The sequence below is a fragment of the Mycobacterium sp. 5-140-3-2 genome (genome assembly GCF_035666375.1).
Lineage (GTDB): Bacteria > Actinomycetota > Actinomycetes > Mycobacteriales > Mycobacteriaceae > Mycobacterium > Mycobacterium intracellulare.
This window is the reverse complement of sequence record NZ_CP142025.1, coordinates 4,795,630-4,852,741: the sequence shown is the minus strand read 5'-3', so window position 1 is coordinate 4,852,741 and position 57,112 is coordinate 4,795,630. Positions and strand designations below refer to the sequence as shown.

Annotated in this window: 50 protein-coding genes, 3 tRNA genes and 1 pseudogene (2 of these 54 running past the window's edge); 28 read left to right on the top strand and 26 right to left on the bottom strand. The window is 69.6% G+C overall.

The features are described from left to right. Window positions 1–146, bottom strand: the start of a protein-coding gene (locus tag P6281_RS22715) for a cytochrome P450 (RefSeq protein WP_008260994.1). Its footprint begins 1,084 nt before the window's first position; the window shows 146 of its 1,230 coding nt (coding positions 1–146); the start codon lies at window positions 144–146; the stop codon falls past the left edge of the window. A gap of 153 nt (window positions 147–299) precedes the next feature. Beyond that, window positions 300–1,199, bottom strand: a complete 900-nt coding sequence (locus tag P6281_RS22710) for an NYN domain-containing protein (protein ID WP_014385837.1) — start codon at window positions 1,197–1,199, stop codon at window positions 300–302. Between the two features lie 66 nt (window positions 1,200–1,265). On the opposite strand from P6281_RS22710, the gene P6281_RS22705 reads away from it, so the two are divergent. Beyond that, the gene (locus tag P6281_RS22705; RefSeq protein WP_014385836.1) at window positions 1,266–2,138 is read left to right on the top strand and encodes an alpha/beta fold hydrolase; all 873 of its coding nucleotides are present in this window, start codon (window positions 1,266–1,268) and stop codon (window positions 2,136–2,138) included. Between the two features lie 7 nt (window positions 2,139–2,145). On the opposite strand, the gene P6281_RS22700 is transcribed toward P6281_RS22705, so the two are convergent. The 3 genes from P6281_RS22700 to P6281_RS22690 all read right to left on the bottom strand — a co-directional run bounded on the left by P6281_RS22700 (window position 2,146) and on the right by P6281_RS22690 (window position 6,866). Further along, window positions 2,146–3,312 carry an FAD-binding domain gene (locus tag P6281_RS22700; RefSeq protein WP_008260989.1) on the bottom strand — a complete coding sequence of 389 codons (1,167 nt, stop codon included), beginning with the start codon at window positions 3,310–3,312 and terminating at the stop codon, window positions 2,146–2,148. Further along, window positions 3,309–4,559: a cytochrome P450 gene (locus tag P6281_RS22695; RefSeq protein WP_014381171.1), complete on the bottom strand. Its 1,251-nt coding sequence runs from the start codon at window positions 4,557–4,559 to the stop codon at window positions 3,309–3,311. Before P6281_RS22695 ends, P6281_RS22700 begins: the two co-directional genes overlap by 4 nt. Window positions 4,560–4,643: 84 nt before the next feature. Next, window positions 4,644–6,866 carry an FUSC family protein gene (locus tag P6281_RS22690; protein WP_008260987.1) on the bottom strand — a complete coding sequence of 741 codons (2,223 nt, stop codon included), beginning with the start codon at window positions 6,864–6,866 and terminating at the stop codon, window positions 4,644–4,646. Between the two features lie 81 nt (window positions 6,867–6,947). Here P6281_RS22690 and galT point away from each other — a divergent pair, with 81 nt between their 5' ends. The 3 genes from galT to P6281_RS22675 all read left to right on the top strand — a co-directional run bounded on the left by galT (window position 6,948) and on the right by P6281_RS22675 (window position 10,041). Continuing rightward, the gene (gene galT / locus P6281_RS22685) at window positions 6,948–8,063 is read left to right on the top strand and encodes a galactose-1-phosphate uridylyltransferase (protein WP_014942940.1); all 1,116 of its coding nucleotides are present in this window, start codon (window positions 6,948–6,950) and stop codon (window positions 8,061–8,063) included. Continuing rightward, window positions 8,060–9,151, top strand: coding sequence for a galactokinase (locus P6281_RS22680; protein WP_014385834.1), 1,092 nt, complete (start codon window positions 8,060–8,062; stop codon window positions 9,149–9,151). The genes galT and P6281_RS22680 overlap by 4 nt, the downstream gene beginning before the upstream one ends. A gap of 200 nt (window positions 9,152–9,351) precedes the next feature. Beyond that, window positions 9,352–10,041 (top strand): PAS and ANTAR domain-containing protein, encoded by a 690-nt coding sequence (locus tag P6281_RS22675; protein ID WP_014385833.1) that lies wholly within the window; start codon window positions 9,352–9,354, stop codon window positions 10,039–10,041. Here the strand turns inward: P6281_RS22675 and P6281_RS22670 are convergent. Then, a complete protein-coding gene (locus P6281_RS22670) occupies window positions 10,038–10,523 on the bottom strand; it encodes a hypothetical protein (protein ID WP_014385832.1) in 486 nt (161 codons plus the stop codon). The two genes, P6281_RS22675 and P6281_RS22670, sit on opposite strands and share 4 nt — an antisense overlap. A gap of 37 nt (window positions 10,524–10,560) precedes the next feature. Then, on the bottom strand, window positions 10,561–11,241 hold the full coding sequence (locus P6281_RS22665; RefSeq protein WP_201358790.1) for an LpqN/LpqT family lipoprotein: 681 nt from the start codon (window positions 11,239–11,241) through the stop codon (window positions 10,561–10,563). A 199-nt stretch (window positions 11,242–11,440) separates the two neighbouring features. On the opposite strand from P6281_RS22665, the gene P6281_RS22660 reads away from it, so the two are divergent. After that, window positions 11,441–14,086, top strand: coding sequence for a GH92 family glycosyl hydrolase (locus P6281_RS22660; RefSeq protein ID WP_014385830.1), 2,646 nt, complete (start codon window positions 11,441–11,443; stop codon window positions 14,084–14,086). A 10-nt stretch (window positions 14,087–14,096) separates the two neighbouring features. Here the strand turns inward: P6281_RS22660 and P6281_RS22655 are convergent, their stop codons facing one another. Then, window positions 14,097–16,475 (bottom strand): lysylphosphatidylglycerol synthase transmembrane domain-containing protein, encoded by a 2,379-nt coding sequence (locus P6281_RS22655; RefSeq protein ID WP_008260980.1) that lies wholly within the window; start codon window positions 16,473–16,475, stop codon window positions 14,097–14,099. A 145-nt stretch (window positions 16,476–16,620) separates the two neighbouring features. Between P6281_RS22655 and P6281_RS22650 the strand changes: the two genes are divergently transcribed. After that, complete coding sequence (locus P6281_RS22650) at window positions 16,621–17,568, top strand: class I SAM-dependent methyltransferase (RefSeq protein ID WP_008260979.1); 948 nt, start codon at window positions 16,621–16,623, stop codon at window positions 17,566–17,568. A 159-nt stretch (window positions 17,569–17,727) separates the two neighbouring features. Then, a complete protein-coding gene (locus P6281_RS22645; protein WP_324738531.1) occupies window positions 17,728–19,113 on the top strand; it encodes an HNH endonuclease signature motif containing protein in 1,386 nt (461 codons plus the stop codon). A gap of 75 nt (window positions 19,114–19,188) precedes the next feature. Here P6281_RS22645 and P6281_RS22640 read toward each other — a convergent pair whose 3' ends face one another. The 5 genes from P6281_RS22640 to P6281_RS22620 are packed head-to-tail and all read right to left on the bottom strand — an operon-like array spanning window position 19,189 to window position 29,170. Next, on the bottom strand, window positions 19,189–19,944 hold the full coding sequence (locus P6281_RS22640) for a TVP38/TMEM64 family protein (RefSeq protein WP_036459711.1): 756 nt from the start codon (window positions 19,942–19,944) through the stop codon (window positions 19,189–19,191). Continuing rightward, window positions 19,941–21,662, bottom strand: a complete 1,722-nt coding sequence (gene recD, locus P6281_RS22635; protein ID WP_324738530.1) for an exodeoxyribonuclease V subunit alpha — start codon at window positions 21,660–21,662, stop codon at window positions 19,941–19,943. The genes P6281_RS22640 and recD overlap by 4 nt, the downstream gene beginning before the upstream one ends. Continuing rightward, complete coding sequence (gene recB, locus P6281_RS22630; protein WP_089152210.1) at window positions 21,659–24,961, bottom strand: exodeoxyribonuclease V subunit beta; 3,303 nt, start codon at window positions 24,959–24,961, stop codon at window positions 21,659–21,661. The genes recD and recB overlap by 4 nt, the downstream gene beginning before the upstream one ends. Further along, window positions 24,961–28,263, bottom strand: a complete 3,303-nt coding sequence (gene recC / locus P6281_RS22625; RefSeq protein ID WP_014385826.1) for an exodeoxyribonuclease V subunit gamma — start codon at window positions 28,261–28,263, stop codon at window positions 24,961–24,963. Before recC ends, recB begins: the two co-directional genes overlap by 1 nt. A gap of 40 nt (window positions 28,264–28,303) precedes the next feature. Continuing rightward, complete coding sequence (locus P6281_RS22620; protein WP_324738529.1) at window positions 28,304–29,170, bottom strand: cyclopropane mycolic acid synthase family methyltransferase; 867 nt, start codon at window positions 29,168–29,170, stop codon at window positions 28,304–28,306. A 157-nt stretch (window positions 29,171–29,327) separates the two neighbouring features. Between P6281_RS22620 and P6281_RS22615 the strand changes: the two genes are divergently transcribed. From P6281_RS22615 to P6281_RS22600, 4 genes are read left to right on the top strand one after another with little or no spacing between them, the layout of a single operon-like run. Further along, the gene (locus P6281_RS22615; RefSeq protein ID WP_008260966.1) at window positions 29,328–29,843 is read left to right on the top strand and encodes a nitroreductase family protein; all 516 of its coding nucleotides are present in this window, start codon (window positions 29,328–29,330) and stop codon (window positions 29,841–29,843) included. 48 nt (window positions 29,844–29,891) lie between these two features. Continuing rightward, window positions 29,892–30,641, top strand: coding sequence for a class I SAM-dependent methyltransferase (locus P6281_RS22610; protein ID WP_014942935.1), 750 nt, complete (start codon window positions 29,892–29,894; stop codon window positions 30,639–30,641). Window positions 30,642–30,674: 33 nt separating this feature from the next. Beyond that, a complete protein-coding gene (gene cynS / locus P6281_RS22605; RefSeq protein WP_442757114.1) occupies window positions 30,675–31,130 on the top strand; it encodes a cyanase in 456 nt (151 codons plus the stop codon). After that, window positions 31,131–32,135 (top strand): patatin-like phospholipase family protein, encoded by a 1,005-nt coding sequence (locus P6281_RS22600; RefSeq protein WP_014942933.1) that lies wholly within the window; start codon window positions 31,131–31,133, stop codon window positions 32,133–32,135. Window positions 32,136–32,245: 110 nt separating this feature from the next. Here P6281_RS22600 and P6281_RS22595 read toward each other — a convergent pair whose 3' ends face one another. From P6281_RS22595 to P6281_RS22575, 5 genes and pseudogenes are all read right to left on the bottom strand, one after another. Next, window positions 32,246–32,725 (bottom strand): hypothetical protein, encoded by a 480-nt coding sequence (locus P6281_RS22595; protein ID WP_014942932.1) that lies wholly within the window; start codon window positions 32,723–32,725, stop codon window positions 32,246–32,248. Further along, complete coding sequence (locus tag P6281_RS22590) at window positions 32,722–35,112, bottom strand: molybdopterin oxidoreductase family protein (protein ID WP_324738527.1); 2,391 nt, start codon at window positions 35,110–35,112, stop codon at window positions 32,722–32,724. Before P6281_RS22590 ends, P6281_RS22595 begins: the two co-directional genes overlap by 4 nt. Window positions 35,113–35,173: 61 nt before the next feature. Next, window positions 35,174–35,869: a crotonase/enoyl-CoA hydratase family protein gene (locus P6281_RS22585; RefSeq protein ID WP_008260954.1), complete on the bottom strand. Its 696-nt coding sequence runs from the start codon at window positions 35,867–35,869 to the stop codon at window positions 35,174–35,176. A gap of 13 nt (window positions 35,870–35,882) precedes the next feature. Then, window positions 35,883–36,724, bottom strand: a pseudogene (locus tag P6281_RS22580) (hypothetical protein); the annotation flags it as partial. Window positions 36,725–36,781: 57 nt separating this feature from the next. Then, window positions 36,782–37,495 (bottom strand): MBL fold metallo-hydrolase, encoded by a 714-nt coding sequence (locus P6281_RS22575; RefSeq protein WP_014385823.1) that lies wholly within the window; start codon window positions 37,493–37,495, stop codon window positions 36,782–36,784. Between the two features lie 134 nt (window positions 37,496–37,629). On the opposite strand from P6281_RS22575, the gene P6281_RS22570 reads away from it, so the two are divergent. The 12 genes from P6281_RS22570 (at window position 37,630) to rplA (ending at window position 42,793) form a co-directional block, all read left to right on the top strand. Further along, window positions 37,630–37,836, top strand: coding sequence for a type II toxin-antitoxin system VapB family antitoxin (locus tag P6281_RS22570; protein WP_009957392.1), 207 nt, complete (start codon window positions 37,630–37,632; stop codon window positions 37,834–37,836). A gap of 119 nt (window positions 37,837–37,955) precedes the next feature. After that, a tRNA-Thr gene (locus P6281_RS22565) sits at window positions 37,956–38,028 on the top strand. A 53-nt stretch (window positions 38,029–38,081) separates the two neighbouring features. Beyond that, a tRNA-Met gene (locus P6281_RS22560) sits at window positions 38,082–38,155 on the top strand. 45 nt (window positions 38,156–38,200) lie between these two features. Then, complete coding sequence (gene rpmG, locus P6281_RS22555; RefSeq protein ID WP_003898538.1) at window positions 38,201–38,368, top strand: 50S ribosomal protein L33; 168 nt, start codon at window positions 38,201–38,203, stop codon at window positions 38,366–38,368. 75 nt (window positions 38,369–38,443) lie between these two features. Then, window positions 38,444–38,896: a (3R)-hydroxyacyl-ACP dehydratase subunit HadA gene (gene hadA / locus P6281_RS22550; protein ID WP_014383315.1), complete on the top strand. Its 453-nt coding sequence runs from the start codon at window positions 38,444–38,446 to the stop codon at window positions 38,894–38,896. After that, on the top strand, window positions 38,883–39,311 hold the full coding sequence (hadB, locus tag P6281_RS22545; RefSeq protein ID WP_009957386.1) for a (3R)-hydroxyacyl-ACP dehydratase subunit HadB: 429 nt from the start codon (window positions 38,883–38,885) through the stop codon (window positions 39,309–39,311). The genes hadA and hadB overlap by 14 nt, the downstream gene beginning before the upstream one ends. A 3-nt stretch (window positions 39,312–39,314) precedes the next feature. Next, window positions 39,315–39,815, top strand: a complete 501-nt coding sequence (gene hadC, locus P6281_RS22540) for a (3R)-hydroxyacyl-ACP dehydratase subunit HadC (protein ID WP_009957384.1) — start codon at window positions 39,315–39,317, stop codon at window positions 39,813–39,815. Between the two features lie 144 nt (window positions 39,816–39,959). After that, window positions 39,960–40,032: transfer RNA gene (locus tag P6281_RS22535), tRNA-Trp, on the top strand. A 115-nt stretch (window positions 40,033–40,147) separates the two neighbouring features. Next, on the top strand, window positions 40,148–40,603 hold the full coding sequence (secE, locus tag P6281_RS22530; protein ID WP_014381148.1) for a preprotein translocase subunit SecE: 456 nt from the start codon (window positions 40,148–40,150) through the stop codon (window positions 40,601–40,603). Between the two features lie 43 nt (window positions 40,604–40,646). Then, window positions 40,647–41,450, top strand: a complete 804-nt coding sequence (gene nusG, locus P6281_RS22525; RefSeq protein ID WP_009957382.1) for a transcription termination/antitermination protein NusG — start codon at window positions 40,647–40,649, stop codon at window positions 41,448–41,450. A 48-nt stretch (window positions 41,451–41,498) separates the two neighbouring features. Further along, window positions 41,499–41,927 carry a 50S ribosomal protein L11 gene (gene rplK / locus P6281_RS22520; protein ID WP_007767860.1) on the top strand — a complete coding sequence of 143 codons (429 nt, stop codon included), beginning with the start codon at window positions 41,499–41,501 and terminating at the stop codon, window positions 41,925–41,927. A 158-nt stretch (window positions 41,928–42,085) separates the two neighbouring features. Next, window positions 42,086–42,793: a 50S ribosomal protein L1 gene (gene rplA / locus P6281_RS22515; RefSeq protein WP_008260906.1), complete on the top strand. Its 708-nt coding sequence runs from the start codon at window positions 42,086–42,088 to the stop codon at window positions 42,791–42,793. Window positions 42,794–42,870: 77 nt separating this feature from the next. On the opposite strand, the gene P6281_RS22510 is transcribed toward rplA, so the two are convergent. The 8 genes from P6281_RS22510 to P6281_RS22475 form a co-directional block, all read right to left on the bottom strand. After that, the gene (locus P6281_RS22510; RefSeq protein ID WP_324738526.1) at window positions 42,871–44,088 is read right to left on the bottom strand and encodes an RNA polymerase sigma factor; all 1,218 of its coding nucleotides are present in this window, start codon (window positions 44,086–44,088) and stop codon (window positions 42,871–42,873) included. Between the two features lie 4 nt (window positions 44,089–44,092). Further along, window positions 44,093–44,791 (bottom strand): YciI family protein, encoded by a 699-nt coding sequence (locus tag P6281_RS22505; protein ID WP_008260902.1) that lies wholly within the window; start codon window positions 44,789–44,791, stop codon window positions 44,093–44,095. A gap of 94 nt (window positions 44,792–44,885) precedes the next feature. Continuing rightward, window positions 44,886–45,782, bottom strand: coding sequence for a hydroxymycolate synthase MmaA4 (gene mmaA4 / locus P6281_RS22500; RefSeq protein ID WP_008260901.1), 897 nt, complete (start codon window positions 45,780–45,782; stop codon window positions 44,886–44,888). Window positions 45,783–45,944: 162 nt separating this feature from the next. Beyond that, a complete protein-coding gene (locus P6281_RS22495; RefSeq protein WP_008260900.1) occupies window positions 45,945–46,805 on the bottom strand; it encodes a cyclopropane mycolic acid synthase family methyltransferase in 861 nt (286 codons plus the stop codon). An 88-nt stretch (window positions 46,806–46,893) separates the two neighbouring features. Next, the gene (locus tag P6281_RS22490; RefSeq protein ID WP_263646913.1) at window positions 46,894–47,742 is read right to left on the bottom strand and encodes an alpha/beta fold hydrolase; all 849 of its coding nucleotides are present in this window, start codon (window positions 47,740–47,742) and stop codon (window positions 46,894–46,896) included. Between the two features lie 59 nt (window positions 47,743–47,801). Beyond that, a complete protein-coding gene (locus P6281_RS22485) occupies window positions 47,802–49,148 on the bottom strand; it encodes an ABC1 kinase family protein (protein ID WP_020823622.1) in 1,347 nt (448 codons plus the stop codon). 40 nt (window positions 49,149–49,188) lie between these two features. Beyond that, the gene (locus P6281_RS22480) at window positions 49,189–49,773 is read right to left on the bottom strand and encodes a DinB family protein (RefSeq protein ID WP_014381146.1); all 585 of its coding nucleotides are present in this window, start codon (window positions 49,771–49,773) and stop codon (window positions 49,189–49,191) included. A 23-nt stretch (window positions 49,774–49,796) separates the two neighbouring features. After that, window positions 49,797–50,318, bottom strand: a complete 522-nt coding sequence (locus tag P6281_RS22475) for a DinB family protein (protein ID WP_008260895.1) — start codon at window positions 50,316–50,318, stop codon at window positions 49,797–49,799. Between the two features lie 83 nt (window positions 50,319–50,401). Here P6281_RS22475 and P6281_RS22470 point away from each other — a divergent pair, with 83 nt between their 5' ends. The 5 genes from P6281_RS22470 to rplJ form a co-directional block, all read left to right on the top strand. Further along, window positions 50,402–54,580 carry an NEW3 domain-containing protein gene (locus P6281_RS22470; RefSeq protein WP_238963984.1) on the top strand — a complete coding sequence of 1,393 codons (4,179 nt, stop codon included), beginning with the start codon at window positions 50,402–50,404 and terminating at the stop codon, window positions 54,578–54,580. Continuing rightward, window positions 54,577–55,194, top strand: a complete 618-nt coding sequence (locus P6281_RS22465; RefSeq protein WP_008260892.1) for a DUF7158 domain-containing protein — start codon at window positions 54,577–54,579, stop codon at window positions 55,192–55,194. Before P6281_RS22470 ends, P6281_RS22465 begins: the two co-directional genes overlap by 4 nt. Window positions 55,195–55,198: 4 nt before the next feature. Beyond that, the gene (locus tag P6281_RS22460; protein ID WP_014381144.1) at window positions 55,199–56,119 is read left to right on the top strand and encodes an ROK family protein; all 921 of its coding nucleotides are present in this window, start codon (window positions 55,199–55,201) and stop codon (window positions 56,117–56,119) included. Window positions 56,120–56,158: 39 nt separating this feature from the next. Then, window positions 56,159–56,611: an anthrone oxygenase family protein gene (locus tag P6281_RS22455; RefSeq protein ID WP_008260890.1), complete on the top strand. Its 453-nt coding sequence runs from the start codon at window positions 56,159–56,161 to the stop codon at window positions 56,609–56,611. Window positions 56,612–56,868: 257 nt separating this feature from the next. Beyond that, a protein-coding gene (gene rplJ, locus P6281_RS22450; protein WP_014381143.1) for a 50S ribosomal protein L10 crosses the window boundary here: on the top strand, window positions 56,869–57,112 show its 5' end (the start). It continues 389 nt past the right edge of the window; the window shows 244 of its 633 coding nt (coding positions 1–244); the start codon lies at window positions 56,869–56,871; its stop codon lies beyond the right edge, outside the window.

The window sequence follows — 57,112 nt, the reverse complement described above, 5'->3', positions numbered from 1 at the left end:
GGGCCGTGCGGCCCCAGTGCGACGGGCGCGTGTCGTTGCGCCTCCCGCAGGCGCGGGTAGACCTCCGCGGGTGTTTCGTCGTCACGGTAGGACAGAGTGGGCAGGTCGGCGTCGAAAACGCTTGGGGGAGCGGCACCGACGGTCATGACGGTCTCCTCATCGATCCCCCACCAGCTGCGGACGACTCCCAGACAATGTATGGCCACCCCGGGGCGCTGTCAACGATATCGATCCGCGCATCGGCGAAACGCCATACACCAGCGAGAAAATGCATTGCCGCGACGCGGGGGCGACGCCGCTCAATCCTGCGCGCGCAGCCGCACCATCCGCGTCGTCGACGTCTCGTCCAGCTCGACGATGTCGGAACGCGACCGCAAAAAATCGCTGAATGACCGGAAACCCAAAGACCTTTCGCTGAACGACGGATCCATGCGCCGCATCTGCGCCTTCACCGCGGAGTTGTGCAGCCAGTCGACGTCGTCTTTCTCCAGGCCGATCTGTAGCGCGCGCGTCAGCAGCGCGGTGGCGGCGGCCTGCGCGTCGGGCGGCTCGGGCTCCTCGGCCTGTGCCGCCTTGGTGCGCCCGCCGCGCCGCTTCGGCGGGGCGGTGTCGGCCGGCCCGGGCTCGCGGTCGAGCGCGGGAACCCCCGGCAGCGCGTCGTACACGACGAACTCCTCGCACGCGGCCGCCAGCGCCCGGCTCGACGCCCCGGCCACCCCGATGCCCACCACGTACCGGCCCAGCCTCTTACAGCGCTGGGCCAGCGGGATGTAGTCGGAGTCGCCGGCCACGATCACCACGTGGGTCAGGTCGGGCAGCCGGAACATGTCCTCGACCGCGTCGACGGCCAGCCGGATGTCGGCGCCGTTCTTGCCGTAGGCCGCCGCGGGGAACAGCTGCACCAGGTCGACCGCGCGGGCCACCAGCTGCCCGCGGTATCCGGCGTTGATATCCGCCGACCAGTCCGCATAGGCGCGGGTGAGCACCAGGGTCCCGAACGACGACGCGTAGTCGAGGATGGCGCCGACGTCGACCGTCGCCTGGCCCAACCGTTCGGAATGCTGCTCGAGCCCCTTGGCCTTGTCCTTCTGAAACGAGTTTCGCCCGTGTATCTGGTCGTACCGCGAGATCACGATGTTGTCGAAGTCGAGGTAGACGGCCACGCGGGCCGCAACCGGTTCGGTCATGCCCTTGATCATTGCTCAACGGGCGGGCATTTGCCCTGCCCGCGTCGTCAGCAGGGCCAAAGCGGGTACACAGCCCGAATGAGTGACATGAAGTTTCTCGAGTTACATGGGGATCGCATCGCCTATCGCGACGAGGGTGACGGCGAAGCGTTGCTGCTGATCCACGGTATGGCGGGGAGTTCGGAGACCTGGCGATCCGTGATACCGCAGCTGTCGAAGAAGTTCCGGATCGTCGCGCCCGACCTGCTGGGCCACGGCCAGTCCGCGAAGCCCCGCACCGACTACTCGCTGGGCGCGTTTGCGGTCTGGCTTCGTGATTTCCTCGACGAACTGGGTGTCAGCCAGGCCACCGTGGTCGGTCATTCGCTCGGCGGCGGTGTCGCCATGCAGTTCGTCTATCAGCACCCCGACTACGCCAAGCGGTTGATCTTGATCAGCAGCGGCGGCCTGGGTCCCGACGTGGGATGGGTCCTGCGGCTGCTCTCGGCCCCCGGGGCGGAGCTGGTGTTGCCGATCATCGCGCCCACGCCCGTCCTGTCCGTCGGCAACAAGCTCAGGTCCTGGTTGACAAGCGCGGGCATCCAGTCGCCGCGCGGGGCCGAGCTGTGGAGCGCCTACTCGTCGTTGTCCGACGGTGAGACGCGCCAGTCGTTCCTGCGGACGCTGAGGTCGGTGGTCGACTACCGGGGCCAGGCGGTCAGCGCGCTCAACAGACTCTCGCTGCGTGAGGACTTGCCGGTCATGGCGATCTGGGGGGAACGCGACGGCATCATCCCCGTCGATCACGCGTACGCCGCGCACAAGGCTCGCACCGACGCCAGGCTCGAAATCCTGCCCGACGTCGGTCATTTCGCGCAGGTGGAGGCGCCGAACCAGGTGGTGGAGCTGATCGAGGACTTCATCGCCACGGGCGAGCGCCGCGACACACAAAGTCCGCAGCCGAGCTTGTGATCGGTGGCTAGATGCCGTAGTCGGGCAGCTCGAAGTCGTCGCGCACGTCGCGCGCGAGAAGCCGTGTCATCGGGGCGAAATTCATGGTGCGCAGCGCCAGGTCGCGGAACCACAGCCCGAATCGGGTCCGGGTGGCGAAGAACCCGATGAACCGCGCCGCGCCGGCCTGCTTGCCCTCGATGAAGGGACGCAGCCGCATCTCGTAGGCGTCGAACGCGCGGCGATGGTCGCCCCCGGCGCGCCCGAGTTCGCCGGCCAGCACGTAGGCCTCGGCGATCGCCAGGCCGGTGCCCTCACCGCCGAGCAGCGAAATGCAGCCGGCCGCATCCCCGATGAGCAGCACGCGCCCCCGCGACCAGCGGTTCATGTGGATCTGGCTGACGACGTCGAAGTAGAGGTCGTCAACGTCGTCGAGCGCGGCCAGCATGTCGTGGGCTTCCCAGCCGCAGTCGGCAAAGGTGTTGCGCAGCTGGTCTTTCGGCGGTGTGTCGGTGCCGTCGTGGTCGGCGCGGAAGATGAACAGGAACGTGGTGCGGTCGCCGCGCAGCGCGAAACGCGCCAATTGGCGGCCGGGTTCGGCATAGGTGACGTAGGCCAGCTCGTCGCGCGGCCGGTAACGGTCGACCACGCAGGCCGCCACCTTGCAGCCCAGATAGCGCTCGAATTCTCGTTCGGGCCCGAAGACCAGGCGGCGCACGTTGGAGTGCAGCCCGTCGGCGCCGATCAGCAGGTCGAAATCGCGCGCGCCGCCGCGCTCGAACCCGAGTCGGACCCCGTCGTCGCGCTCGTCGACGAACGAGATGCTGTCGCCGAAGACCGTTTCGACCTCGTCCTCGATGGTGGCGTAGATCGCCGCGGCCAGATCGCCGCGCGGCAGGCTGGTGAAGTCGGCGCCGAGCAGGCGGCGAAAGACGTCGACGTCCACGTCCGCCTTGATCTCGCCGCGAGGGCCGACCGAGCGGAGCCGTTCCATCTCGTATCCGGCGGCGCGGATCGGCCCTTCGATGCCCATCCGCTTGGCCACCTGGTAGCCCACGCCCCAGAAGTCGATCATGTAGCCGCCGGTGCGCAGGTGCGGCGCCTGCTCGATCAGCGTCGGCGTGTGGCCGGTCCGATGCAGCCAGTGGGCGAGCGCCGCCCCGGCCACGCCGGCACCGCTGATGGCGATCCTCATGAGGCGACCGGGTGGCCGCCTCGGTAATCGACGGGCCAGTGCTTGATGCCGTTGATGAACGACGACCGCAGGCGCTCCGGATTTCCCAGCGGGGCCAGGTCGGGCAGCCGGTCGGCCAGCGCGTTGAACATCACATCGATCGTCATGCGGGCCAGGTTGGCGCCGATGCAGTAGTGCGCCCCGGTGCCGCCGAAACCGAGGTGCGGGTTGGGGCTGCGCAGGATGTCGAAGGTGAACGGGTCGTCGAAGACCTCTTCGTCGAAGTTGGCCGAGCGATAGAACAGCACCACCCGCTGACCTTCTCTGATGGCCACACCGCCGAGTTCGGTGTCCTCGCGCGCGGTGCGCTGAAACGCGGTGATCGGTGTGGCCCAACGGATTATCTCGTCGGCCGCGGTCTTGGGTCGCCGCGCCTTGAACAGCTCCCACTGGACCGGATAGTCGGTGAAGGCCATCATTCCCTGCGTGATCGAGTTGCGCGTGGTCTCGTTTCCCGCGACGGCCAGCGTGACCACGAACATGCCGAACTCGGCCTCCGACAGGCGCTGGCCGTCGGCATCGGCCTGAATCAGGGTGGTGACGATATCGTCGCCAGGTTCTTCGGCCTTGCGCGCCGCCAATTGCATGGCGTACCACATCAATTCGCCGGCCGAGGTCAGCGCGTCGTTGCCGGCGAATTCCGGATCGTCGCTGCCGATCATGTTGTTGGTCCAGTCGAACAGCTTGTCGTAGTCCTCATGCGGAACCCCGAGCAGCGCGGAGATGGCCTGCAGCGGCAACTCGCAGGCCACCTGGCGGACGAAGTCGCCCGACCCCGCCGCCGCGGCCTCGGTGACGATGCACCGGGCCCGCTCGGACAGTTCGGCGCGCAGCCGCTCGACCGCGCGCGGTGTAAAGGCCCGCGACACGATCCTGCGCAACCGGCTGTGCTCGGGGTCGTCCATCATGATCATCGACGCCCGGCCCGCCTCAATCTGCCCGGCCGCCAAGTCTTCCCGGTAACGCGGCACGATCGACTTGGCGGCCGACGAGAACACGTCGCTGCGCAGCGAGACGTCGCGGATGTCGCGATGCTTGGTCACCGCCCAGTAGCCGCCGTCGCCGAACCCGCCCTTATCCGGCGCCTGCTCGTTCCACCAGACCGGTTCGGTGGCGCGCAGTTCGGCGAACTCCCGCACCGGCAGCCGGTGCGCGTAGATGTCGGGATCGGTGAAATCAAAGCCCGGCGGGAGGTTCGGTGTGGCCATGGGATTTCTCCTCGGCTGTGGCTACGGACCGCGGCGGTCAGCACGATGGTAGCCGCGGCCGCGCGCGATCGGTAGCAAAGCGCCTCAGCGTGACGCGGGCTCGGCCGTCCGCACGCGTTCGCGTCCACCGAGGTTGGTGGCGGCGGTGATGACGGCCCGCTCGATCTGGCGAAGGGCGTGCACCGCGGTGAGGTACCGCCGGGTCTCGGGCCGCGGCTCGGCGCCGTGGCCGTCGCCGTCCTGTTGTCGCGCCAGGGTTTCCGCGGCGTCGAGGTCGTCGGCCGCCGAGACCAGGGTCGGTGCGTGACCCCCCTCGATGGCCTCCTGCAACGCCTCGATGTTGCGTCGCGTCTGGGCGGCGGCCGCCGAAAACGCCTGCGCCAGTTTCGGGGCCGGCGGCGGTGACCCGACGGGGTCCCGATACTGCTCGCTGCTGCGTGCCAGGCTGCGGCCGTATTGGTCACACGCGGTGAAGATGCCCAGGGCGCGGCGGATGCTGCGCCGCCCCGCGAGTCCGGCGACGCCCGCCAACAGCGGCTTGGCGGTGACCCGGAACTGCTGCAGATCCCGATCGACCTGACGCGCCTGCTCGGACGGGCTGGCGCCGCCCTCTCCGCACATGGTGGCGGCGCACACCTCGATCAGCGCCGACAGGCTCGTCAGGAAGGTGCGGGTGTCGGCGCGGATCGCGGTTCTGGTGTTCGTCGGCAACACGACGACGGCCACCGTCGCCCCGATGACGGCGCCGATCGCGGTCTCTTCGATCCGCAGCATGAGCACGCCGAAGGAGAACTGGCCGAGCAGGCCGTACAGCAGCGCCAGCATCGTGGTGATCCAGAAGGTCATCAGGCTGTAGGTGACCGTCATGAAATAGAAGGCGCAGAACAGACACACGAAAATGCCGGCGAGAGCGCCAATTTCGTGGCCGGTCAGCAGCGTGGCCACCAGCACGCCGGCGGGCACGCCGAGCAGGGTGCCGAGCAGGCGTTGCCAGCCCTTGGTCAGGGTTTCGCCCCACGAGTTGGTGCCGGCGAAGATCACGAACGCGGCGATCACCGCCCAATACCACCGGTCCGGCGAGACCAGCTCCCCGGTGACGATGGCCAGCGAGGCGGCGATACAGACCTGGATGGCTTGCCGGGTGGTCGGCAGCAGCCCGCCGGGGCGTGCCTCGTCGGCGGCCCCCTCCGGCGCGGCGCGCTCGTCGGCCGCCGGCCGCTCGCCGCCGGTTTCGTCAAGGGGGGCGCCGGCGGCCATCCGATCGACGATCGCCCGCACGTCGGACGTCGCCCCCGCGGCGTTGATGATCGCCAGGGCGAGGCGGCGGACCGCGGTGGCGCCCGGGTCGTCCTCGGCCGCGGCTCCAGCCTCGGGCAGCTCGTCCAGCAGCCGTTGCGCGCGGGCGGCCGCCCGCCGCAGCCCCTCGGGTTCGGGCAGGCGGATCGCGCGGGCCAGCTGCGAGAGCGCGTCGACGAGCGGGACCCGCGTGCCGATCGGGATGGATTCCGGGGCCTCACCCGCCACGGCGGCGGCCCGCCGACCGGCGGTGGCGACCCATTCGATGGCCAACTCGGCGTCCAGCAGCCAGGGGGCCAGCTGTTCGGCGGTGACGCCGGGCCACAGCGCGCCGGGATCGGCTTTGTCCTCGATCTGGCTCTGCACCAGCAGGGCGGTCTCGTTGAGCCGCGTGGTGCGCGCCCGCATGCGGCGGCGCCGCCGTTCGTCGAGGCGGCCCGTCCGCACCGCTTCGGCGGTGGTGTCGATGACGATCGCCATCCGCGCCCGCAGCGCCCGGATGGTGGCGCGCAGCACCCGCTCGGGGCGGTCGGGCAGCACGTAGGCGGTCATCACGTACGTGCACACCGTGCCCACCGCGACCGCCCCGATCATCCAGGGCAGCTCCGAGACGCGGGCCCGCAGGTACAGCGTGAAGAAGTACGACATGAACGCGACCATCCCCAGCGCCCTGCCGCGCGCCCCGAAGCGGCGGATGTAGGCCGCGGTGAACACGATCAGCACGAAGACGGCATCGCTGGCCACCACGTGCGGGGCCAGCAGCGCGGCGGCGGTGATGGCCAGCGCGGCGGGAACGGGCAAGAGCGCCATGGTGATTCGTTGCTGGCGCGGGTCGGGCTCGTTGACTGACCGCGACGCGACCATGGTGATGACGACGCCCAGCAGCGCGACGGTCAGGGGTTGTCCCGTCGCCCTGGTGAGGACGAAAAGGACCAGCAGCGAAAGGCCCAGCGCGGCCGTTGTCCGAGTCGCCATCCGCAGCCGAAGCAAGCCCGGATCGGAGCCGATCACCCAGTTGCGGGCGCGTTCGTACAGGACAGTTATTCCGGTGACCGCCTCTCTATCGCGTACCCCCATGGTTACCCGAACCGGGTGCCGGCGACCAAGCTAGTCTTCGACATCGTGACTGAGCCGACGCGAGCGAAGCTGGCTGACGGCCGTGACCTGCTGTTCTTCTCGCTGCCCGGGCATCGTCCGGCGCCGGTCGAGGACCGCCGGCCCCTGCCGCCGCGTACGGCCGAACAGTCGCAGTTGCGGTTCGACCGGACGACCGGGCAGTGGGTGATCGTCGCGGCGCTGCGCCAGGACCGCACCTACAAGCCGCCGCCCGACGCGTGCCCCCTGTGCCCGGGCCCGACCGGGCTGACCAGCGAGGTGCCCGCGCCCGACTACGACGTCGTCGTGTTCGAGAACCGCTTTCCCAGCCTGTCGGGCGCCGCGACGCCGCTTCCCGATCCCGGCGACGCCGACGGCTTCGTGTCGACCCCGGCGCCCGGGCGCTGCGAGGTGATCTGCTTTTCGGCCGATCACACCGGCTCCTTCGCGGCGTTGACGCCGGCGCACGCGCGGCTGGTGGTCGATGCGTGGCGCCACCGCACGGCCGACCTGATGGCCGCGCCGGGCGTCGAGCAGGTGTTCTGCTTCGAGAACCGCGGTGAGGAGATCGGGGTCACCCTCACCCATCCGCACGGCCAGATCTACGGCTATCCCTACCTGACGCCGCGGACGGTCGCCATGCTGGAGCAGGCGCGGGCGCATCGAAACAAGCACGGCGGCAACCTGTTCGGTGATCTGCTGGCCCGCGAGGTCACCGATGGGGGCCGCATCGTCGCGCGCAACGAGGTGTTCACCGCGTTCGTGCCCTTCGCCGCGCGCTGGCCGGTCGAGGTGCACATCTACCCGAACCGGTTCGTGCCCAACGTGATCGGCCTCGACGAGGACGAGCTGGACGGGTTCGTGGCCATCTACCTTGACGTGCTGCGGCGCTTCGACCGCATGTATTCCACGCCGCTGCCCTACATTTCGGCGCTGCACCAGTATTCCGGGGCCGGGGTCCAGGCGGACGGGTACTTCCACGTCGAACTGATGTCCATCCGCCGCAGCGCGACCAAGCTCAAGTACCTGGCGGCCTCCGAATCGGCGATGGACGCCTTCATCGGTGACGTCACCCCCGAAAGCGTGGCGCAGCGGTTACGGGAACTGCAGTGACGGTGCGCTACGGCGCGCCGGGACGGATCAACCTGATCGGCGAGCACACCGACTACAACCTGGGTTTCTCGCTGCCGATCGCCTTGCCGCAGCGCACGGTGGCGACGTTCAAGCCCGGCCCCGGCGACGCGATCACCGTGACCAGTGAGCGCGCGGACGCCCCGGTGCGCATTGCGCTCGGCACCGCCCCGGGGGAGGTGACCGGTTGGGCGGCCTACGTGGCCGGGGTGATCTGGGCGCTGCGCCAGGCGGATTACCCGGTGCCCGGCGGCACGATGTCGATCACCAGCGACGTGGAAATGGGCTCGGGCCTGTCCTCCTCGGCGGCCTTGGAATGCGCGGCGCTGGGGGCGATCGCCTCGGCCGCGGGCGTACGCATCGACCGCAAGCACCAGGCCCGGCTCGCCCAGCGCGCCGAAAACGAGTACGTGGGCGCCCCAACGGGTTTGCTCGACCAGCTCGCCTCGCTGTTCGGCCGGCCGGCGACGGCGGTGCTGATCGACTTCGCCGACCTCGCCGTCTCGCCGGTGGCTTTCGACCCCGACGCCGCCGGCGTCGCCCTGCTGCTGATCGACTCCCGGGAGCGCCACAGCCATGCCGGCGGTGACTACGCGGCGCGGCGCCAGTCGTGCGAGCGCGCCGCCGCCGACCTCGGGGCGTCGTCGCTGCGCGAGGTCGGCGATCGCGGGCCCGCCGACCTGGGCGCCGTGCGGGACCCGGTCGATGCCCGTCGCGCCCGCCACGTGCTGAGCGAGAACCAGCGGGTCATCGATTGCGTTGCGGCACTGGGCGATGGGAACTACGCCGAGGCCGGGCGGATCTTCACCGCCTCGCACGCCTCCATGCGTGAGGACTTCGACATCACCACCGAACGCATCGACCTGATCGCGGCGGCAGCGGTGCGCGCGGGCGCGCTGGGGGCCCGGATGACCGGCGGCGGATTCGGTGGCTGCGTGATCGCGCTGGTGCCGATCGCGCGCGCGGGGGCGGTCGCTGAGGCGGTGCGGCGCGCCGTGGTCGACGCCGGCTTCGAACAACCCGTCGTCACCCGGACCCGGGCGGCCGCCGGCGCGGGTTCGTGCCAGTGAGCGCGCCGAAAACTTACTCGCCCGGCAATTTCTTGATTTCCGCAGTGACCACCGGTCAGAAACTGTAATCTCACGGCCATGGGGGTATCTCACTCCTGCATGTGCAGTTCCGGATTTCCCGCCCGGGGGTCGGCGATCCATTCGAGATCGCCCATGCACGCTGTTACCGGTCCGCTTGCCGTCGACGCGAAAAACCCACCGTGGCTTGGGAATTAGACCGCCAGGCCGCGGCGATCGAGCGCGGTTTGGCCGGCGCCGTTCCGCAGCGGGCCGGCTGGTTCCGCTTCTACTTCGAGGGCCACCGCTGGGTATGGTCCGACCAGGTCCAGCGCATGCACGGTTACGAGCCCGGCACCGTGACCCCCACGACCGAGCTGGTGCTGTCGCACAAACACCCGGCGGACCGGCCCCAGGTGATCGACGGGATCAACGACATGATCAGGCGCCGTCAGGCGTTCAGCGTGCGGCATCGCATTGTGGACACCCGCGGGCTCATCCACCACGTCATCGTGGTGGGCGACCGGTTCTGCGACGACAACGACGAGGTCGTCGGGACCCACGGCTTCTACATCGAAGTCACGCCGCCGCCCGCGCGCAACCGGGAGGATTCCATCAGCGCCAAGGTCGCCGAGATCGTCGGGCGCCGCGGGGTCATCGACCGCACCAAGGGGATGCTGATGCTGATCTACGGCATCGACGAGGACGCCGCCTTCACCATGCTCAAAACCCTGTCCCAATCGAAAAACACGAAGCTCGGCGTGCTCGCCCAACGCATCGCCGACGACTTCACGGCGCTGGGCAAGGAGGTCATCACGGCGCGTTCGCGCTTCGACCGGTGCCTGCGCGCCGCGCACCTGCGGGCGCCCGGCGGCCCGCCGGCTGACGGCTAACCGACCGGACTGAGCCGGACGGCCCCCAGGTGGAGCCGGTCGACCGCCTCGGCGAACTCGTCGCGGGTCGGAATGCGGTGATCGCGGAACCTCAGCCCGATCATGCGCTGCGCGCGCGCCACGCCATACGACTCGGCGGCGCGCAGCAAGAGATCGGAGACCGCGGCCCGGTCGCGGATGAGCTCGCCGCGCATCGCCGTCGTCGTGCCGTCGTACACCACATCGACGGGGCCGCCGTCGCGGAAGTTCTGCTTCCACGGCGCGCCGGTCAGCGCGTAGAGCTGACCGTCAATCAGGTGCGCGCTCAACGGAATTGAGTACGGACGCCCGGTCTTGCGCCCGGTGAAACTCAACACCATGAATTGCTTGCGCGCGGCGCCGGCAAGGGGGCTGCGCAGCAAAAGCCCCATCACCGGGTTGACGAGACGCAATAACGCCGACGGCGGATGCCCGGCATCGACCGCATATGACTGCTCTGCCATGCGTTTACCGTAGATCCCTGCGGCGCCGCACTACTTCTCAGCCGGTGATGGTGGTCTTTTCGTCGATGACCATGGCGGCGTCGATCAACGAGGCTTGATCGCTCTGAAGGCCATCGGCTTTGAGCAGGAGCACATAGACCGCCCCCTGCGCGGGGATCACCACCGTTTTCTGCGCCCTGACGCGGGTGTTGCCGTCCTTTTGGTAGGTACCGCCCAGCTGCCAGGCCTGGAAACCGCCGAGCGTGGACGCGGAACCAGCACCACCCTGGCCTTGGTATCCGGGCAGATTCTGCACCTCGCCCGGGGCGTATTGAAGGACCTTCGCCGGGTCGACGTTGCCGGTGAGCTTGGAGAACAGCGTCGCGATGGTGGGCGGATCGGAGGGATTGGCGGGCTGGCTTTGCACGATGCCGCCGTAGGAGGTGCCTGAGTCTTGGGTGAGTTGCCAGCCTGGGGGCACCGGCAGGTCGACGTTCGGACCGGGATCGCCGTGGTGGACGGGCGTCTGCGAGATGTTGTTGTCCTTGACGTAGTCGGCGATCGTGTAGTGGGCTTTCGCCGCCGGCGCCGCGCTGGTCTGCGACGAGGTCCCCGAGGAAGTGGACGTCGACGCCGACGTGGACGTAGTTGTTTTGTCAGCAGACTTGTGGTCGTGGCCGCAACCGACAAGCGCAAAACTCAGCGCCAAGGAGATGGTTGCTAGAGGCAAGTGTTTCATTTATCCAGGCTTTCCCGAGAATTGGGCCGATACCAGCGCCAGCCACGCTGGATGACAGTAGCCGAAATGTGCCGCAAGTTTGCCGGTATCTTTTAGACATTTTGCTGCCTGTGCCGCGCCGGCCGCTCGTCAGTCAATTCATAGGGGAAACGCCACCGCAATGCGCCGCTGCGCGGTCGTATCGGAGTAAGAGACTTCTATGCGGTCACGAAGGGCGCTGATTGCGGTCATCGCGGCGTCGGCCGTCTTCATGACCTTCATCGCCGCCGCCCCGCCGAAGGGGTATGACGGCCCGCCCGTCTTCGTGGCCAATCCGGTCGACCACGTCGCGACGCTCATCGGCACCGGCACGGGCGGCGAGACGGTCGGCGAGATCAACAACTTTCCCGGCGCCACCGTGCCGTTCGGGATGGTGCAGTACTCGCCGGACACCGTCGGCAACTACGCCGGATACAACTACGACAACCCGCGCTCGACCGGGTTCAGCATGACCCACGCGTCGGTGGGATGCGCTGCGTTCGGCGACATCTCGATGCTTCCGGCCACCGGCGGCGTCGGCCCGCAACCCTGGAACGCCTGGGAGACGATCGCCCACGACGACACCGAGCAGGGCGTGCCCGGCTACTACGCCGTGCGGTTTCCCGACACCGGCGTGAGGGCCGAACTGACCGCCACCGCGCACACGGGCGTCGGGCGATTCAGCTACCCGCGCAACGGCCGCCCCGCCCTGTTGCAGGTCCGCTCGGGCTCGTCGTTGGCGGGAAACTCCCGCGCGACCATCCAGATCGGGGAGGACAACACCACCATCACCGGTTGGGCCACCAGCGGGGGGTTCTGCGACAAGCCGAACGCCTACACGGTGTATTTCGCCATGAAATTCAGCCGGCCCTTCACCTCCTTCGGATCCTGGGACGGCGCCACGGTCTACGCCGGTGCCCGCAGCGCGAACGCGCCGTACAGCGGCGGCTACGTCGAATTCCCGGCCGGCACGACGCTCGAGGTGCGCACCGCCATCTCCTACGTCGGCATCGAGGGCGCGCGGGCCAACCTGGCGGCCGAGGACGCCGCCGGCTTCGACGACGTGCGCGCCGCCGCCTCGCGGGAATGGAACGCCGCGCTGTCCCGCATCTCGGTGGCCGGCCGGAATGTCGACGATCTGACCACCTTCTACACCTCCCTGTACCGATCCCTGTTGCACCCCAACATGTTCAACGACGCCGACGGGCGCTACGTCGGGTTCGACGGCGCTATCCACACCGTGGCCGCGGGCCACACCCAGTACGCCAATTTCTCCGACTGGGACACCTACCGGTGCCTGGCGGCGTTGCAGGCGATGCTCTTTCCGGACCGGGCCAGCGACATGGCGCAATCGCTGGTCAACGACGCCCAGCAGAGTGGTTCGCTGCCGCGCTGGGCGTTCGCCAACGCCGCGACCGGCGAGATGACCGGGGACAGCGTGGTGCCGTTCATCGTCAGCCTGAACACGTTCGGGGCCAAGGACTTCGACGTCCGTGCCGCGTTGCGCTACATGGTGGACGGGGCGACCAAGGGCGGGGCGGGGCTGGCCGGTTACGTGGAGCGGCCGGGCATCGAGACCTACCTGCGGTTCGGTTATGCGCCGTTCACCCTGGTATTCGGCCGTAACGGCTGGATCGCCGACGCCTCGATCACGTTGGAGTGGTCGGTCGACGACTTCGCCATCTCCCGATTCGCCGACTCGCTCGGGGACGCCGCGACCGCCGCCGAATTCCAGAATCGGTCGCAGTACTGGCAGAACCTGTTCAATCCCACCACCCGATCCGTGGTGCCCCGCAGCTGGAGCGGGTTCTTCCGCCCCGGCCCCGCGGTCGTGGTGTCCCCGGAGAACTTCGGCCAGGTCGGGTACGACGAGGGCAACGCCGAGCAGTACGTCTGGTCGGTGCCGCACAACGTCGCGGGCCTGGTGACCGCCCTGGGCGGCCGCGCGGCCGTGGCCGACCGGCTCGATCGGTTCACCGAGAAGCTCAACGTCGGCCCCAACCAGCCCTACCTGTGGGCGGGCAACGAGCCGAGTTTCGGTGTGCCATGGCTATACAACTACATCGGGCAACCGTGGAAGACCCAGCGCACGGTCGACCGGGTGCGTGGACTGTTCGCGCCGACCGCCGACGGGGAGCCGGGCAACGACGACCTGGGCGCGCTGGCCGCCTGGTACGTGTGGGCGGCGCTGGGCGTGTACCCGGCCACCCCGGGCACGCCGATCCTCACCGTGGGCGCGCCGCTGTTCGACCGAATCGAAATCGCGCTGCCCGCAGGCAAATTCCTCCGGATCTCCGCGCCGGGCGCGTCGGGGCCGCACCACCTCAAATACATCAGCGGCCTGAAGGTCGACGGCCGGCCCACCGAGCACACGTCACTGCCGGAGACGATCATCACCACCGGCGGCACGCTGACGTTCTCGCTCGCCGCCTATCCCGACAAGCGTTGGGGCACATCCGAAGCGGACGCGCCGCCGTCGTTCGGGGCGGGCAGCTCGGCGTTGACCGTCAACGTCGCTCAACCCGTCGTGACGATCGCGCCGGGGCGCACGGGCACGGTCACCCTCGACGCGCAACGGATGATCGACGGCCGCGACGTCCCCGACGGCTACACGGTTTCCGGCACGTCCACCGACGCCGGGATCACCGTGGCGCCCACGCCCGGCCGCTTCGGCAACGGCGGATCGGCCGCGGTTTCCGTCCCGATCACGGTGGCGCAGTCGGTTCCCGAGGACTACCACCTGGTGTACTTGACCACCACGGCCGGCGAAAGCGCGCGCAGGTCAACGGTTCTGGTGGTCACGCAGGCCGAATCCGGCAACTCCTGACCGGGATTCCTCAGATCATCTCGTTGGTGGTCAGCCAGCGCATCACCGGCCACCCGACGAACACCGGCAGCCAGCAGGTCAGCATCCGGTACAGCAGCACCGACGGCACACCGATCGCCGCCGGCACCCCGAAGGCGGCCAGGCCACCGATCAGCGCCGCCTCGACGGCACCGACGCCGCCGGGGGTCGGGGCGGCCGAGGCCAGCGTCCCACCGACCATCGTGACGACCGTGACGGCGACGAATGTCGTTCCCCCGCCGAAGGCTTCGATGCTGGCCCACAGCGCGAGCGCCGCGCCGAGGGTGGTGCCCGCGCAGCCCAGCAGGATCAGCGCCAGTCGCCGCGGCTCGCGGGCGAGCTTCACCAGGTCGCCGACCACCTCGTTCAGCTTCGGGCGCACCTCGGTGGACAGCCACCGCCGCAGCGTGGGCACGAACAAGAACGTCCCGATGATGCCCAGCGCCACACCCGCGATCAGGTACAGCAGGGTCGCGCTCGGCACGAAATGGGAGAGATTCATCGAGGCGCCGGCGGCGGCGCTGAACACGACCAGCAGCGCGATATGGGCGATCACCTGCACCGACTGCTGCAGCGCCACCGCCGCGGTCGCCCGCATGGCCGACAGGCCGCTCTTCTGCAGAAACCGCGTCGACAGCGCCAGCCCGCCGACCCCGGCGGGCGTGGTGGTCGCGGCAAAAGTGTTGGCCACCTGGGCGATTGACAGCGTCCAGAAGTTCACCATGCCGTCGGCGCAGGCCCACAGCGCCGCGGCCGCACCGACGTAGGTGAGTGCCGACACCAGCAGGCCCACCAGCGCCCACGACCAGTTCGCCGTCTTCAGCTCCGAGAAGAACGTCGGTGCCGTGCTGATGAAGGGATACGCGACATAGACCAGCGCGCCGAAGAGCACCAGCTGGATCATCTGGCTGCGGGTGAAGCGGGTGATGGTTTGCGGCTTGATCTGATCGGCGCCGGTTTGGCGCTTCACCTCCGCGCGTGCGGCGGAGATGACCGTGCCGGCGTCCGGCACCGACCGCCGAATGAACCGCGGCACAGCGACTTTGGTGAGCCGGCGGGACGCCGACAAAATGGTGTCCGCGCCGAACACCTCGATCGCGGCGCGCACCGCGGACTTCGGGTCATACAGCGCCGACGCCGTCACCAGCAGCTGCGCGATATCCGACTGCAGCTGGGCATCGGTCGCGCCGTACTCGGCGCTGCCGAAGCTGCCGAACAACACCGCGCCGTCGTCGACGGTGATGTGCTGGCTGCGCAGATCGCCGTGGGCGATCTGGCGGTCGTTGAGGATCCGCAGCGCTTCCCACAGCCGGACGACGGGCGTCGTCGCCGCGCAGCGGTCGATGGGCGTGCCCCGAGCGGGCTTGTGCGAGTGCAGCATCCATCCCCGGTCCAACGGGGCGAGGGCGACCGTCGCGGTGTTGGCCAGGCCGGCGTCACCGATGGCGATCGCCATCAACGCGCGATGCTCCACCGCGCGCCGCATCGACGTCACCAGGGGAGCGGTCTCGGTGTCGCGCAGCTTCAGCTTCCCCCACAGCTGGCGCAGCGCACCGCCGCTGCGCTGGTGCGGGCCGTACAGCTCGACCAGCGCGGTCCGGCCGGAATCGTCGTCGCCGTCGGCCGAAAGAATCAGCGGGCCACGCCCGGCCGGCCGGACCACAGTGAGCCGCGAGACGACCAAGCCGGCTTTGGCCATCGCGCGCACCGCGGCGTCCAGCGGCACCTCGAGCGCGGGGGTGCCGACCACCAGCACCACCAGCGCGCCGACCACCCACCCGACCGCCAGCCCCACCAGCGATCGCGCCGGAACGACGGCGCTGATCACCAGGTGGATCGGGACGAAGGCCCACAGCAGCGCCCACCACCAGTGCCGCCAGCGCGCCGGCAGCCAGGGCCCCGACACCGTCAGCACCGCCGCCAGCATCCCGATCCACCGCGGGTCGTCGAGCAGCTGCGCCGGCAGCGTGCTCAGCCGGTCGTGGACGTCGAAGTGCCAGCGGGGCGCCGCCAGGCCGGTGCCGCTGATCGACAAGAGCACGATCGCGCTCAGCCCCGCGGTCGCGTAAGCGCCCAGCAGCTTCCACTGCCCGGCGACGATCAGGCCGATGAGGATCATGAACGGTAGGGCCACGATCGCCAGCCCGTACGCCAGGTACACCACGTCGGATTGGGTGGGCGACAGGACGCCCACGATCTGCGAGACGGATTTCTCCAGCGCGATCCACTGCGGGCGGGTGACCAACGAACCCGTGATCACCAGCGCCAAAAAGAGCGAGGCCAGGACGAGTCGCAGGATGTCGTTGGTCCGTCGGGTCAGTGGCTGCAGCAGGCTGCCGGAAACGGGGATGTCGCGCCCGTCAACTCGCATGTATCAACGATCCTTCGGATTCGCCCCTGCCGATGGGCTCGCCGACAAGTTAACTTCAATACCCGGCTCGGGGACAGCTGCCACTCATCCGCCGCGCGTAGGGTCGGGTACGTAGCCCTGCTAGCGAAGTGGGAAGGACGTGCGCGTGGCCAGGACCGACAACGACAGCTGGGAGATCACCGAGAGCGTGGGGGCGACCGCCCTGGGCGTGGCCGCCGCCCGCGCCGCGGAGACCCGCGGCGAGAACCCGTTGATCAGCGATCCGTTCGCCCAGCTCTTCCTCGACGCCGCCGGTGACGGCGTGTGGAACTGGCATTCGGCGGGGCGACTACCTGACGCTGTCGTCGAAGCCGAACCGACGCTGCCGCTGCAGATGCAATCGATGGTCGGCTACATGGCCTCGCGCACCGCGTTTTTCGACCAGTTCTTCCTCGACGCGACGGCCGCCGGCATCCGGCAGGCGGTGATCTTGGCGGCGGGTCTGGACGCGCGGTCGTGGCGGTTGGCCTGGCCGGCGGGGACGACGGTCTACGAGCTCGACCAGCCCCGGGTGCTGGACTTCAAGGCGTCGACGCTCGCCGAGCACGGCGCGCAGCCCGCCTGTCACCGCGTCCCCGTCGCGGTGGACCTGCGCCAGGATTGGCCGGAAGCGTTGCGGCAGGCGGGTTTTGACGTCAGCGCGCCCAGCGTGTGGTCGGCCGAGGGGTTGATGCCCTATCTGCCGGCCGCGGCGCAGGAGCTGCTGTTCGAACGCATTCAGGGACTCACCGTCCCCGGCAGCCGGGTGGCCGTGGAGGCGCTGGGCCCCAAGTTCCTCGACCCCCAGCTTCGCGCGAGGCGCCGGGAGCGGATGGATCGCATCGCGGCGCTGATGGCCGAGGTCGATCCCGACCGGCAGGTGCCGAGGACCGACGAGCTGTGGTACTTCGAGGAGCGCGAGGACGTCGGCGAGTGGTTCGGCCGTCATGGCTGGGACGTGACGGTGACACCGTCCGACGAGTTGATGGCCGGCTATGGCCGAGCGGCGGCCAAGGAGGTGCGGGACTACGTGCCCGGGAACCTGTTCGTCGCGGCGCAGCGGGCGGCCGGCTAGGGTCCCGAGTCGCCTTCTCTCCTTGGCCAAGCCGTCGCGACGCCTGACGCGGACGCGTTTTCGAATACGGAAAACGCATATCGAAATTCCTTGTGTCACTGTGGTTTCAGTGGTCACAATCCGGGGTTTTTTGTCGGTGTGTGTCGATAGTTTGGCGGTGTGAGTTCCACTGGTCTGCCCGATGTCGACGCGGTGTTCGACGCGCTCGATGCCGAGGTGGACCGCGCGTGTGCGTTGGTGCTCGACGCGTTGACCGTGCAGCAGCAGCTGGCGGTGTTGGAGCGCTGTGAGAGGCTGCGCCGGCGCATCCCGGTCATTGAGCATCCGCTGCTCAATTCGCTGGCCCGCCAAGTCCCGTCCCAGGATCTGGGCGGCGGCTTGTCCCATGCTTTGACGGAACGCACCCTGATCAGCCGTCACGAAGCGTCTCGGCGTATCCAGGAAGCCCGCGACCTGGGACCCCGCCATGGACTGACCGGTGAACCCTTGCCGCCCGCCTTGGCCGCGACGGCCGCCGCCCAGCGCGCCGGAGACCTGGGCGCGGGTCAGGTGGCCGTGATCCGCAAGTTCTACCACCAACTACCCGGCTGGGTGAGCGCTGCGGCCCGTGAGTTCGCCGAAGCCCAACTGGCCGGGTTCGGCACCCAGTTCGGCCCCGAACACCTCAAAGAATTGGCCCGCGGGCTCACCGATGCGCTTAACCCCGATGGCACGTTCACCGACGAGGACCGCGCCCGTAGCCGCGGGGTGACCCTGGGCAACCAACAAGCCGACGGCATGTCGGAGCTGCGGGGCCTGATCACCCCCGAACTACGCGCCACCTTCGAAGCCGTGGAAGCCAAACTCGGCGCCCCGGGCATGTGCAACCCGCTCGACGACATCCCGTGCGTGGAGGGGACGCCCAGCCAGGCCGCCATCGACGGTGATACGCGCTCGAAGGCTCAGCGCGGCCATGATGCCCTGCTGGCCGGGCTGCGTGGGCTGTTGGCCTCCGGGGAGTTGGGTCAGCACAACGGGTTACCGGCCTCGATCATCGTCACCACTACCCTGGCCGAGTTGGAGGCCGCCGCCGGGCGAGCCCTGACCGGTGGGGGCACCATCCTGCCGATGAGTGAGGTGATCCGCCTCGGCCGCCACGCGCATCACTACTTGGCGATCTTCGATAAGGGCAAGGCCCTGGCGCTCTATCACACCAAGCGGCTGGCCTCCCCGGGGCAGCGAATCGTGTTGTATGCGAAGGACCGCGGCTGCACCGCCCCGGGCTGCACCGTGTCGGGCTACTACTGCGAAGTCCACCACACCATCGACTACAGCAAGTGTCACAGCACCGACATCAACCAGCTCACCTTCGCCTGCGGCCCGCATCACCGCATGCTCGACCCCGGCGGCTGGACCACCCGCAAAAACACCCGCGGCGACACCGAATGGAAACCCCCACCCCACCTCGAGCGCGGCCAACCCCGCACCAACACCTACCACCACCCCGAAAAACTCCTCCACCACGAAAGCAACGACGACGAAGCCGACAATCCGGGGGCGGCATAACGGGGTTCGCGATCGCCACTAGATCCGATCGCCGCTACGTCAGATCGCGCCGACCCGCTTCGCCCGGCTGGTTGGCTAGCGGGCTTCGGAACCCGGCTCTGGCGAACCGGTGTCCGCGTCACGGCCGGCGTGAGTGCGCCATCTCCGGTACCCGCGGTGGGCGGCGAACGCGCCGACGATGGCGCTCACACACCACACCGCGATCGCCGCGTAGGCCAGCGGCGACGACCGGTTGCCGATCGAGGCGCCCAGTGCGGTGTAGACGAAGGCCCGCGGAACCGAACCGATGAACGCGCCAACGGCCATCTGCCACAACGGAACTCCGAACGCCCCGAACGCGTACGAGGCCAGCGCGTCCGAGATGCCGGGAACGAAGCGCTGCCCGACCACCGCCCACAGCCCCCGGCGCCCGATCAGGGCGTCGAAGCGGTCGGCGCGCTGCGCGCCCAGCAGCGCCCGGGCGCTGTCGCGGCCCGCCCGCCGGCCGACGAAACTCGCCACGATCGCGGTGCCCACCGTCGCGCCCAGCGTCACGAACACGCCCAGTAGCGGACCGAACAACAATCCGCTGCCCGCGGCCAGAATCGAGCCCGGCACGAACAGCGCCCCGGCCACCGCCGAGACCACGACGTAGGTCAGCGGGGCCGCCGGCCCGGTGGCCGACACCACCCGCCGGATCTCCTCGATGTCGATGACGTGCGCGACGGCCACCAGATAGAACACCACGGCCAGAAAGGCCGCGAACACGGCGAGCCGCACGACCGGGCCCCGCCGCGAGACGGGTTGGGACGCCGGGGCGGGACCGTCGCCCTCGCCCCCGCCGTCCGTCACGTCGCGGCGGCGTCGGCCCGCAGCCGTTGCCGCAATCCGGTGGCCCGCATCGCCCGGCGCTCGATCGCCGCGCGCACCGAAGCCTCGGGCCCGACCACCCGCACCCTGGTCTGCGCCCGGGTCACGGCCGTGTAGAACAGTTCCCGCGTCAGCAGTCGCGAATCCTCCGGCGGTATCAGCACGGTCACCTCGTCGGCCTGGCTGCCCTGACTCTTGTGGATGGTCATGGCGTGCATCGTCTCCACCTCGCCGAGGCGGCTGGTCGCGAAGTCTAGCGGCCCGCTGGCACCGGCGATGACCGCCCGCAGGCCCTCCGCGCCGGCCACCGCCACACCGGTGTCGCCGTTGTAGAGCCGCAGGCCGTAGTCGTTGGCGGTCACCAGCAGCGGGCGCCCGGCGTACCAATGCGACCATGCCGGCTGCCCCGTCGCCTCGGCAATCCACTTCTGCACCAACGTGTTCCAGTGCGTCGCCCCATACGGGCCCTCGCGGTGCGCACACAGCAGCCGGTGTTCGTCCAGCGTGGCCAGCGCCTCGTCGGCCGCGCCCAGCAGCGCGGCCGACCGCAGCCGCAGCGCGTGCGCGACGAGCACCTCGCGCAGCCGATCGCCCGGGCGCTGTGCATCCACCCACTCGACGTGCTCGCCCCCGGCCGCCAGCAGCTCCACCACCCGGTCCGCGTCGCCGACCCGAATCGCCTCGGCCAGCGCGCCGATCGACGTGCCGTATCGGTGCGGCGTGCGCAGGGCGGCCACCCGCACGTCGCCGCGGGCGGACAGCCCGTCCACCAGGTCGGCCAGCACGGCGCCCGCCTCCACCGAGGCCAGCTGGTCCGGGTCGCCGACCAGAATCAACCGGGAGTCCGGGCGGACCGCTTCGGCCAGCCGGGCCATCATCGTCAACGACACCATCGACGTCTCGTCCACCACGATGACGTCGTGCGGCAGCCGGTTGGCGCGATTGTGCTTGAACCGCACCGACGTATCCGGCCGGGGACCCAGCAGCCGGTGCAGCGTGGTCCCGGACAGGCCGGCCAGCCGCGCCCGGTCGGCCGCGCCGAGCCGTCGGGCCCCCGCGGCCACCGCCTCGGCCAGCCGCGCCGCCGCCTTGCCGGTCGGTGCGGCCAGCGCGATCCGCGGCGGCGGCATCCCGGCCCGCTCGGCATGCTCGAGGAGCAGGGCGAGCAGCCGCGCGATCGTGGTGGTCTTGCCGGTGCCGGGGCCACCGGTCAGCACGGTCACCGCGTGCGACACCGCGATTTCGGCGGCGGCCCGCTGCTCCTCGTACCCGGGCTCGAAAAGCCGTTCGTAACTGGACGATTCGATGCCGACCGGCGGCGCCGACAGGGCCAGCAGGTCGGTGCACACCTGCTCCTCCTCGAGCCAGTACCGGTCGAAGTACAGCAGATCGCCGAAAAACCGCAGCACCGGCGGCGGCCCGAGCAACGCGCTGGCGCGCACCGCCGCCAGCCAGTCGTCGGCGCCGGGCCACGGCAGGTCGGCGTCGCCGAGCAGCCCGGGCGCCGCGCGGAGATCGACGCAGACCGAACCGCCCCGCAGCGCGCGCACCACCAGCGCGACCGCCAGGGCGACCCGTTCGTCGGACTCGCCGGTGAGCGCGGTAAGCCGTTGCGCCACATGCACGTCCGCCGCCTCGAAGACGCCGGCATCGCTGAACGTGCGCAGCAATCCGGTCGCGAACATCACGTCTGCCGTCATGCGGGCACCGTCCGGGCGTCGAGCAGGTCCGACAGGGCCGTGATCAACGACGGCGGTGGCCGCCAACTGAAGACGCCGCACGGGTGCCCGTCGCGCACCGGGGTGTCCGCGCCGCACATGCCGCGCACGAACAGGTAGAGCACACCGCCGAGGTGCCTGTCCGGGTCGTAATCGCGTATCCGCCACCGCAGGAACCGGTGCAGCACCGCGCAGTACAGCAACGCCTGCAGCGGATAGTCCGAGTGCAGCATCGCCTCCGCCATTTGCGGCCGGTCGTAGTCGGCGGCCGTCAGCGGCCGCTCGGGATCCCCGAGCCGGTTGGTCTTGTAGTCCACCACCACGAAGCGGTGCCCCGCGCCGTCGGGAATCCGGAGCACGGCGTCGATCGAGCCGGTGAGGTACCCGCGCAACGACTGGTCACCGAGCGCCCGGTCCGTCAGCCGGTCGGCATACGACACCAGCGGATCGTCGTGCGGCAGGTGCTCGCGCAGCAGCGGCGCCAGGTCCGCCAGGCGGGCCTCCGGCCCCACCGACGGCCGATCGCCGCCAGCCAGCGGAAGCTCGAAGTCCAGTTCCCGCAACCGATCCGAGAGCCCGATGCGGCGCAGCGTCAACCCACCCGCCAGCGGTCCCAGCGGGGTGTCGTGCATCGGCACCATCGCCGCGGCCAGCTCCTCGGGGGTCGCGGCGACCGGCCACCACGCCGAATGCTCCCGGATGTGCTCCTCGAGCTCGGCGGTCAGATCCGCGGCGAACGGGTCGGCCGTCTCCAGCACGGCGTGGACCAGGGAGCCGAACGTCGCGCCCGCCGGAAGGTCCGCCATCGGCGAGGGCACGTCCGGCCCGGCGGCCGGGGAGGACAACGGGATATCGCCGACCTCGTCGTCGAGCCCGGCGACGTCGGGCTCGCTGCCGACCCCGCTGGCCTGGGCCACCCGGATCAGTCCCGAATAGGAGGTGCGCCGCCACGTGGTGTCGATGGCGCGGTGGAAGTGGCGGCTGTCCAGGTGCCGGGGCACCGGCGCGGGCGGCAGCGACGGCGCGGGCGCCACCACCGAGTCCTCGATGACCGGCCCGCCCGCGGCCTCCCATTCGCGCAACCGGGCCAGTGCGTCATCGTCGGAGACCTTCGCGGGTTCGCATCGGTCCGGAACGACCGGGTCGCCGGGCCGGCGCCCGCGTAGCAGCCGCGACAGGCCGCCGTTGGGCTCGAAGTACGCCGGTGACCACCACGCCACCACCTGTGCCTGCGCCCGGGTCAACGCGACGTAGGTCAGCCTGCTGTCGTCGCTGGCATCCTCTTTACGGCCCAGCCGCTCAACGGTTTTGAAGTCGGGGCTGTCCTTGCCGCCGACGTGCAGGCAACGCGTGCCGTCCTCGTCGTGGAACAGCACCACGTCGCTGTCCTGGGTGTTGCGGTTGAACGCGAACGGCAGGTACACGATCGGATATTGCAGGCCCTTGCTGACGAAGACGGTCATGATCTGCACGGCGGCGGCGTCGCTGTCGAGCCGGCGGTTGCGTTCGGGGGCGCCGCCACGCTCGTCGCGTTGCCGGCGCAGCCAGTCGCGCAGCGCCGGCAGTCCGTAATGCTCGCGGTGGGCGACCTCCTGCAGCAGCTGGGTGACGTGCGCCAGGTCGGTCATGTGCCGCTCGCCGCCCCGCCAGCCGAGCACGCGATCGCGCATACCCAGCAGCTGGGCGGCCTCGAAGATGGCCGCGACGCCGCGTTCCCTGGCGTGACCGGCCCACTCCCGCAGCGTTTTCGCGATCCGGTCCGTCAGGGCGTCGCCGCCGGCCGCCAGCGTTTGGGCCGTCTCGCCGAAGAACATCGTCGCCGCGGCGGCGCGGACCATGCCGGGCCGGTGCGGTTGGTCGAAGGCCTCCAGCAGGCACAACCAGTCCTCGGCGGCCTCGGAGGTGAACACGTCGGTGTTGCCGGTGTAGACCGCGGGAACGCCGGCGTCGCACAGGGCCTTGAAGCAGGCGTGCGCGTCCCGGTGCCGTTCCACGATGACCGCGATGTCGCGGGCCTGCAGGGGCTCGCCGTCGAACGTGGCGCCGGCGGCGAGCAGGGCGCGGATGTCGGCGGCGAGGTCGGCGCCGATGTGCTCGCGCAGTTCGTCGATGGGCAGGTTTTGAATGCCGCGGCGTCCCAGTGTTTTTCGCGACACGACGCGCAACCGGAACGGGTCGTTGCGGGGCGCGCCGGCGAGCCGGTGGCCGCGGTGATGCGCGCCGACATCGTTCACCACGATCGCGGGGTCACCGAGCTGGGCGCCGCGCAGCACCACCTGCAGCCGCGCCACGAGCGCGGAATCGCTGCGCCAGTTGATGTCCAGCGTCTTGCGCTCACCCGCCGTCTGGGCCGCCCGCAGGTAGGTCACGATGTCGCCCCCGCGAAACGCATAGATCGCCTGTTTGGGGTCGCCGATCAGGATCACCGTGGAGCGCCCGCTGAACGCGCGGTCGATGACCTGCCATTGCACCGGGTCGGTGTCCTGGAACTCGTCGACCATGACGATCGGCCAACGCTGGTGCATCCGCAGCCGGGCGGGGGAGCCGTCGGTGGCCAGCGCGTCGGCCAGTCGGGTCAGCAGGTCGTCGTAGCCGAGGACTCCCAGCCGGCGCTTGCGCGTATCAAGCTCGGCCAGAACGTCATTGGCGAACCGGAGGCAGACGGCGGCCCGCGAATCGGGGTCCGGGTCGCGCGGCCGCAGCTGGGTCGACGGGTTGTTGACCACCTCGCGGGCCAGCCGCAGCGCCTCGGAGTAGTGCAGCGCCGGGTCGTCGCGCTCCTGCCCGAAGTGCGCCAGGTAGAGGTCGTCGACGATCTCGGTCACCAGGTCGTCGAGGCTGTCGAGCAGGGTCACGCTGGCGGCGGTGTCGCCGGCCACGCCGAGCGAGCGCAGCACCAGCTGGCAGAACTGGTGGGTGGTGGCGATGGTCGCCGCGTCGAAGCCGGCCAGCGCGTCGCGGAGACGCTGTCGGCGCGCCGCGCGCTGATCGTCCGTGCCGTCCAGCAGGTACGCCACCAGCTGGTTGTCGCCGACCGTCGACGGGTCGGCGAAAGCCCTTACCGCGTCGACGATTTGGCAGCGGACACGTTCCCGCAGTTCCTGGCTGGCGGCGCGGCCGAACGTGATGAGCAGCATCTGATCGAGGCTCGCCGCGCCGTCGGCGAGATACCGCGTCACCAGGCCCGCCAACGCGAACGTCTTGCCGGTGCCCGCGCTGGCCTCCAGCACGGTGGTTGAGCGCTCGGCCGGCAACGGGCCCAACAGGTCGAAGCGCTGCATCAGATGAGCTTCCGCTCGGCGCGCAGCATCGGCAGCCACAGCCGGGCCGCATACGCGCCGAGCCGGTTGTCCTCGCCGTCGCACTCCTCGCCCGGCCGCACCGGCTGCATCAGATCGTCCAACGGCGCGCCGCGCCCCCACGCCCGCACGTGCGCCGGCGCCTGGTCCTCACCCGGGAAGCGGTCGCTGGTCTTCCACCGGCGCCGCGCCTCGGCCGCCGGGTCGTCGCCGCCGTGCCGGGCCGCCGCCCACGCGTAGGACGTCTTGATGGGCAACGGAATCGGTTCCCGCCGTCCCGCGTCGTAGATCGTCACCAGCTCGCGCAGCACCTCGACGGGATCGCCGTCCGGTGGCCCCAGCCCCTCGACCCGGATGCTTCTGCCGCGGCGCATCCGGCCGATGCACACCGCCGACCAGTCGCGGCCGGGGTCGTGAGCGGCCAACGCCAGCAACGGAATCCACGATTCGAGCAGGTGCTTGCCGTCCAGCCTCGAATAGGTCACCGACACCAGGGCGTCGTCGTAGACCGGCGACACCGTGCCGGTGAGCCGGCGACCGGCGCCCAGGTCGACGTCGACGTCATAGGCGGCGGCCGATCGGTGGTCTTGCCGATGCCGCAGCGCCTCGAGCGCCAGCGCGGCGGCCTGGTCGCGGATCTCGGTGACCTTGCGCCAGCCCAGCTGGCCGGGGGGCAGTGTGCCGCGGCGCCATTCGGCCTGCCGCGCGTCATCGGGGCTCATCCCGCGCAGGATGTCGCCCAGCATCCGGTCGCCGACGGTCCACTCCTCGAGGCCGTTGATGTCGACCGGCATGGCGTCTTGGACGCCGTCGACGTCGTAGGGCAGCGTGAATTCCAGGGCGCGGAAGAAGCCCTTCACCGGGTCTTTGAAGAAGCCGACGAGGTCGGCGAGGTTGACGTCGTCGGCCGGCGGGGGCGGCAGCGGCGCCGCAACGAATTTGGGTTGTTCGGTGTGTTCGCCGGTGGCCGCGCGCGCCGCGCGCAGCACCGTGGGGTCGAAACTGAACGGCACCTTCGGCACCAGTTCGCCGGGGATGACGTTGCGAACGTCGAACGGCTGCAACGGATGCTCGATCACGATGCGGTGGCGCACCTTCGTCGGCGTCGTCACGTCGAGGGCGTCCAGCAATTCGGCCAGCGGCACCGCGGGTGGGCGCGGCTGCCCCGAATATTCGTTGGCGCCGGTGTACGTGATCACCAGTTTCTCGGTGGCGGCGCCGATCGCGTCGAGCAGCAATTGCCGGTCCTCCGAACGGATGTCGCGTTCCCCGGTCATCGGGCGGCGGGCCAGCGCGTCGTCCCCGTCGACGACACCGAGACGCGGGAACAGCCCGTCGTCCAGGCCGACCAGGCACACCACCCGGTGGGGGACCGAGCGCATCGGGACCATGGTGCACACCGTCAGCGTGCCGGTGCGGAAGTTGGCCCGCGTGGGGCGCCCGGCGAGGTGCCGGGTCAGCAGCGCGCGGATGTCGGGCAGTCGCAGCATCGTGCCGCCCCGTGACCCGGCCTGCGCCAGGACCGCGGCGAACTCCCGTTGCACCTGACCGGTCTGCCACTCCTCGGACTCGTGCACCCGCGTCAACGAGGCGATGGCGCCGGCGAGGGTGGCCAGCCACTCGGTCAATGTCCTTGTGCCGGTGAGGGAGTCGACCACGTGGTGCAGCCGGGCGACGAATTCGGCGAACTGGCCGGCCAACGGGACCCGGTTGCTGCTCACGTCGTCGAGCGGCAGCGTCGCGTCGATCCATGCGTTCGAATCGTCGGACATCGCGACGCCGGCCAAGATCCGGTCGATGCCGAAACGCCAGGTGTTGTGCACGAAGTCGACGTGGTAGGGCCGCCGGTGCTCCTGGTCCAATCCCCACCGGATGTTGGCCTGCCGCACCCAGCGGGTGATGGCCTCCAGATCGTCGTCGGTGAACCCGAACCGGGCGCGCACCGGGGCGGCCTGTGCCAGGTTGAGCACCTCGGTGGCCGTCACCCTGCCGCCGGCGAGCCCCAGCAGTTGGGAGGCCACAGCCAGCAGCGAATTGGTCTGGACCAGTGAGCGATCCGCCAGGAGCACCCGTAGCTGGTGGGCGGGATGCGCGCCGTGCACCACGTCGCCCAGGCCGAAGTCGGCCACGATCAGCGGCGCATAGGTTTCGATGTCCGGGCACATCACCAGGATGTCGCGCGGTTCGAGCGTCGGGTCGTCGGCCAGCAGGCCGAGCAGCACCTCGCGCAGCACATCGACCTGGCGGGCCGGGCCGTGGCAGTTGTGGATCTGGACCGACCGGTCGTCGTCGGCCAGCGCGCGCCCCTGCGGCCGCACGGCGTTGGCGGCGATGTCGGACTGCACCCAGCCGAGCAGCGTGTCCGGGCGCGCCTCGCCGGGCAGGTACTCGTCGGTCTGCGCGTCCGCCGGCAGGCCGCGCTGCAGCTCGCGCAGGTCCCGCCCCAGGGTGGCGAGCAGCGGGTGGCCCACGGCGCGGTGGCTGGTGTCCTCGCGGCGGGGGATCGCCCCGCGCGTGCCGGCCAGCGCGCGCCACAGCCGGTCGCTGGGGTGCGGCAGCCACAGGTGCAGCTCGTGGTGGATGGCCAGGGCGGCCAGCAGCTCGGAGTCGGTGCGCGACAACCGGGTGTGCCCGAACAGCGACAGCCGCGCGGGCAGGTCACTGGGCGCCTCGGACAGCCGCGCGAGGGTCTTGGCGTGGCGAATGTGCGGGGGATCGGCCGCGACCCGCGACACCAGCGCCCGCCACAGCTCCGGCTGCCAGCGCAGGTCCTCATCGAGATCGCCCGGGTCGCCGCCCAGCCAGTCGATCAGCAGTTGCGGGCGCTGCCGTGCGTAGGAGGCGAACAGCCCGGCCAACCGGCGCGCCACCTCGTACCGGCGCCCCCGGCGCAGCTCGGCCTCCGCGCCGGTGTGGAAGTGACCGACATGGGTCGCCAGCGGGCGGCACCACGGTTCGTCCAGCGAGTGGTCGATCGCCTCCAGAAGGGGCCACGCCATGGCCTCCGGCGACCACGGATCGTCGTCGGCGGTGCCGGCGATCTCGGCGATCAGCGAGCCGGGGCTGCGGAACGAAACCCCGGCGCACACCCCGCCGGAAACCCCGCCGCCGCGGGCCCGACCGAGCACGTGCGACAGCCGCTGGCTCAGCCAGCGCTCCACCCCGCGCGCCGGGACCACGACGAGCTCGGGGGCGAACGGGTCGGCCGGGGGATCGGCCAGCAGAGCGCCGAGCCCGTCGGCCAACAGATCGGTGCGCTCGGCGCGGTGCAGATGAAGCGGCATTGCGCTGTCACGATAAACCCCGGCGCCCGGGGCGGGGTGCCTACTTCGCCAGGGTGAACTGGTTGACGTCGATGTAGCCGGCCCGGAACGCGTCGGCGCAGCCGGTCAGGTAGCGCATGTAGCGCTGATACACCTCTTCGGACTGGATCGCGACGGCCTCGCTGTGGTGGGCCTCCAGGGCCTCGGCCCAGTGGTCGAGGGTCCGGGCGTAGTGCAGCTGCAGCGACTGCCGGCGTTTGAGGTTGAAACCCATCTTGGACGCGTGGAACTCGACGATCTCGATGGCCGGCAACTGCCCGCCCGGGAAGATCTCCGTGGCGATGAATTCGTTGAAGCTGGTCTGCTCCTCGGTCATCGGCAGGCCCCGCTCGACGATCTGCTGCGGGGTCAGCATGGTGATCGTGTGCAGCAGCATCACCCCGTCGTCGGGCAGGAGGCGGTGTGCCATCGCGAAGAAATCGTCATAGCGGTCGTACCCGAAGTGCTCGAAGGCGCCGATGGAGACGATCCGGTCCACCGGCTCGTCGAACTCCTCCCAGCCGTGCAGCAGCACCCGCCGGCTGCGTTCGGTGTCCATCGAGTCGAAGAGCTTCTGCACGTGGGCGGCCTGGTGTGCCGACAGGGTCAATCCGATGACGTTGACGTCGTACTTCTCGATCGCGTGGCGCGCCGTGGCGCCCCAGCCGCAGCCCACGTCCAGCAGCGTCATCCCCGGCCGCAGGCCCAGCTTGCCCAGCGAGAGGTCGATCTTGCGCAGCTGGGCCTCTTCCAGCGTGATATCTCGGCCGCGGTCCCAGTACGCGCAGCTGTAGGTCATGGTGGGGTCGAGGAACAACCGGAAGAAGTCGTCCGAGAGGTCGTAGTGGGCTTGGACCTCTTCGAAGTGCGGCGTCAGGTGCTCTGCCACGGCGGCCACCCGCCTTTCTGACTTGGGGCATTCAGTTGTTCACGAGCCGCCCGCCCGGGTGGTTCACCACGTCACCACGACTTTCCCGATTTCGTCGTACGCAAACTTGGGCGGGCTTCGCCGATACTTGGGGAACAGCCGCGAGGGAGGGAACCAGATGGATGCTTGGGACGCGATCTGCGCGCGGCGCAATGTGCGCGAGTATCAGCCGCGGGCGATCTCCGACGAGGACCTCGACCGGATCGCCGAAGCCGGATGGCGTGCGCCGTCGGCCAAAAACCGTCAGCCCTGGGACTTCGTCATCGTCACCGACCGCGCCCAGCTGCAGGAGCTTTCCACGGTCTGGCGGGGCGCCGGCCATATCGCCGCGGCGCCGGCCGCGATCGCGATCGTGGCGCCGGTGCCGCCCGACGAGCGCCGGGTGGTCACCGACAACTACGACATCGGCCAGGCCACCATGGCGATGATGATCGCGGCCACCGACCTGGGAATCGGGACCGGCCACTCGTCGGTCGGGGATCAGGAGAAGGCGCGCGCCATCCTGGGTGTTCCCGACGATCACCTGGTGGCTTTCCTGCTCGGGGTGGGCTATCCCGCCGATCGCCCGCTGCGCCCGATCCGCACACCGAATCGCCGGCCGTTTTCCGAGGTGGTGCATCACGGCCGGTGGTGAGACGCGTGAAAAACCTTCGGCGACTTGCTGAGTCGTAAGCTGAGGGGCATGCATGACCACCAGGGCGATTACGGAGTCGACGGTTCGTTTCACAAGTTCTCGGCGCGAACCCAGGCGCTGGGCGTCGGCGCTCAAGTTGTCGCCCTGGCCAGCTGGGCCGCGATCAGCTGGGCGCGCGGCAAGCGGCTCCGGGCGGGGCTGGCGGCGGTGTCGAGCGCCGGCATCGCCGGCAACACGCTCCTGTACATGTACGCGACGCGGTCCGGGAAATTCGTTGTGTGGGACCGGGTTCTGCGCGATCTGCGGCTCGCCGGCGACGAGACGGTGCTCGACCTCGGGTGCGGGCGCGGCGCGGTGCTGCTGGCCGCGGCCAAGCGGTTGCCGCGGGGCCGCGCGATCGGTGTCGACCTGTGGCAGGCCGACCAGACGGACAACTCGCGGCAGGCCACGCTGGCCAACGCGGTCGCCGAAGGCGTCGCCGACCGCATCGAGGTGCGCACCGCCGACATGACCGCGCTGCCGCTGGCCGACGAGAGCGTCGACGTGATCGTGAGCAACCTGGCCATCCACAACATCGACGGCCACGCCGGCCGGCGGCGGGCGCTCGACGAAGCCGTGCGGGTGCTGCGGCCGGGCGGCCGGCTCGCGATCGCGGACCTCTGGGAGACGCGTCAGCACGCCGAGCGGCTGCGCGAACTGGGCTGGCGCAATGTGCGGCGGCGCAACCTCGGCTGGCGGATGTGGTACGGCGGCCCGTGGTTCTCCACGCGGCTGGTCACCGCGACCAAACCGGGCTGAGGCGCGATCGGGCCGGCGTGCATGCTGGGACCCATGACGAGAACCGAACTCACCGAACAGATCGTCGTCGCGCGCCTGGCGAAGGGGCTGACGTGGCAACAGCTGGCCGACGCCATCGACAGGCCGGTGGTGTGGACGACGGCGGCGTTGCTCGGGCAGCACCCGATTCCGGTCGAGCAAGCAAAGACCCTGGCCGAGCTGCTCGGCCTCGACGAGTCGGTGGTGCCCGTGCTGGCGGCGGCGCCCATGCGGGGCGGCCTGCCCACCTCCGTACCGACCGACCCGACCGTCTACCGCTTCTACGAGGCCCTGCAGGTCTACGGCGGAGCGCTCAAGGAGCTGATCGCCGAACAGTTCGGCGACGGGATCATGAGCGCGATCAACTTCAGTGTCGACATCCAGAAGAGGCCGCACCCGTCCGGTGACCGCGTCGTGGTCACGTTCGACGGGAAATTCCTTCCCTATCAATGGGTTTCGTCGGAGCGGTAGATGGAATCTTCCGCACACCAGCCGAAGCCCGTCGATCTGGTGCTCTCCGGCGGGGGCGTCAAGTTCATCGGGCTGGTGGGCGCCATCGTCGCGCTGATGGATGCCGGGTATTCGATCAAGCGGGTGTCGGGGGTCTCGGCCGGTTCGGTGGTCGCGGCGATCCTGGCGGCCGGATCCACCGATGGGCAGCTGACCGGCGCGCAGGTCAAGGAGCTCGCGTTCTCGGTCCCCCTGCGTAAGTGGCGCGACGCCGGACCCGTGCCCTACCTGGGTGCGGCCTGGGGGCTGGTCACCGATTCCAGCATGTACCGCGGCGACGTGGCCTACGACTGGATCCGCGGCGAGTTGAAGAACTTCGGGGTCACCCGCTTCGGCGATCTGCACCTCGACGACGACCGCCTGCTCGAGGGGCGGCGCGACAAGCTGGTGGTCACCGTCGCCGACCTGACCGCGGCGCAGCTGGTGCGGTTCCCGTGGGACTTTCGGCGGCTCTACGGCCTGGACCCCGACGAGCAGCCGGTGGCCGACGCGGTGCGCGCCTCGATGGCGATCCCGTTCTTCTATCGCCCGGTCAAGCTGACGGGCGCCGACGGCTCGACGTCCACCCTGGTCGACGGCGGCGTGCTGTCGAATTTCCCGATCGACACCTTCGACCGCCCCGACGGCAGGGCCCCGCGCTGGCCCACGTTCGGGATCACGGTGCTGCCGAGGCTCACCGAGGGCATCGGCGCGGTGATGCCCGCCCTGAAACCGTTGCGCTTCTTCGAACAGACGGCGTTGCTGGAAAGCCTGGTCACCACCATGCTGGCCGGCCACGACCAGACCCATCTCAGCCGGCCGTGGGTGGCGGCCCGCGCCATCGCGGTCGAGTCGACCGATGTCGGCGTGCTCGACTTCGACATCCCCAGGGGCCGCCTCGAAGAGCTGTACGAGAGCGGCTATGCGGCGGCGCAGGCGTTCCTGTCGACGTGGGATTGGCCGGCTTATCTGGACCGGTTCCGGTAAGCCGTCGCCCCGCCGGGTGAAGTGACGGCTCGTCGCGCACGTGCCAGACTGGCGGCGAGGAGGCGAGAGGAACGCGGTGGCCGCCGATGGCGGGCACCGCGTTCGCCGTTTCAGTTCATCAACACTTGCGGCGAAAGCTCTTTGAGCATCGCGTTGGCCCAGCGCATCTGGCGCAGCGTCTCGGGATGACAGCGCGAGGCCAGGCTCAGCAGTTCGGAATCCTTGGCGGCCTGCGCCCCCTGGGCCAGCAGCTCCCAGTCCAGCGACACCCCCGCGGACAGGCGGTGAATCCGGCGTAGGTCGGCGAGCAGCATCAGCCCCGGCTCCGGCCGGTGCCGCAGCAGGCCGCTGAGCCGCGATTGCAGGAAACCGGTGACCGCGCCGGTGCGGGGATCGGTGGACAGGTGCAGGCCGTAGTGGCGGCCGTGCCGCGCCAGCTCGGCGAGGTGATGGCGTGACCAGCCGGCCAGGTCCTGCGCCAGGTGGCAGACGTCCTGGTCGCTGTGGTGTCGCGCGGCGACCACGTTGAGTTCGTGGGCCAGCTTGCGTTCGGAGCGGTGCAGTTCGCGCAGCGCCATTTTGAGCTTCACGCTTGACCCCCCAAGGCTTCGGCAACCGCCGCGGGCGGGGCGGCGGCGGCGCCGTTCCCGCCGGCTCGCCGCATCCGGCTTTTGCGCAGCCGGGCGGCGGCCGTCTTGAAGATCGGCTGCTTGGACACCGGGTCCCAATCGGTCAGCGTGAGTTCGTTGCCGGCCCGGTGATGCCCATTGGTCCCGGCATCCCAATAGCCGTAGTGGAAGGGCACGAACAACACGCCGTCGCGGATGCCGCAGACCCGCGCCGCGCACCTGATGCAGCCCCGCGGCGTGCTCACCTCGACCAGGTCGCCGTCGGCGATGCCCAGCCGGCGCGCGTCGCCGGCCGAGACCTCGACCCAGACCTCGGGGGCGGCCCGCTGAAGTTGCTGTGCCCGCGCGGTTTTCGTGCGGGTGTGGAAGTGGTAGACGGTGCGTCCGGTGATCAGCGCGAACGGGAAATCCGGGCTGGTCCGCTCATGGGGAGGAACGTATTGGGCCGCCTTGATGATCGCCCTGCCGTAGGGGTTCATCGAGCGGTACTCGTCGGGCTGCAGCGGGGCGCCGGTGATCATGTCTTTGCCGTAGGCCTCGCAGTAGTCGGGTTCCGCCCAGAACTTCGCGTCGGCGTAGAGACGCTCGGTGCCGTCGGGATGTTCTGTGTTGCAAGGCCATTGGATGCCGCTGCCGCCGCGCAGCTTCGCATAGCTCAGACCGGTGTAGTCGCACGGCCGCCCCGCGCTGCATTGCTTCCACGCCTCGAACGCCGACTCGGCATCGGTCCAGGGTGGGAAGGGTTGGCCGTCCTTGTCGCGGAAGTCCATCCGGCGCGCGTAGTCCAGGAAGATGTCGAGGTCCGGGCGCGCGGAACCTGGTGGATCCACGGCCTTTTCGGACAGGTGCACGGTGCGGTCGGCGTTGGTGAAGGTGCCGGTCTTCTCGGCCCACGCCGCGGCGGGCAACACGACGTCGGCCAGCGCGGCGGTTTCGGTCAGGAAGATGTCCTGGACGACGAGGAACAGCCGCTCCTGGGAGAAGATGTCGCGGATGCGGGCCAGCTCCGGCAGCGACACCAGGGGATTGGTGGCGGTGACCCACAACATCCGCAGCGTCCCCTCCTCGGCGAAGCGGAACATCTGCATGGCGTGCGTCGGCGGGGCGTAGTGCGGAATCTGCAGGGGCTCGAGGTTCCACAACGCGGCCAGCTCGGCGACGTGGGAGTCGTTGGACCAGTTGCGGAAACCGGCCAGGTCGCCGTCGGCGCCGCATTCGCGGGTGTTCTCGGCCGTCGGCTGCCCGTTCATCTGCAGCACCCCGCAGCCGGGCTTACCCAGCATGCCGCGCACCAGGTGAATGTTGTTGACCTGCACGGCCGCCGCGGTGGCCTGGTGCGACTGGTAGAAGCCCTGCAGCACGGTGGACAGCAGCCGCTTAGCGGTGCCGAGCAGCTGCGCGGCGCGCCGGATGTCCTCGGCCGGCACGCCGCAGATGTCGGCGACCCGCTCGGGTCCGAACTCTTCGACCCGGCCGCGCAGCTCGTCGAAACCGACCGTGTGCGAGTCGATGTAGTCCCGGTCGATCCAGCCGTTGCCGATGATCTCGTGCAGCAGCCCGTTCATCAACGCGACGTTGGTGCCCGGCACCGGCGCCAGGTGAACGGTGGCGTGCCGGGCGACCGGCGTCAGCCGGGGGTCGACGCAGACGATCGCCGGCGGCGAGGCCCCGGCCAGCCGGTCCAGCATCCGCGCCCACAGCACCGTCTGCGTCTCGGCGACGTTGTGCCCGAACAACGCGATGACATCGGCGTGGTCGACGTCGGTGTAGGACCCCGGCTGCCCGTCGCAGCCGAACGACTCCTTCAGCGCCTCGGCCGCCGTCGCGGTGCACAGCCGGGTGTTGCCGTCGACGTGGTTGGTGCCGATCGCGCCGTGCGCGATGGCGCCCTGCGTGTAGTAGGCCTCCAGGAACAACTGTCCGGACGTGTAGAAGCCGATCGAGCTGGGGCCGTAGCCGTCGAGCAGCTGCTTGCTGCGGTCGACGATCCGCTGCATGGCGGTGTCCCAGTCGCACGGCTTCAGCTCGCCGCGCTCCCTGATCATCGGGGTGGTGAGCCGGTCGGCGGAGGCGTTGGCCTGCCAGCCGAACAGGTCCTTGGGGTCGAGGCGCCCGTGGTTGACGCGGTCGACGGCGCGCCCGCGCACGCCCACGATGCGGCCGTCCTTGACGGCGATGTCCAGACCGTCGCCGTTGGAGTGCAGCACCGCCGCCGATTGCACCCAGCGGTCCACCGACTCGGCGGTGATGCCGTCGGCGAGGTAGGTGTCGACCCGGTCCGGCCATGGGGTGCCGGGTTCGTACGGGGTGCGCGCCCCCCAGGGATCCGCGATGCGATCTGTGGCCACAGGCGTGGACTTCCCCGGCAGCGGGCCCCGAAACCACTTCAGCCAGGGGCAAATCAGCGGGCTAGAGCCCGAATTCGGCCTCGATCCCGTCGATGCCGGCGCGGATGGCGGCCAGGGCGTCGGCCCGGGCGCGCAGCTTGGTGGCGGCATGCGCGCGCTGATTGAGGCCGGCGAATTCGGCGGCGGCCTCCTGCGCGCGGTCCAGCACCATCTCGGGCAGCACGATCTCGTCGATAAAGCCTGCGGCAAGGGCGGTTTCGCCGAAGAACGTCTTGGCCAGCCCCGCGGCCTGCTGGTACCCCGACGGCGTCAGCCGCAGCTTCATGATCTCCAGCGCGGCATACGGGATGACCATGCCGATCGCGACCTCGTTGGCCTGGATGTTGTAGGCGTGGGCCGCCACCCGGTGATCGCCCGACGACAACAGGAACGCCCCCATCGCGATCGCATGGCCGGTGCACGCCATCACCACCGGCTTCGGAAACGACAGGAGCCGGTAGGCCAGCTCGAACCCGCCGCGCAACATGTCGATCGCGGGCTGCACCTCGCCGGAGGTGAGGATCTTCAGGTCGAAGCCGCCGCTGAACACCCGCTCGTTGCCGGTGATCACCAGCGCCCCGGCGTTGTCCCGCTCGGCCTGGTCGATCGCGTCGCCCAGAGCCCGCTGCATGGTCGGGCCCAGCGCGTTGACCTTGCCGTCGTCCATCCTGATGACGGCGAGGGAGTCCTTGGTGCTGTAGTGGACCGGGGCGGTCATGGGTGCTCCTGCTCCTTGCCGTCAGGCGGACTGGTTGTGGTGTTTGCCCAGATCGTCTTCGGCGTTACTCCAGCGCAGGCTCACATCGGTGGGTTCGTCGAGTTGGCGGGTGCGCCAGCGGTCTTGGGTCTCCCGAACCGCGGCGTTGATCCGTTCGATCTCGCTGCGGAAAACCTCGGGCCGGGTCTCCTTGCTGGCGTAGTGGAAATAGGTCAGCAGGCCGCGCAGCAGCTCCAGCTTTTCCTTCTCCCGCTTCGCCAGGTCGTGGGTGGTCATCAACTCGATGCGCTGCACGGGTGGCAGGGCGTCCCAGTCCAGGACGACGTCGGTGCGCAGGGGAGAACGCTCGCGCTGCCAGAATCGCCATCCGCGCGGCTGGTCGGGGCGGTCGTAATAGCTGACGGTCCCGGTGAAACGCGACTCGATGCCGCTGCCGATCTCGGCGCGGTCGAGGGCGGAGTCCCACACCAGGCGCCATTCCTGGCCGGGCGCCAGCACCGGCAGCTCCCGGGGCAGGCGCAGTTCGACGACATCGGCGTAGCCGTCGGTGGCGCTTTCGTATTCGGCCACGGTCGGCGGATTGTCGAACGAGAACTGAATGTCATAGGCCGCGGTCTGGCCGAAGTTGCGGACCACGAGTTCGATCACGTGCCAGTCGGCGGAATGCGGCTCCATGAACACCCCGACGTGCGGGCGGGTCTGCTCGGCGGCGGCGCGGCGGTTGCGGGTGATCTGGCTGTTGGTGAAGACCAGTGTGACGACGGCGAGGGCGATCGCCGCCCACGCTGCCCACGCTATCCAGGTGCTGGACCCGACGTGCGTGACCCCATGCCAGCTGTCCTGGATCCAACCCATGGAATCCACCCTCCGCTTATATCACAGGGCCGGACGCCGAAGGGGCCCATCGAGCGATCACCCACCCATCAGCATTCGCCATTGGTCAAGGTCCGCGGCCCGATACACATAGTTGGACCGCTTGACGTCCGACAGCGAGGCACTGGGCTGCGTCGAATACCAATGCCCCGGAAACACCGTCGGGTCGCCGGGCAGGGTCGCGAGCCGCTGCAGGCTGCGGTACATCTCGTCGGAGTCGCCGCCGGGGAAGTCGGTGCGCCCGCAGCCCTCCAGGAACAACGTGTCACCGGCGACGAGGCGGCCGTCGAGCAGAAAACACTGGCTGCCCGGGGTGTGACCGGGCGTGTGCAGCAACTCGATCTCGATGTCGCCGATGCTGACCTTGTCGTGGTTCTCGTGCGCGGTCAGGTCGCCGACCCCGATCCCGGTGACTCGCGAAACCCACAGCGCCTCATGGGTATTGACGTGCACCGGCACCGGCGCCCGTTCCAGCAGTTCGGCCAGGCCGGCCAGCGAGAAGCCCATCATCGATCCGCCGACGTGGTCGGGGTGGTGGTGCGTCACCAGCACCCCGGACAGGTGCATGCCGTCGGCCTCGAGGGTGTCGAGGAGATCACCGGCGGCATACGCCGGGTCGACGACCACGCAGTCCCCGGTTTGCCGGTCGCCGATCAGGTACGCGAAGTTGCGCATCTGCGTCGCGAACATGTCGCCGGCGGCGAAGTCGCGGCCGGCGAGCAGTTGACGGAAGTAGAGCCGGTCATCTGACACGTGACCAGACTAGGACCCGGATCGCGGCGGCCCGGCGGGTAGTCCGCCACCGCTTGGTTCGCGCCGCCCGGCGGCGGCGCGACACCCCTTCGGAGCACCGGGTTGGGCCCGTTGCCAGTGGGTATTGTTGGCGCATGAGGAAGAAGGTCGAAATCGAGGTCGACCTCGATTTGGTCGACGAGGCGATCCAGCGCTTCCGTGTCGCCGACGCGCGTGAGGCCGTCAATCTCGCGTTGCGCACCCTGCTTCGTGAGGGAGCTTCCGACGAAGAGGAAGACGAGTACGACGAATTCAGCGACCTCAACGCGTGGCGGCCTCGCCGTTCCCGCGAGACCGGGTGAGCCGGGCATTTCGGGTGACCACCGCGGGCCGCTGTCCATCGGTACTCGTGGTTTGGTGCCGCTGCGAGCCGGGTTGTACCCTCTTTTAGGCCCGCGCGACTGATCGCTTCGGGTGAACGGCCCCCTTAGCTCAGTCGGTAGAGCGTTTCCATGGTAAGGAAAAGGTCAACGGTTCGATTCCGTTAGGGGGCTCGGCGGACGCCGAGCAGGCGTGGCGGCCCCGACCCCAAAACGGGGTGGCCAGAGGCGATGTAGCTCAGTCGGTTAGAGCGAACGACTCATAATCGTTAGGTCGCCGGTTCGAGTCCGGCCATCGCTACAACAGAACAGCACAGATCTTTTCAAGAATCGAGAGAGAACCGTCATGGCGTCCAGTACCGACGTACGGCCGAAGATCACCTTGGCATGCGAGGTGTGCAAGCACCGCAACTACATCACCAAGAAAAACCGCCGGAACGACCCGGACCGACTGGAGCTGAAGAAGTTCTGCCCCAACTGCGGTAAGCACCAGGCGCATCGCGAGACACGCTAGCGGCGCCCCGCCAGCGTTTACTCCGATTGACTAGGTAGTTTAAGAACCGTGCCGTTAACCGAGAGCATCGTCGGGATGCACTACCGCTACCCCGATCATTACGAGGTAGAGCGGGAGAAGATCCGCGAGTACGCGGTCGCCGTCAAACACGACGACCCGGCGTATTTCGAGGAGAAGGCGGCCGCCGACCTCGGCTACTCGGGGCTGCCGGCCCCCCTGACCTTCGTCTGCGTGTTCGGCTACACGGCGCAGACGGCCTTCTTCAAGCACGCCAACGTCGCCGTCCAGGACGCCCAGATCGTGCAGGTCGACCAGGTGCTGAAGTTCTTCGCGCCGCTGGTCGCCGGGGACAAGCTCTACTGCGACGTCTACGTGGACTCGGTGCGGGTGTCGCACGGCACCCAGATCATCGTCACCAAGAACGTCATCACCAACGAGGCGGGTGACGTCGTGCAAGAGACCTATACGACCCTGGCGGGCCGTGCCGGCGAGGATGGAGAAGAGGGATTTTCTGATGCCACTGCGTGAGTTCAGCTCCGTGAAGGTGGGTGACCAGCTTCCGGAGAAGACCTACCCGTTGACCCGACAGGATCTGGTGAATTACGCGGGCGTCTCCGGCGACTTGAACCCGATCCACTGGGACGACGAGATGGCCAAGGTCGTCGGCCTGGAGACCGCGATCGCGCACGGCATGCTGACCATGGGCATCGGCGGCGGCTACGTCACCGCGTGGATCGGTGACCCCGGCGCGGTGACCGAGTACAACGTGCGGTTCACCGCCGTGGTGCCGGTGCCCAACGACGGCAAGGGCGCCGAGCTGGTCTTCAACGGCCGCGTCAAGTCCGCCGATCCCGAAACCAAGTCCGTGACCATCGCGCTCACCGCCACCACCGGCGGCAAGAAGATCTTCGGTAGGGCCATCGCGTCCGCGACCCTGGCATAGCGCATGGCGCTCAAGACAGACATCAGGGGGATGATCTGGCGCTACCCGGACTACTTCGTCGTCGGCCGTGAACAACTGCGCCAGTTCGCGCTGTCCATCAAGAACCGCCACCCGGCCCACTTCGAGGAGGACGCCGCCGCCGAACTCGGCCACGACGCGATCATCGCGCCGCTGACCTTCGGGACCATCTTCGCCAAACTGGTCCAGCTGGATTTCTTCCGGCACGTCGACATCGGCATGGAGACGCTGGTGATCGTCCAGGTCGACCAGCGGTTCGTGTTCTCCAAGCCGATCAAGGCCGGCGACAAGCTGTGGGCCCGGATGGACATCGTTTCGGTGGACGAGCGTTTCGGCGCCGACATCGTCGTCACCAAGAACATCTGCACCGACGAGAACGACGAGGTGGTCCTAGAGGCCTACACCACGCTGATGGGCCAGTACGCCGACAACTCCGCGAACCTGCGTTGGGACTCGGAGTCCGGCCAGGTCGTCAGAACGGCGTAATTAGTATCTGACTCCCGCGTCGATGTACACTCGGACCTCGGGGTTTTCCCAGCATCAGCGCGCTTTCCGTGAGTCGAGCAATCGGAAGGCGCGCGTGTCATGTAAGCCCCGGTAGGTAAGCGCAGGTTGGCCTGCCAACCGCGAAGGGGCGTAGCTCAACTGGCAGAGCAGCGGTCTCCAAAACCGCAGGTTGCAGGTTCAAGTCCTGTCGCCCCTGCTGAAGACGGACGGAGCCGGACCATGGGCATGAGCATGTGCCATGGTGGACACTGGAAGGTGCGCCGCCACCGATGGGACGGCTCTCGGGGTACTAGCAAACAAAGGAGCGTGCGGTGAGCGACGAAGGCGACGTTGCCAACGACGCCGCAAGCGACGGCACTGACACGACGGAGGGCCGCGCGAGCGGTGTCCGGACGGCGGTGGTGACGCGGCCACAACGCCCGACCGGTAAGCGGTCCCGCCAGAAGGCGGCCGACGCCGGCGAGGATGCCGACGCCGCGTCGCCGGACGAAATCGAAGCCTCCGGCAAGGACAAGGCCAAGAAGGGCGCCAAAGCCAAGAAGGCCGCCAAGCCGAAGAAATCCGCGGACAGCCGGGCCAACCCGTTCCTGTTCGTCTACAACTACCTCAAGCAGGTCGTTGCGGAGATGCGGAAGGTCATTTGGCCCAACCGCAAGCAGATGCTCACGTACACCTCCGTCGTGCTGGCCTTCCTGGCCTTCATGGTGGCGCTGGTCGGCCTGGCGGATTTCGGCCTGACCAAGCTGGTGCTGTTGGTGTTCGGCTGAGCGAGCGACGCCGCTGTGAAAAGTGACAGAGAGGACTGACACCGTGACTAGCTTCGACGGTGACCCGTCCGCGGGTGACGCGGTCGACCTGAAAGAGACCACGGAAGCTGCCGAGGTTTCTGACGACACGGCGACCTCCGAGGTTTCCGAGGCGACCACGGACGAGGCGACCACGGACGAGGCCGCCGACGCTGCCGGGGCGCCCGACGAGCCGGCCGAAGAGGTCGACCCGGCCGTCGCGCTCAAGGCGGAACTGCGCAGCAAGCCCGGCGACTGGTACGTCATCCACTCCTACGCGGGATACGAGAACAAGGTCAAAGCCAACCTCGAAACGCGGGTGCAGAACCTCGACGTCGGCGACTACATCTTCCAGGTCGAGGTGCCCACCGAAGAGGTCACCGAGATCAAGAACGGCCAACGCAAGCAGGTCAATCGCAAGGTGCTGCCCGGCTACATCCTGGTGCGCATGGACCTGACGGACGACTCGTGGGCCGCGGTGCGCAACACCCCCGGCGTCACCGGGTTCGTCGGGGCGACCTCGCGCCCGTCGGCCCTGACGCTCGACGACGTGGTGAAGTTCCTGCTGCCGCGCGGCGCGACGAAGAAGGCCGCCAAGGGGGCGGCTACAACCGCCACCGCCGCCGAGGCCGGGGGGCTGGAACGCCCGGCCATCGAGGTCGACTACGAGGTCGGCGAATCGGTCACGGTCATGGACGGCCCGTTCGCGACGCTGCCGGCCACGATCAGCGAGGTCAACGGCGAGCAGCAGAAACTCAAGGTGCTGGTGTCGATCTTCGGCCGCGAAACCCCGGTCGAATTGACCTTCAGCCAAGTCTCCAAGCTCTAAACCGGCGGCTCCGCCGGGCACAAACCAGGAAGGAACGAACAACATCTCATGGCCCCGAAGAAGAAAGTCGTCGGGCTGATCAAGCTTCAGATCCAGGCGGGGCAGGCCAACCCGGCGCCGCCGGTCGGGCCCGCGCTCGGTCAGCACGGCGTCAACATCATGGAGTTCTGCAAGGCGTACAACGCCGCCACGGAGAACCAGCGCGGCCAGGTCATCCCGGTCGAGATCACGGTCTACGAGGACCGCAGCTTCACCTTCGCGCTCAAGACCCCGCCCGCCGCCAAGCTGCTGCTCAAGGCCGCCGGCGTCGGCAAGGGTTCGGCCGAGCCGCACAAGACCAAGGTCGCCAAGGTCAGCTGGGATCAGGTCAAGGAGATCGCCGAGACCAAGAAGGCCGACCTGAACGCCAACGACATCGACGCGGCCGCCAAGATCATCGCCGGCACCGCCCGGTCGATGGGTATCACCGTCGAGTAGTCCGAGCATGACGAAGCGGGGCGAGGAACGAGGCCCAGCGTAGGTATGGGAAGGACGAATCGACGCAAAGACACCGTCGAGTAATACCCCGCACCACCACCGTGGGAGGGCTGGCTTCGGCCCGATAACCACGACCCAACACCAGATTGGATGAATCAATGAGCAAGAACAGCAAGGCATACCGCGCCGCCGCCGAGAAGGTGGACCGCAACAGCCTGTACTCCCCGCTGGAGGCGGCCAAGCTCGCCAAGGAAACGTCGTCGAGCAAGCAGGACGCGACCGTCGAGGTGGCGATCCGGCTCGGCGTCGACCCGCGCAAGGCCGACCAGATGGTCCGCGGCACGGTGAACCTGCCGCACGGCACCGGCAAGACCGCCCGGGTGGCGGTGTTCGCGGTCGGCGACAAGGCCGAGCAGGCGCAGGCCGCCGGCGCGGACATCGTCGGCAGCGACGACCTGATCGAGAAGATCCAGGGCGGCTGGCTGGAGTTCGACGCCGCGATCGCGACCCCGGACCAGATGGCCAAGGTCGGCCGCATCGCGCGGGTGCTCGGTCCGCGCGGCCTGATGCCGAACCCGAAGACCGGCACCGTCACCCCCGACGTCGCCAAGGCCGTGGCCGACATCAAGGGCGGCAAGATCAACTTCCGCATCGACAAGCAGGCCAACCTGCACTTCGTCATCGGCAAGGCCTCCTTCGACGAGAAGTCGCTGGCCGAGAACTACGGCGCCGCGCTCGACGAGGTGCTGCGGCTCAAGCCGTCCGCGTCGAAGGGCCGCTACCTGAAGAAGATCACCGTGTCGACGACGACGGGGCCGGGCATTCCGGTCGACCCGTCGGTCACCCGCAACTTCTCCGAGGCCTGATCTCTCTCCTGGTCGAACGTCGACTTGTGGCGCGATCACCCAAGTAATCGGCGCCACAAGTCGACGTTCGGCGGGAATTACCCCCCGCACTCGGCGATGCGGCGCCGCAGGAACGCGCGTCCCGGCTCAGACCCGTTGGACTCCAACGCCGCTCGGTACCACGTCAGCGCATCGGCCGGCCGGCCCGCGCGGCGCAGCAGGTCGGCGCGCACGGTCGCGACCAGGTTCGAGCGGGCGAGCCGCGGATCGCCAGCCACATCGTCCAGGGCGGCCAGCCCGGCGTCGGGCCCGTCGCGAAAGCCGATCGCCAGCGCGCGATTGGCGGCCACCACCGGGGACCCGGTGAGCTGCCACAGCCGGTCATAGGCCGAGCAGATGGCGACCCAGTCCGTGCGTTCCCAGGACGGGGCCGTGGCGTGCAGCGCGGCGATCGCCGCCTGGGGCAGGTAGGCGCCCGTCGAGCCTCGGGCGTGACGCAACCGCTCGAGCCCGCGGGCGATGCGCGCGCGGTCCCACCGGCGGCGGTCCTGGTCCTCGAGCGGCACCAGCATCCCGGACTCGTCCACCCGGGTCGCGCGTCGCGAATCGTGCAGCAGCATCAGGGCGGACAGCGCGTGCGCCTCCGGCTCGGCGGGCAGCAGCGCGCACAGCTCGCCGCCCAGCCGGATCCCCTCGTCGCACAGGTCGTCGCGGATGGCCGACGGGCCCGCCGTCGACCAGTAGCCCTCGGTGAACACCGAATAGACGCAACCCAGCACGTGCGGGGTGCGCTCGGGCAGCAGCTCGGCGGGCGGGACGCGCAGCGGGATGTTGGCGTGCCGAACCTTGTTCTTGGCGCGCGTGATTCGCTGGCCGATCGCCGCCTCGGTCTGCAGCAGCGCGCGGGCGATTTCGCCGACGGTCAGGCCCGAGACCAGCCGCAGCGTCAGCGCCAATTGCGATTGCCGGTCCAGCGCCGGGTGCGCGCAGGTGAACATCATCCGCAACTCGTCGTCGCGAACCGGGTGCGGGTCGGTGTGCTCGGTGCGCGCCCTGATGTCGTCCAACACGGCCGCCAATTCCTTTCCGGGGCGCACCGATTCGCGGCGCAAGCGATCACGGGCCCGATTACGGCCGACGGTCACCAGCCACCCGCCCGGGTTGGCGGGCAGCCCGTCGCGCGGCCAGGTGCGCAGCGCCTCGGCGCAGGCCTCCTGGACGGCGTCCTCGGCGACGGTGAGGTCACCCGACCACCGCGCGAGCGCGGCCACGGCCGGGCCCCACTCCCGGCGGAAGACGCCGTCCAGGTCGGCCATCTGGCTACAGGCCGGAGACGCCCGCCAACTGGCGCAGCTGCACGGACGAGGCGGGGATCATCGAGGCGATCTTGACCGCCTCGTCACGATCGGCGGCGCTCAACAGGTAGATGCCGGTGGCGATTTCGGCGCCCTCCACGTACGGCCCGTCGGTGATGAGGACCTCGCCGTCGCGCACCCGCACGGTCGTCGCCGTGGACCGGTCGTGCAGCGCGGCGCCGCCGATCACGTGATCGCCGGCGGCGGCGTGCAGCTCGACGTGCTTGGCCGCCACCGCCTCCCACTCCGGCGTGCCCGGTGTGTGCGCGGATTCGGCGGGCTCGAGCAGCAGCGCGAGCCAGTCGTTGCCGGTGAGCGCGCGGGACGGCTCGACGGCGTGGACCACCGGCCACAGCTCCACCGCCCCGAACTCGGCCACCGGGACGTCGCGCGCCAGCGCCAGCGCCTCGTCGAGGTTTTCGGCCTCGAACACGTAATAGCCGCAAGCCACTTCGGCGGATTCCGCGAAGGGACCGTCGGTGACCGTCGGCGCGTCCGGGCCGCCGGAAATGGCCACGGCGGACGCGGCGGGCGCCAGGGCGTCACCGGCCTTGATCGCCGGCCCGGCCTTGGCGTGAAAGTTCTCCCAGGCGGCCATCGCGGCGGCGGCATCGTCGGGCGCACGGTCCTGTTCCTTGCTGATCAACAAGGCGAAGTACTGCATGGTCGTCACCTCCGGTAGTGAGCGAAGCCGTCTGCTCCACTCTCTACCTACTCGACGAACCGCGCAGCGCCAATCCGACAGGCGCCGCAGAAATTCAGGCGGCCGCGCCCGGCTTGAGGTAGGTCACCAGGCTGACGTCGAGCATCTCCTCGGTGAAGTAGTGCTCGCAGCCGCGCAGGTACTTGATGTAGCGGTTGTAGACCTCTTCGGAGGTGACCTCGATGGCCTTGTCCCGGTTCGACTCGAGCGTGTCACCCCAGATGTGCAGGGTCTTGATGTAGTGCGGCCGCAACGAAAGCGGTTCGGGCACAACAAAACCGGCCTTCTCGCCGTGGTCGACCATCATCTGGGTGGAGGGCAGCCGGCCGCCGGGGAAGATCTCGGTCACGATGAACTTGATGAACCGCGCCGTCTCGAAGCTCAGCTTCTTGCCGCGCGCGGCCAGATCGTACGGGTGGTAGCTGACGCTGCTCTGGACGGTCATGCGGCCGTCGTCGGGCATGATGTCGTAGGTCCGCTTGAAGAAGTCGTCGTAGTTCTCGTGGCCGAAGTGCTCGAAGGCCTCGATCGACACGATGCGGTCGACGGGCTCGGAGAAGTCCTCCCAGTTCTGCAGGCGCACCTCCCGCGAGCGGTTGCTGTCGATGGAGCCGAGCAACGCTTCGGCGCGGGCGTGCTGGTTCTTGGACAGCGTCAGGCCGATGACGTTGACGTCGAACCGCTCGACGGCGCGCTTCATGGTGGTGCCCCACCCGCAGCCGATGTCGAGCAGGGTCATGCCGGGCTTGAGGTCCAGCTTGTCGAGGTTGAGGTCGATCTTCGCGTACTGGGCCTCTTCCAGGGTCATGTCGTCGCGCTCGAAGTAGGCGCAACTGTAGATCCGTGACGGGTCCTGGAACAGGCCGAAGAAATCGTCGGAGACGTCGTAATGCGCCTGGATGTCTTCCGAGCGCGTCCGCGTCTTCGTCGGGCCAGTCGGTTGCTCAGCCATTTTCGTCCTGTTCTCCTCGATGACGTTCGCTGCCTCTAGTCGCGCGCATCGAGGGGTCCGGTGTGAGCAGCAACGATACCCAACGTCGAGGCGTCGTTTCCGAAGGGTGCGAGTGCGCGTCGCGGGCCCGACCGCGCAGCCAAACTCTACTTTCCGCCGACGCTACTTGGTGAGCGTGTACTGGGCCACGTTCGAGATGCCTTTGCGGAAAAGGTTCGCGCAGCCCGTCAGGTAGCGCATGAAGCGGTCGTAGACCTCTTCGGACTGGATGGCGATCGCGCGGTCGCGGTTGGCCTCCAGGTTGGCCGCCCAGGTGTCCAGCGTCCGGGCGTAGTGCGACTGCAGGTATTGCGTCTGCTCGAGGCCGAAACCGCTGGCTCGCGAAAGGTCGACGATGTCGGCTTCGCCGCACATCTGCCCGCCGGGAAAGATCTCCTTGCCGAGGAAGTGCAGGAAGCGCAGGTCCGACATCGTGATCTTGATGCCGACTTCCTTCCAGTGCGATTGCGGGTAGGTGAAGATGCTGTGCATCAGCATCCGGCTGTCGTTGGGGAGGGTTTCATATGCCCAGTCCCAGAACGCGGGCCAGCGTTCCTTTTTGAACGCGTCGAAGGCCTCGAAGCTGATAATCCGGTCGACGTGCTCGTCGAATTCTTCCCACCCCTGCAGCCGGGCCTCGGCGCGCCGCGTCGTCGGGATCGCGGCCAGCCGCGCCTTGGTGCGCGTGTAATGGTTGCGGCTGAGCGTGATGCCGATGACATTGACGTCGTATTTCTCCAGCGCCCGGACCACGGCCCCGCCCCAGCCGCACCCGACGTCGAGCACCGTCATGCCCGGCTCGAGGTTCAGCTTGTCCAGCCCCAGGTCCAGCTTGGCCAGCTGCGCCTGTTCCAAGGTCATGTCGTCGTCTTTGAAATACGCGCAGGTGTAGACCATGTTTGGGTCGAGGAACAACGCGAAGAAGTCGTCCGAAATGTCGTAGGTAGCCTGCGACTCTTCGTAATACGGCTCCAGCTTCACCATTGCGACACCCACCCTCCTTCGACAACCGTACAACCCTGCGGCATGGACTGAAAATGCGGGGAAATGTTTCTGCGGAATGCCTTTTGGCTCAACACGCCCTGGCGAAATTGTTAGTCAGCACGCCGATCACCTGATCCCACAACTGCTGTGGCAGATCATGACCCATCCCGTCGAATAACACCAATCGGGCGCCGTCGATGGCCCGGGCCACCGCGCGGCCACCGAAGGGCCGCATCAGCTTGTCCGCCCGGCCGTGGATCACCACGGTCGGAGCGACGGTGCCGTGGTTGTAGCGCCGCAGGCTGCCGCTGCCCAGCACCGCGGCGAAGTGCCGCGCCACGCCCTGCGGGTAGTAATTGCGGTCGTACCCCTCGGCGGCCTCGGCGCGGGCCTGCTCGTCGGGCACCCGGTAGCGCGGGCTGCCGATGATCTTGCCGACCCGCACGGCGTTGTCGACGATCACCTCGCGCGGCGAGTTCGGCGGCGGCCCCTTCAACAGGGCCAGCAGCGCGCGCGGTGCCGGCGGCGGCAACAGAGCCGCGTTGTTGCTGGAGAAGATGATCGCCAGGGATTGGGTCCGCTCGCGGAATCGCGCGGCGAAGATCTGGGCGATCATGCCGCCCATCGACGCCCCGACGATGTGGGCGCGTTCGATGCCCAGATGATCGAGCACGGCCGCCGCGTCGTCAGCCATGTCCTCGAGCTTGTACACCGCCCGGCTGGGCAGACCGAGCCAGGACCGGACCAACCGCGTCGCCAGCGGCTGTCCCGAGCTGCCGTACTGGGTCTTGCTGGACAGGCCGACGTCTCGATTGTCGTACCGGATGACGCGCAGCCCTTGGTCGATCAGCTTTTGGCAGAACGCGGTTCGCCACAGCAGCAGCTGGGCCCCCAGCCCCATGATCAGCAGGACGGGCGGGTCGTCGACGTCGCCCATGTCCTCGTAGTACAGCTTCAGGTCGCCTGATATGGCGTATCCCGTGCGGACCTGCACGCCTATACCTCGACGTCCGAGGAGTGCTCGCGGCTGACTTCGACCATGAAGTTCGCGAAATACCCCGTCAGTTGCGGATCCGACATCATCTGCCACTTCGGCGCCAGCAGCTTCATGTACCGCTCGACGTAGAGGAACTGCTTGCCGATCAGCACCAGCTCGCGGGGCAGCTTGACGTCGTAGGCGTCGGCCAGCGCCGACAGCTGCCGGCCGATGTCGGCGTAGGACATGTCGCCCAGCGTCTGCATGGTCAGCGGGGTGGCGAACTTTTCCAGATCCTTGGCGGCCTGGGCCTCGGGCTTCATGGTGCCGACGGCCCCCATCAGCACCACGATCTTGCCCGCCGCGGCATGGTCCTTCTTGACCAGCAGCGCGTACACCAATTCGCGCAGCAGCCACCGGGTGCGGGGATCGATGCGGCCCATGATCCCGAAGTCGAAGAACACGATCCGGCCCTGATCGTCGACGTAAAGGTTGCCCGCGTGCAGGTCGCCGTGGAACAGCCCGTGCCGCAGCCCACCTTCGAACAGCGAGAACAGCAGCGCCTTGACCAGCTCGACGCCGTCGAACCCGGCCTTGCGGATGGCGGCGACGTCGTCGATGCGGATGCCGGACACCCGCTCCATGGTCAGCACCCGGTCGCTGGTGAAGTCCCAGTACACCTGCGGCACCCGGATGTTGCGGCCCAGCGGGGAGGCGTGCAGGTGCGAGACCCACGCCTCCATCGACTGCGCCTCCAGCCGGAAATTGAGCTCCTCGGCCAGGTTGTCGGAGAAGTCGGCCACGACGTCCTGCGCGGACAGCCGGCGGCCGAGCTTGGCCACCTCGACGGCCTGGGCGAAGCGCTTGAGGATCTGCAGGTCGGCGGCGACCCGGCGGCGAATGCCCGGCCGCTGGATCTTGACGACGACCTGCTCGCCGCTGTGCAGGGTCGCGTAGTGCACCTGGGCGATCGACGCCGACGCGAACGGTTCCTCGTCCCAGCTGGCGAACAGCTCGGACGGGTCGGCGCCGAGCTCCTCGATGAACAGCTTGTGCACCTCGCCGGGGTCGGCGGGCGGCACCCGGTCCAGCAGGCCGCGGAACTCCCGGGACAGCGATTCGCCGAACGCCCCCGGGCTCGACGCGATGATCTGCCCGAACTTGACGTACGTCGGTCCCAGGTCGGCGAAGGTCTGGGGGAGCTGCCTGATCACCTTCTGCTGCCACGGACCCCTGCCGGGCAGCTTGGTGACGATGCGAGCGGCGGAGCGGGTGACCTGCCAACCGGTCACCGCTACCCGGGCCGCTTCGACCGGCAACGGCACCCGGTCGAGCTTGGCCACCTCTCGATGCTTGGTAGAACTCATTCCAGCAGTCTGCCAAACCGGTGCTGGCAAGTCCCAATCTCTACTGGTGCCGGTGCCCGCCTCGCCACGGCTGCACCCACCCCTCGATCGCCCAGCCTTCGTGCCCGGCGATCAGCTCGTACATGGTCGCGCCGTCGATCGTCTCCCGGACGATGTCGGCGTGACCGGCGTGCCGCGCCAGCTCGTTGATCACGTGCAGGATCACCCAGCGCACCGACCACGCCCGCTGGTCCTTGGGGAACCAGGGGATGTCGCGCGGCACGGGCACCGCGGCGTCGAGGTCCGCGGTCTCGACCAGCCGCAGCGACGTCGCGTTCTGCGCCTCGAACGCCCGCAGCAGCCCGTCCAGCGTCTCGTCGGGACCCATCACATGCTGGTCGGCGAACTCCTTGCTGATCTGCTCGAACGGACGGGTGTCCTTCGGCGGCGCGTCGGGCGCGGCGGCGACGCGGGTCATCCAGCTGTGCTGCATCCCCGTGGCGTGCTTGACCAGCCCGCCGATCGACAGCGCGCTGGCCGACGGCGTGGAGCGGGCCTGTTCGTCGGTGAGGCCGTAGCTGACGGCGAAGTACGCGCTTTGGTGGAACGCCAGGAATTCGCGCAGGGCGCTGCGTTCATCGGACACCGGTGGTGCGAGGGCGGGCATTGTCAATCCATCCTGTTGTGAACGTAAAGGTCGCGCAGGCAAGCGATTTCGGCGCCATGGTGGATCGCTTCCCGATTGATGTGCAAGACCAGCGCGCTCAGCGGATAGTCGGCGTACGGCCCTTCGGCCGCGCCGCAGCGGCGGGTCAGGTCGGCGGCGGACAGCGACCGTACACCGTTGATCCACACCGCGTACGTCTCGTCCAGTTGCCGCAGGGCGGTGGCGGCGGTGGTGGCGTAGTTCCAACTCTGGTAATCGGCGGACGGTCCACCGAAATGGTGATGGGCACGCATCGCGAACACCCCGACAATCACGTGTGCCATGCGCCACGCGATCGTGGTGAACGGTGCCGGGCTGGGCGCCGGGAACGCGAAGTCGATCGACCCGTCCGGGTGCACCGTCCAGCAGTGGGGCACCGGCTGCCAGAAGTACTCGTCGTCGGTCAGGCCGCCCAGGCGAGGGCGCAGCTGGTTGCGCCAGTGCCAGTCGAGTTGGTCGGCCAGTTGGGCGCTCAGATCTGCCATGGCACCGAGCTTTCCACCAATGCGACGGGTTCGCGGTCAGGCGACGGGTTTCTCGGTTGGCCGCGCCGCCGTAAAGTGCGGGGATGCAGCTGGTTTCGGCGGAGTCGACGGAGCTTTTCGTCGGGCCGCCGGAAGCCCCGCTGCAGCTGGCGCGCGTCACCGTCGCCGGGGTGGGCGAGCCGAGGCGGGTCCGCATCGACGGGGACGGCCTGACCGGGGAGGCGGTCGCCGATATCGGCGACGAGCTCGTCGAGGTCCCCGTCACCCTGGACCGTCCGGTGGTCGGCGAGCGACGGTCCGCGCGGGTGCGCGCCGGGCGCGCGGACCTGCCGTTCGAGTTCACGGTCGCCGAGCCCGGCTGGACCATGTTCATGGTCAGTCACTTCCACTACGACCCGGTGTGGTGGAACACCCAGGGCGCCTACACCAGCGAATGGACCGAGGATCCGCCGGGGCGGGCCCGGCAGACCAACGGCTTCGAGCTCGTGCACGCCCACCTGGAGATGGCCCGCCGCGAGCCCGAGTACAAGTTCGTGCTCGCCGAGGTGGACTACCTCAAGCCGTACTGGGACACCCGCCCCGAGGACCGCGCCGACCTGCGCCGGTTCATCGCGCAGGGCCGTGTCGAGGTGCTGGGCGGCACCTACAACGAACCGAACACCAATCTCACCAGCCCGGAAACGACCATCCGGAACCTGGTGCACGGCATGGGTTTTCAGCGCCACGTCCTGGGTGCCGACCCGGCGACCGCGTGGCAGCTGGACGTGTTCGGCCACGACCCGCAGTTCCCGGGCCTGGCCGCCGACGCCGGCCTGACGTCGAGTTCGTGGGCCCGGGGACCGCACCACCAGTGGGGCCCGATGCACAGCGACGGCGGACTGGGCGGCATGCAGTTCTGCAGCGAGTTCGAGTGGATCTCGCCGTCGGGCCGCGGCCTGCTCACCCACTACATGCCCGCGCATTACTCGGCGGGGTGGTGGATGGACTCCGCGACCACGCTGCGCGAGGCCTCCGACGCCACGTACGAGCTGTTCGATCAGCTCAAAACGGTGGCGCTGACCCGCAACGTGCTGCTGCCCGTCGGCACCGACTACACGCCGCCCAACACATGGGTCACCGCGATCCATCGCGACTGGGCCGCCCGCTACACCTGGCCGCGATTCGTGTGCGCGCTGCCGCGCGAGTTCTTCGCGGCGGTGCGCGCCGAGCTGGCGCAGCGCGGGTGTGAGCCGTCGCCGCAGACCCGGGACATGAACCCGATCTACACCGGCAAGGACGTGTCCTACATCGACACCAAACAAGCCAACCGGGCCGCCGAGAACGCCGTGCTGGCGGCCGAGCGGTTCGCGGTGTTCGCGGCCCTGGCGACCGGCGCCGACTACCCGCATGCGGCCCTGGCCAAGGCGTGGGTGCAGCTGGCCTACGGCGCGCACCACGACGCGATCACCGGGTCGGAATCCGACCAGGTCTACCTCGACCTGTTGACCGGCTGGCGCGACGCGTGGGAGCTGGGCCGCACGGCCCGGGACGCCTCGCTGGCGCTGCTGTCCGGGGCGATCGAGGGCGACGTCGTCGTGTGGAACCCCCTGGCGCACCCACGCACCGATCTCGTCACCGCGCGCATCGATCCGCCGCTGCCCGCGGGCGTGCGGGTGCTGGACGCCGACGGCGCCGAACTGCCCGCGCTGGTCGAGCACGACGGGAGCTCGGTCACCTGGCTGGCCCGCGATGTCGGGTCGCTGGGCTGGCGGGCCTACCGGCTGGCACCCGCCGACCAAGCGGCCGGCTGGGCGGCGGTGCCGGGATCGGTGATCGCCAACGAGCACTACCGGCTCGAGGTCGACAAGGCCCGCGGCGGGGCCGTCGCCTCGCTGATCGACTTGTCTGCCCAGGGGGGCCGCGAGCTGATCGCCGAGGGCCGGGTGGGCAACGAGCTCGCCGTCTACGAGGAATACCCGTCGCACCCCACGCAGGGCGAGGGACCGTGGCACCTGCTGCCCAAGGGGCCGGTGGTGTGCTCGTCGGAATCGCCGGCGCGGGTGCGGGCCTTTCGCGGACCCCTCGGTGAGCGGGTGGTGGTCCGCGGTCGGATCGGCACGCTGCTGCGCTACACCCAGACCCTGACGCTGTGGCGGGGCGTCGCGCGGGTGGACTGCCGCACCACCATCGACGACTTCACCGGCGCCGATCAGCTGGTGCGGCTGCGCTGGCCGTGCCCGGTGCCGGGCGCCATGCCGGTCAGCGAAGTCGGCGACGCCGTCGTCGGCCGCGGTTTCGCGCTGCTGCACGACGGGCCGCGCGCGGTGGACACCGCCCGGCACCTGTGGGCCCTGGACAACCCGGCGTACGGCTGGTTCGGCCTGTCCTCGGCCGCCCGGGTCCGGGTGTCGGGGGCCGGGGTGCGGGCGATCTCGGTCGCCGAGGTGGTGTCTCCGGCGGAGGCGGTGTCCGGGCCGCTGGCGCGCGCGCTGATGGTGGCGCTGGTCCGCGCCGGAGTCACGGCCACCTGCAGCGCCGCGGACAAGCCCCGCTACGGCCACCTGGAGGTGGATTCCAACCTGCCCGACGTGCGGATCGCGCTGGGCGGGCCGGACCGCAACGCCTTCACCGAGGCGGTGCTGGCCCACGCCGATGCGGTGTACGCCCGGGAACTCGACCGCCAGCTGGCGGCGACCGGCCGGGCCCGGGTCTGGGTGCCGGCCGAGACGCCGCTGGCCGCGGTGTGGGTGCCCGGCGCCGACCTGCGTGGACTGCGGGCGCTGCCGGTGCTGGTCGTCGACGGCCGCGCCGACGAGGACCTGCGCGCGGAGATCGCCGCGCTGGCCGACGATCTCGGTGACGCCGAGATCGTCGCGCAGCGGCCCGCGTCGGGAACGGAGGCGTTCGAGGACCGCACCGTCGCCCTGCTCAACCGCGGGGTGCCCAGCTTCGCCGTCGACACCGAGGGCACCCTGCACACCGCGCTGATGCGCTCGTGCACCGGCTGGCCGTCGGGCATCTGGATCGATGACCCCCGCCGCACCGCGCCGGACGGCTCCAACTTCCAGCTGCAGCACTGGACCCACGATTTCGACTACGCGTTGGTCAGCGGCGACGGCGACTGGCGGCGCGCGGACATCCCCACCCGCAGCGCGCAGTTCGCGCAGCCGCTGCTCGCCGTCGCCGGGGGCCGGCGGCCCGGTGCGCTGCCGCCGGTCGGTGCGCTGCTGCGCGTCGAGCTCGCCGACTCGGTCCACCTGGCGGCCCTCAAGGCGGCCGGCGATCCGCTGACCGCGGGCCGCGCCGCGCCGGTCGACCCGCACTCGATCGCCCTGCGGTTGGTGGAGACGACCGGGGCGGGCGCGCGGGTGACGCTTAGCTCGGACGTCGCGGCGATCAGCGACCTGCGGGCCGCCGACCTCCTGGAGGCTCCCGAGGGGCGGCTGGATTCGGTCGACCTGCACGGCTACCAGGTGGCGACCGTGCTGGCCCGGTTCGACCTGCCCGCGACGCTCGCGGACGCCGCCGCCCTGGCGCCGAACGCCGAGGCCGCCCAGCCGCTCTACGCCCGCTATTGGCTGCACAACCGCGGGCCCGCGCCGCTCGGGGGCCTGCCCGCGGTCGCCCACCTGCACCCGTCGCAGATCAGTGCGCAGCCCGGCCGCGACGTGACGGTGCGTCTGACCGCGGCCAGCGACTGCAGCGACGCCACGCTGCGCGGCGGGGTCGTCCTCGCGTGCCCGGACGGCTGGTCGGCCACGCCCGCCGAGCTGCCCTTCACCCTGTGCAGCGGCGGCCACCTGGAGGCCGACGTGGTGGTGTCGATCCCGCCGACGGCAGAACCGGGCCTCTACCCCGTCCGGGCACGGCTGCGCCTCACCGGCGAACACATCCCCGCCCCCTGGCGGCAAGCGGTCGAGGACGTGTGCGTGGTCGCGGTGGGCGGCGCGGCGGTCGACCCGGGCGGGCTGGTCTACCTCGCCGACGGGCCGCGCGAGGTCACGCTGCGACCCGGCGAAGCGGGTGAGGTGACCGTCACCGTCGGCACCCACGCCCGGGCCGATTTGGCGCTCGAGGCGCATCTGATCAGCCCCTGGGGCACGTGGGAATGGATGGGACCCGCCGCCCTCGGCGCGGTCCTGCCCGCCGGCGGCACCGTCGGCCTCGGCTTCCGGGTGACCCCGCCGGCCTGGCTGGGACCCGGGCAATGGTGGGCGCTGGTGCGCATCGGCTGCGCCGGGCGGCTGGTCTACTCGCCCGCGGTCCGGGTGACGGTGACATGAGCGGCCACCCTGTCGCGACCGTCGCCGGCATCCCCGTGTCGTGCGCGGAGGTCGACGCGGCCGAAACGCGGCTGCGCGCGGGGCGGGGAGCGGGCGCACTGCCGGCCGCGGGCACCAGCGAGGGCCGCCAACTGCGACGCTGGCTGACCCAGCTCATCGTGACCCGGCGGGTGGTCGCCGCCGAGGCGGACGCGCGCGGGCTGGACCCGCGCGAAGCCCCGACCGAGACGGAGCTGCTGCCCGACGTGACCGCACGGCTGGAGATCGGCAGCATCGCCGCGGCCGTACTGGCCGACCCGCGCGCCCGGGCGCTGTTCGCCGACGTCACCGCCGACGTGCACGTCACCGACGACGAGGTGGCCGCCTATCACGCCCGCAACCCGCTGCGCTTCGCCGCGGCACGACCGGGTGAAAACGGCTGGCGCACAACGGCGTTGGCCGCTCCACCGCTGGCCGAGGTGCGATCGGCGATCGCCGAGCAGCTGCGCGGCGCCGCCCGGCGGCGCGCCTTCCGGCTGTGGCTGCACGCCCGCCGCGCCGAGCTGGTGCGGCTCGCGCCCGGCTACGAGCATCCCGGCGACCCCCGCCAACCCGACAACACCCACCGGCACTGAGACCATGCCAACCCTCTGCCTGGACATCGGCGGCACCAAAATCGCCGCCGCTCTGGTCGATTCGGCCGGCGCGCTGGTGCACAGCGCGATCCGCCCCACCCCGGTCACGACCGCCGCCGGCGACGTGTGGGCCGTCGTCGAGGCGATGATCGCCGACGCGGTGCGCGCGGCCGACGCCCCGATCACCGCCGTCGGCATCGCCTCGGCCGGGCCGATCGACCTGCACACCGGATCGGTCAGCCCGATCAACATCGCGGGCTGGGACCGTTTCCCGCTGCGCGACAGGGTCGCCGCCGCGGTGCCCGGGGTGCCGGTGGTGCTGGGCGGCGACGGCCTGTGTATGGCGTTGGGCGAGCACTGGATCGGGGCGGGCCGCAGCGCGGGGCCGGACGCCCGGTTCCTGCTGGGCATGGTGGTCTCCACCGGGGTGGGCGGCGGTCTGGTGCTCGACGGCGTCCCCTACGCCGGGCGCACCGGCAACGCCGGCCACGTCGGGCACATCGTCGTCGAACTGGACGGGCCGCCGTGCACGTGCGGCGGCCGCGGCTGCGTGGAGACGGTGGCGTCCGGGCCGTGGATGGTGCGCTGGGCGCGCGACAACGGGTGGGCGGCGCCGCCCGGCGCGGGCGCCAGGGACCTGGCCGTCGCGGCGGCGGCCGGAGACCCGGTGGCCCGGCGGGCCTTTCACCGATCGGCCAACGCGCTCGCCGCGATGATCGCCTCGGTCGGCGCGGTCTGCGATCTGGACCTCGTCGTGATCGGGGGAGGGGTGTCCAAATCCGGGCCGCTGCTCTTCGACCCCCTGCGGGCGAAGCTGGCCGACTACGCGGGGCTGGACTTCCTGTCCGGGCTGCGGGTGGTGCCCGGCGAGCTCGGCGGTGCGGCCGGCCTGATCGGCGCGGCCCGCCTCGCGGCCCTGGGCTGACGCGGCGCACGCCGCGCCCGGCTTTCTACGCTGACTGGCATGAACCACAGCATCGACGCGCTCGCGGTCGTGATCACCGGCCTGCTGGTGGGCGTGGAGCTGGCGGTCGCGGTGTTCTTCCACCCGCTCATCGTGCGGCTGCCCGACGACGCCTTCCGTGCGGCCCGCGTCGGCGCCGCCCGATCGCTGGGCACGACGATGCCGTTCTGGTACGCGCTGAGCCTGTTGCTGTTGGTGGCGCTGGCCATCAAGGAGCGGGGCGCGGCGCGCGACTGGCTGTACGGTGCCGCCGGCGCCCTGATGGTGTTGGTCGTGCTGCTGACGGTCACGCTGCTGGTGCCGATCAACAACCGCATCGCCAAGTGGCCGGCCGCCGGTGAGCTCTCGCGTGACCTCGCGGCCCGGTGGGATCGGCTGCACCGGCTGCGGGTGGCCCTGCTGCTGGCGGTGTTCGTCCTGCTGACCCTCGGCGTCACCCGCGCGGTCATCTGAGCCGGCGTCCGGGGTCGCCGTTTTGGCTGACCGCGCAGGCCACGCTATTGTGTTAGCCGTTCCACCGAAGACCGTCGGTCACCGAGCAATCGGTCGAAGGTCCGGGAGTATCCCGGCGGCCCACGCAGGAGGACGAGGCATGACGCCGGCTCGCGCCGGCGTGTTTGTACGCCCCGGCCGTTTCCTGCGCCGGGGCGTTCGTCGTTTTCGGGGGAATCGAGACGACACGTCGCATGACTTCACTTCAGGAGGTAGGCATGGCCAGGGCTGACAAGGCCACCGCCGTTGCGGACATCGCCGAGCAGTTCAAGGAATCGACCGCTGCCCTGGTCACCGAGTACCGCGGCCTGACGGTCGCCAACCTGGCCGAGCTGCGGCGCTCGCTGGGCGCGTCGGCCACGTACTCGGTGGCCAAGAACACGCTGGTCAAGCGTGCTGCGTCGGAAGCCGGGGTCGACGGCCTCGACGAGCTCTTCGCCGGCCCGACGGCCATCGCGTTCA

What these genes read in the sequence shown, in the direction of transcription:
- P6281_RS22510 (WP_324738526.1), bottom strand. Translation starts at nt 44,088, where the DNA reads ATGGCCGACCTGGACGGCGTCTTCCGCCGGGAGTGGGGCCCGGCCGTG.
- P6281_RS22700 (WP_008260989.1), bottom strand. Translation starts at nt 3,312, where the DNA reads ATGAGGATCGCCATCAGCGGTGCCGGCGTGGCCGGGGCGGCGCTCGCC.
- P6281_RS22610 (WP_014942935.1), top strand. Translation starts at nt 29,892, where the DNA reads ATGCATGACCACCAGGGCGATTACGGAGTCGACGGTTCGTTTCACAAG.
- P6281_RS22455 (WP_008260890.1), top strand. Translation starts at nt 56,159, where the DNA reads ATGAACCACAGCATCGACGCGCTCGCGGTCGTGATCACCGGCCTGCTG.
- P6281_RS22505 (WP_008260902.1), bottom strand. Translation starts at nt 44,791, where the DNA reads ATGCAGTACTTCGCCTTGTTGATCAGCAAGGAACAGGACCGTGCGCCC.
- P6281_RS22695 (WP_014381171.1), bottom strand. Translation starts at nt 4,559, where the DNA reads ATGGCCACACCGAACCTCCCGCCGGGCTTTGATTTCACCGATCCCGAC.
- P6281_RS22470 (WP_238963984.1), top strand. Translation starts at nt 50,402, where the DNA reads ATGCAGCTGGTTTCGGCGGAGTCGACGGAGCTTTTCGTCGGGCCGCCG.
- P6281_RS22600 (WP_014942933.1), top strand. Translation starts at nt 31,131, where the DNA reads ATGGAATCTTCCGCACACCAGCCGAAGCCCGTCGATCTGGTGCTCTCC.
- P6281_RS22490 (WP_263646913.1), bottom strand. Translation starts at nt 47,742, where the DNA reads ATGGGCGACGTCGACGACCCGCCCGTCCTGCTGATCATGGGGCTGGGG.
- P6281_RS22660 (WP_014385830.1), top strand. Translation starts at nt 11,441, where the DNA reads ATGCGGTCACGAAGGGCGCTGATTGCGGTCATCGCGGCGTCGGCCGTC.
- hadA (WP_014383315.1), top strand. Translation starts at nt 38,444, where the DNA reads ATGCACTACCGCTACCCCGATCATTACGAGGTAGAGCGGGAGAAGATC.
- P6281_RS22585 (WP_008260954.1), bottom strand. Translation starts at nt 35,869, where the DNA reads ATGACCGCCCCGGTCCACTACAGCACCAAGGACTCCCTCGCCGTCATC.
- P6281_RS22570 (WP_009957392.1), top strand. Translation starts at nt 37,630, where the DNA reads ATGAGGAAGAAGGTCGAAATCGAGGTCGACCTCGATTTGGTCGACGAG.
- P6281_RS22710 (WP_014385837.1), bottom strand. Translation starts at nt 1,199, where the DNA reads ATGATCAAGGGCATGACCGAACCGGTTGCGGCCCGCGTGGCCGTCTAC.
- hadB (WP_009957386.1), top strand. Translation starts at nt 38,883, where the DNA reads ATGCCACTGCGTGAGTTCAGCTCCGTGAAGGTGGGTGACCAGCTTCCG.
- recC (WP_014385826.1), bottom strand. Translation starts at nt 28,263, where the DNA reads ATGCCGCTTCATCTGCACCGCGCCGAGCGCACCGATCTGTTGGCCGAC.
- P6281_RS22465 (WP_008260892.1), top strand. Translation starts at nt 54,577, where the DNA reads ATGAGCGGCCACCCTGTCGCGACCGTCGCCGGCATCCCCGTGTCGTGC.
- P6281_RS22475 (WP_008260895.1), bottom strand. Translation starts at nt 50,318, where the DNA reads ATGGCAGATCTGAGCGCCCAACTGGCCGACCAACTCGACTGGCACTGG.
- P6281_RS22655 (WP_008260980.1), bottom strand. Translation starts at nt 16,475, where the DNA reads ATGCGAGTTGACGGGCGCGACATCCCCGTTTCCGGCAGCCTGCTGCAG.
- hadC (WP_009957384.1), top strand. Translation starts at nt 39,315, where the DNA reads ATGGCGCTCAAGACAGACATCAGGGGGATGATCTGGCGCTACCCGGAC.
- P6281_RS22670 (WP_014385832.1), bottom strand. Translation starts at nt 10,523, where the DNA reads ATGGCAGAGCAGTCATATGCGGTCGATGCCGGGCATCCGCCGTCGGCG.
- P6281_RS22665 (WP_201358790.1), bottom strand. Translation starts at nt 11,241, where the DNA reads ATGAAACACTTGCCTCTAGCAACCATCTCCTTGGCGCTGAGTTTTGCG.
- rpmG (WP_003898538.1), top strand. Translation starts at nt 38,201, where the DNA reads ATGGCGTCCAGTACCGACGTACGGCCGAAGATCACCTTGGCATGCGAG.
- cynS (WP_442757114.1), top strand. Translation starts at nt 30,675, where the DNA reads ATGACGAGAACCGAACTCACCGAACAGATCGTCGTCGCGCGCCTGGCG.
- P6281_RS22460 (WP_014381144.1), top strand. Translation starts at nt 55,199, where the DNA reads ATGCCAACCCTCTGCCTGGACATCGGCGGCACCAAAATCGCCGCCGCT.
- P6281_RS22485 (WP_020823622.1), bottom strand. Translation starts at nt 49,148, where the DNA reads ATGAGTTCTACCAAGCATCGAGAGGTGGCCAAGCTCGACCGGGTGCCG.
- recB (WP_089152210.1), bottom strand. Translation starts at nt 24,961, where the DNA reads ATGCAGCGCTTCGACCTGTTGGGCCCGTTGCCGGCCGAGCGCTCAACC.
- P6281_RS22705 (WP_014385836.1), top strand. Translation starts at nt 1,266, where the DNA reads ATGAGTGACATGAAGTTTCTCGAGTTACATGGGGATCGCATCGCCTAT.
- rplK (WP_007767860.1), top strand. Translation starts at nt 41,499, where the DNA reads ATGGCCCCGAAGAAGAAAGTCGTCGGGCTGATCAAGCTTCAGATCCAG.
- P6281_RS22495 (WP_008260900.1), bottom strand. Translation starts at nt 46,805, where the DNA reads ATGGTGAAGCTGGAGCCGTATTACGAAGAGTCGCAGGCTACCTACGAC.
- mmaA4 (WP_008260901.1), bottom strand. Translation starts at nt 45,782, where the DNA reads ATGGCTGAGCAACCGACTGGCCCGACGAAGACGCGGACGCGCTCGGAA.
- P6281_RS22615 (WP_008260966.1), top strand. Translation starts at nt 29,328, where the DNA reads ATGGATGCTTGGGACGCGATCTGCGCGCGGCGCAATGTGCGCGAGTAT.
- recD (WP_324738530.1), bottom strand. Translation starts at nt 21,662, where the DNA reads ATGACGGCAGACGTGATGTTCGCGACCGGATTGCTGCGCACGTTCAGC.
- rplA (WP_008260906.1), top strand. Translation starts at nt 42,086, where the DNA reads ATGAGCAAGAACAGCAAGGCATACCGCGCCGCCGCCGAGAAGGTGGAC.